Annotated in this window: 44 protein-coding genes (2 of these 44 cut by a window edge); 7 read left to right on the forward strand and 37 right to left on the reverse strand. The window is 40.4% G+C overall.

What is annotated here, in order from left to right; genetic code table 11:
- From AB0756_RS30540 to ffh, 7 genes are all read right to left on the reverse strand, one after another.
- On the reverse strand, window positions 1-1,486 hold the 5' portion of the coding sequence (locus tag AB0756_RS30540) for a ShlB/FhaC/HecB family hemolysin secretion/activation protein (RefSeq protein WP_050046778.1). The gene continues 386 nt to the left of window position 1, outside the view; 1,486 of the gene's 1,872 nt are visible here — the first part of the coding sequence; the start codon lies at window positions 1,484-1,486; the stop codon falls past the left edge of the window.
- Between the two features lie 99 nt (window positions 1,487-1,585).
- Window positions 1,586-2,137, reverse strand: coding sequence for a hypothetical protein (locus AB0756_RS30545; RefSeq protein WP_050046779.1), 552 nt, complete (start codon window positions 2,135-2,137; stop codon window positions 1,586-1,588).
- Window positions 2,138-3,087: 950 nt separating this feature from the next.
- Window positions 3,088-4,047, reverse strand: coding sequence for a PhoH family protein (locus tag AB0756_RS30550; RefSeq protein ID WP_038090333.1), 960 nt, complete (start codon window positions 4,045-4,047; stop codon window positions 3,088-3,090).
- A 308-nt stretch (window positions 4,048-4,355) separates the two neighbouring features.
- Window positions 4,356-4,532, reverse strand: a complete 177-nt coding sequence (gene rpsU, locus AB0756_RS30555; protein ID WP_017748565.1) for a 30S ribosomal protein S21 — start codon at window positions 4,530-4,532, stop codon at window positions 4,356-4,358.
- 307 nt (window positions 4,533-4,839) lie between these two features.
- On the reverse strand, window positions 4,840-5,274 hold the full coding sequence (locus AB0756_RS30560) for a KH domain-containing protein (RefSeq protein WP_050046780.1): 435 nt from the start codon (window positions 5,272-5,274) through the stop codon (window positions 4,840-4,842).
- Window positions 5,237-5,497, reverse strand: coding sequence for a 30S ribosomal protein S16 (gene rpsP, locus AB0756_RS30565; protein WP_038090343.1), 261 nt, complete (start codon window positions 5,495-5,497; stop codon window positions 5,237-5,239). The genes AB0756_RS30560 and rpsP overlap by 38 nt, the downstream gene beginning before the upstream one ends.
- Before the next feature lie 211 nt (window positions 5,498-5,708).
- Window positions 5,709-7,172, reverse strand: coding sequence for a signal recognition particle protein (gene ffh, locus AB0756_RS30570; RefSeq protein WP_038090344.1), 1,464 nt, complete (start codon window positions 7,170-7,172; stop codon window positions 5,709-5,711).
- A gap of 663 nt (window positions 7,173-7,835) precedes the next feature.
- Between ffh and AB0756_RS30575 the strand changes: the two genes are divergently transcribed.
- Both AB0756_RS30575 and AB0756_RS30580 read left to right on the forward strand, forming a co-directional pair.
- Window positions 7,836-9,008 (forward strand): pentapeptide repeat-containing protein, encoded by a 1,173-nt coding sequence (locus AB0756_RS30575; RefSeq protein ID WP_063779577.1) that lies wholly within the window; start codon window positions 7,836-7,838, stop codon window positions 9,006-9,008.
- 171 nt (window positions 9,009-9,179) lie between these two features.
- Window positions 9,180-9,626 carry a DUF4332 domain-containing protein gene (locus tag AB0756_RS30580; protein WP_038090345.1) on the forward strand — a complete coding sequence of 149 codons (447 nt, stop codon included), beginning with the start codon at window positions 9,180-9,182 and terminating at the stop codon, window positions 9,624-9,626.
- Window positions 9,627-9,678: 52 nt separating this feature from the next.
- Here the strand turns inward: AB0756_RS30580 and AB0756_RS30585 are convergent, their stop codons facing one another.
- A complete protein-coding gene (locus tag AB0756_RS30585) occupies window positions 9,679-10,293 on the reverse strand; it encodes a TetR/AcrR family transcriptional regulator (RefSeq protein ID WP_038090347.1) in 615 nt (204 codons plus the stop codon).
- 210 nt (window positions 10,294-10,503) lie between these two features.
- On the opposite strand from AB0756_RS30585, the gene AB0756_RS30590 reads away from it, so the two are divergent.
- The 4 genes from AB0756_RS30590 (at window position 10,504) to AB0756_RS30605 (ending at window position 15,171) form a co-directional block, all read left to right on the forward strand.
- A complete protein-coding gene (locus AB0756_RS30590) occupies window positions 10,504-12,027 on the forward strand; it encodes a M16 family metallopeptidase (protein WP_408019975.1) in 1,524 nt (507 codons plus the stop codon).
- A gap of 135 nt (window positions 12,028-12,162) precedes the next feature.
- A complete protein-coding gene (locus AB0756_RS30595) occupies window positions 12,163-13,578 on the forward strand; it encodes a M16 family metallopeptidase (RefSeq protein ID WP_408019974.1) in 1,416 nt (471 codons plus the stop codon).
- A gap of 765 nt (window positions 13,579-14,343) precedes the next feature.
- Window positions 14,344-14,559, forward strand: a complete 216-nt coding sequence (locus tag AB0756_RS30600; protein ID WP_038090351.1) for a hypothetical protein — start codon at window positions 14,344-14,346, stop codon at window positions 14,557-14,559.
- 408 nt (window positions 14,560-14,967) lie between these two features.
- Window positions 14,968-15,171 carry a hypothetical protein gene (locus tag AB0756_RS30605; RefSeq protein ID WP_038090353.1) on the forward strand — a complete coding sequence of 68 codons (204 nt, stop codon included), beginning with the start codon at window positions 14,968-14,970 and terminating at the stop codon, window positions 15,169-15,171.
- 252 nt (window positions 15,172-15,423) lie between these two features.
- Here the strand turns inward: AB0756_RS30605 and AB0756_RS30610 are convergent, their stop codons facing one another.
- The 4 genes from AB0756_RS30610 to AB0756_RS30625 form a co-directional block, all read right to left on the reverse strand.
- A complete protein-coding gene (locus AB0756_RS30610; protein ID WP_038090355.1) occupies window positions 15,424-16,209 on the reverse strand; it encodes a peptidylprolyl isomerase in 786 nt (261 codons plus the stop codon).
- A gap of 99 nt (window positions 16,210-16,308) precedes the next feature.
- The gene (locus AB0756_RS30615) at window positions 16,309-17,850 is read right to left on the reverse strand and encodes an HlyD family efflux transporter periplasmic adaptor subunit (RefSeq protein ID WP_038090357.1); all 1,542 of its coding nucleotides are present in this window, start codon (window positions 17,848-17,850) and stop codon (window positions 16,309-16,311) included.
- A gap of 179 nt (window positions 17,851-18,029) precedes the next feature.
- A complete protein-coding gene (locus AB0756_RS30620) occupies window positions 18,030-20,825 on the reverse strand; it encodes a peptidase domain-containing ABC transporter (protein WP_038090359.1) in 2,796 nt (931 codons plus the stop codon).
- A 400-nt stretch (window positions 20,826-21,225) separates the two neighbouring features.
- Window positions 21,226-21,816 (reverse strand): helix-turn-helix domain-containing protein, encoded by a 591-nt coding sequence (locus AB0756_RS30625; protein ID WP_050046781.1) that lies wholly within the window; start codon window positions 21,814-21,816, stop codon window positions 21,226-21,228.
- Window positions 21,817-23,230: 1,414 nt separating this feature from the next.
- On the opposite strand from AB0756_RS30625, the gene AB0756_RS30630 reads away from it, so the two are divergent.
- Window positions 23,231-24,094, forward strand: a complete 864-nt coding sequence (locus tag AB0756_RS30630; protein WP_038090371.1) for a hypothetical protein — start codon at window positions 23,231-23,233, stop codon at window positions 24,092-24,094.
- A gap of 184 nt (window positions 24,095-24,278) precedes the next feature.
- Here AB0756_RS30630 and AB0756_RS30635 read toward each other — a convergent pair whose 3' ends face one another.
- The 25 genes from AB0756_RS30635 to AB0756_RS30755 form a co-directional block, all read right to left on the reverse strand.
- A complete protein-coding gene (locus tag AB0756_RS30635) occupies window positions 24,279-24,635 on the reverse strand; it encodes a hypothetical protein (protein WP_038090373.1) in 357 nt (118 codons plus the stop codon).
- A gap of 496 nt (window positions 24,636-25,131) precedes the next feature.
- Complete coding sequence (locus tag AB0756_RS30640; RefSeq protein WP_237265958.1) at window positions 25,132-25,344, reverse strand: hypothetical protein; 213 nt, start codon at window positions 25,342-25,344, stop codon at window positions 25,132-25,134.
- 6 nt (window positions 25,345-25,350) lie between these two features.
- Window positions 25,351-26,616 (reverse strand): nif11-class peptide radical SAM maturase 3, encoded by a 1,266-nt coding sequence (locus tag AB0756_RS30645; protein ID WP_038090379.1) that lies wholly within the window; start codon window positions 26,614-26,616, stop codon window positions 25,351-25,353.
- 131 nt (window positions 26,617-26,747) lie between these two features.
- Window positions 26,748-27,170 (reverse strand): Nif11-like leader peptide family RiPP precursor, encoded by a 423-nt coding sequence (locus AB0756_RS30650; RefSeq protein WP_038090381.1) that lies wholly within the window; start codon window positions 27,168-27,170, stop codon window positions 26,748-26,750.
- Between the two features lie 26 nt (window positions 27,171-27,196).
- A complete protein-coding gene (locus AB0756_RS30655) occupies window positions 27,197-27,667 on the reverse strand; it encodes a hypothetical protein (RefSeq protein ID WP_038090488.1) in 471 nt (156 codons plus the stop codon).
- Window positions 27,668-27,716: 49 nt separating this feature from the next.
- Window positions 27,717-27,992, reverse strand: coding sequence for a hypothetical protein (locus AB0756_RS30660; protein WP_038090383.1), 276 nt, complete (start codon window positions 27,990-27,992; stop codon window positions 27,717-27,719).
- Between the two features lie 41 nt (window positions 27,993-28,033).
- Complete coding sequence (locus AB0756_RS30665) at window positions 28,034-28,399, reverse strand: hypothetical protein (RefSeq protein ID WP_038090386.1); 366 nt, start codon at window positions 28,397-28,399, stop codon at window positions 28,034-28,036.
- Between the two features lie 193 nt (window positions 28,400-28,592).
- Complete coding sequence (locus AB0756_RS30670; protein WP_038090389.1) at window positions 28,593-28,829, reverse strand: hypothetical protein; 237 nt, start codon at window positions 28,827-28,829, stop codon at window positions 28,593-28,595.
- Between the two features lie 39 nt (window positions 28,830-28,868).
- A complete protein-coding gene (locus AB0756_RS30675) occupies window positions 28,869-30,200 on the reverse strand; it encodes a DUF4910 domain-containing protein (protein ID WP_167844766.1) in 1,332 nt (443 codons plus the stop codon).
- Window positions 30,201-30,231: 31 nt separating this feature from the next.
- Window positions 30,232-30,831 carry a PIG-L deacetylase family protein gene (locus AB0756_RS30680; protein WP_237265957.1) on the reverse strand — a complete coding sequence of 200 codons (600 nt, stop codon included), beginning with the start codon at window positions 30,829-30,831 and terminating at the stop codon, window positions 30,232-30,234.
- Window positions 30,832-30,881: 50 nt separating this feature from the next.
- Window positions 30,882-31,679: a sugar phosphate nucleotidyltransferase gene (locus AB0756_RS30685; protein WP_038090396.1), complete on the reverse strand. Its 798-nt coding sequence runs from the start codon at window positions 31,677-31,679 to the stop codon at window positions 30,882-30,884.
- Window positions 31,680-31,731: 52 nt separating this feature from the next.
- Window positions 31,732-32,997, reverse strand: coding sequence for a methyltransferase domain-containing protein (locus tag AB0756_RS30690; protein WP_038090498.1), 1,266 nt, complete (start codon window positions 32,995-32,997; stop codon window positions 31,732-31,734).
- Window positions 32,998-33,142: 145 nt separating this feature from the next.
- Window positions 33,143-34,951, reverse strand: a complete 1,809-nt coding sequence (locus AB0756_RS30695; RefSeq protein WP_038090398.1) for a tetratricopeptide repeat protein — start codon at window positions 34,949-34,951, stop codon at window positions 33,143-33,145.
- A 28-nt stretch (window positions 34,952-34,979) separates the two neighbouring features.
- A complete protein-coding gene (locus AB0756_RS30700) occupies window positions 34,980-38,792 on the reverse strand; it encodes a tetratricopeptide repeat protein (protein ID WP_167844764.1) in 3,813 nt (1,270 codons plus the stop codon).
- A gap of 250 nt (window positions 38,793-39,042) precedes the next feature.
- Window positions 39,043-40,422, reverse strand: coding sequence for a calcium-binding protein (locus tag AB0756_RS30705; protein ID WP_038090402.1), 1,380 nt, complete (start codon window positions 40,420-40,422; stop codon window positions 39,043-39,045).
- Window positions 40,423-40,573: 151 nt separating this feature from the next.
- Window positions 40,574-40,840, reverse strand: a complete 267-nt coding sequence (locus tag AB0756_RS30710) for a hypothetical protein (protein ID WP_137986590.1) — start codon at window positions 40,838-40,840, stop codon at window positions 40,574-40,576.
- 526 nt (window positions 40,841-41,366) lie between these two features.
- Window positions 41,367-41,681, reverse strand: coding sequence for a hypothetical protein (locus AB0756_RS30715; RefSeq protein WP_038090405.1), 315 nt, complete (start codon window positions 41,679-41,681; stop codon window positions 41,367-41,369).
- A 673-nt stretch (window positions 41,682-42,354) separates the two neighbouring features.
- Window positions 42,355-43,137, reverse strand: coding sequence for a peptidylprolyl isomerase (locus AB0756_RS30720; protein ID WP_038090406.1), 783 nt, complete (start codon window positions 43,135-43,137; stop codon window positions 42,355-42,357).
- Window positions 43,138-43,196: 59 nt separating this feature from the next.
- A complete protein-coding gene (locus tag AB0756_RS30725) occupies window positions 43,197-44,753 on the reverse strand; it encodes an HlyD family efflux transporter periplasmic adaptor subunit (protein WP_038090408.1) in 1,557 nt (518 codons plus the stop codon).
- A gap of 46 nt (window positions 44,754-44,799) precedes the next feature.
- Complete coding sequence (locus AB0756_RS30730) at window positions 44,800-47,874, reverse strand: peptidase domain-containing ABC transporter (protein WP_038090410.1); 3,075 nt, start codon at window positions 47,872-47,874, stop codon at window positions 44,800-44,802.
- Window positions 47,875-49,499: 1,625 nt separating this feature from the next.
- Window positions 49,500-50,243, reverse strand: a complete 744-nt coding sequence (locus tag AB0756_RS30735) for a peptidylprolyl isomerase (RefSeq protein WP_038090412.1) — start codon at window positions 50,241-50,243, stop codon at window positions 49,500-49,502.
- Between the two features lie 286 nt (window positions 50,244-50,529).
- Window positions 50,530-50,997: a HetP family heterocyst commitment protein gene (locus tag AB0756_RS30740; RefSeq protein ID WP_038090415.1), complete on the reverse strand. Its 468-nt coding sequence runs from the start codon at window positions 50,995-50,997 to the stop codon at window positions 50,530-50,532.
- 240 nt (window positions 50,998-51,237) lie between these two features.
- Window positions 51,238-52,026, reverse strand: a complete 789-nt coding sequence (locus AB0756_RS30745; RefSeq protein ID WP_038090418.1) for a hypothetical protein — start codon at window positions 52,024-52,026, stop codon at window positions 51,238-51,240.
- Window positions 52,027-53,148: 1,122 nt separating this feature from the next.
- On the reverse strand, window positions 53,149-56,277 hold the full coding sequence (locus tag AB0756_RS30750) for an ABC transporter transmembrane domain-containing protein (protein WP_063779578.1): 3,129 nt from the start codon (window positions 56,275-56,277) through the stop codon (window positions 53,149-53,151).
- 632 nt (window positions 56,278-56,909) lie between these two features.
- On the reverse strand, window positions 56,910-57,671 hold the end of the coding sequence (locus tag AB0756_RS30755) for a GH116 family glycosyl hydrolase (RefSeq protein ID WP_038090422.1). 1,686 nt of this gene lie beyond the right edge of the window; 762 of the gene's 2,448 nt are visible here — the last part of the coding sequence; its start codon lies beyond the right edge, outside the window; its stop codon occupies window positions 56,910-56,912.

The following is a 57,671-nucleotide window of genomic DNA, read 5'->3' on the forward strand; positions in this document are numbered from 1 at the left end:
GCGTAGCAATACGTGCGAGCCCAATGAAATCTTTTCCCAAACTTTGCACCCATTGAAACTGTCCCATCCAACTCCAAAAACGCCCATCCACTCCCGTGTTATTAACTGTTGCGTCAAAAGCATCAATTCCCCAACTAAATTGAGAACGAGCTGCTAATACCCGTTTGGGAGTACGGTTAATCCAGTCTTGGCTAAACCGCAGAACCGTGACCTTCGATCTACCATTCTCTGGACCGGTAGAGAAAGAATAGGGAATATCATCGAGCAAGAAGGTGCGGCTTTGCCGTAAATCTGCTGAGAGGCTGAGGGCAAATTCACTACTTTGGCTGCGAACTATTGGCTGACGAAAGCCGATGGAAAAAGTCTTGGTTCGACCCAGGATATCTAAAGGTGAGAAAGGTTCTTCAATAATGCGGCTGTTGCTATCAGCATATCGCAGGTTGAGAGTCCCATCGCGAGCATTGAGGGGAATAGCATAACCAATATCGTAACTATTGCTACCTGCTGTATAACCAACATCTGCTGTTAGGCGATCGCCTAATCCTAGCAAGTTTTGATAGCTAAATGTACTGCTTCCCCTTAACGAACCAATACTAGGAGAATCGCGATTTTCAATTGTGAATCCGCCTCTCAAAGGTCTTGCTTCTTTCAAAGTCACAGATAAAACACTACGTCCAGAGGTTGTACCAGCTTTTAGTTCTGCTTTAACTGAGGTAAACAGAGGATCAAGCTGCAATAACTGCAATGCAGTTTCCAATCGACGGAGGTTGATAGGTGTACCACTAGCAAGACGAATGCGATCGCGGACATAATTTTGCCTCAATCGTCTCAATCCTTGAATCTCTATCTTTTCTAGTTCGCCTTCTACCACTTGAATGCTAACCACTCCCTTGGAAATATCTTGCGGTGGTAAAAAAGCCCCAGAAGTTGTGTATCCTTTACTGGTGTAAAAATCTGTAACTGCAGTCCGAATGGCCAACAGTTGTTCAAATCGAGCCTGTTGACCGATAAAAGGTTGTACGACTTTATCCAATTCAACTTGAGAAAATACTGTACTGCCTAAAACTTGAACCGCTTTGATACTAACAGTTGTCTCTACAGCAGTTGCAGATTCCGTTGGCGTTACTGAAGGTGTTACCTGTGTTGTTAATGTGGGCTCGGAACTTGATAGATTATCCGGTAATAGTTGCAACTTTGAACCCAAAGGCGTAAGATTTAAACCTGTATTTACTTGTCGCCTAGAAGTCTGGGTATGCGCTTTTAAAGCTGAACGCAACCTTTGCCATTTAAGATTTTGAATATTAAATTTTGTATTAGGTAAAATCTCTGTTCTTTCCAAACTGCATTCATTGCAATTATCGTAATGTACATCCGTACTCTTACTATAAGGTTTTTCAGCTAACACAATAGAATTGACGCTCAGGTATGATAAACCCGTACAAGCGGTTAGAATATAATATTTTATTAGTTTGATTTGTGATGTCATCTTTGCTACTGCTCTGTTCCATGTACATACAGGATTCCCAGCAGGGTTCCAAAAATAACATCCAAATCAGGGGAAACTTCAAGGCAAACACGTTGAAAGTTAATCGACAGAAATCCGCTGTCCTTTGAAGAAGAAAGTTCCTACAAACCTGTCTGGAACAGCACTACCATCTAATGTATTCGCTTTGATGTTGTAGAAGTTCAGCTCAAAAAGCCCTTCAATCTTGTCGCCATCAATTTTGACGTTTTTGTATTCTAGAAGACCTTGGCGGTTAGTTTCTTCAGTTCTGGATCTTTCTGGATCGGATCGCAAAACCCAGTTGACTGCCTTACCAGCAATTTCATTCTTGTCAACACATTTCCACCTACCTTGAGCATTGGTAAAGGGATTGAACAAACCGCCTCCATCTACACGAGAGTCAATGTTGAACAGATTACCATCATCAGCCAAGGTAAAGACTGCACGAGAAGCAAAATTGCCGTTTGCATCTGTCACTGTTGTTACGTATGTACCAGTAACTGCGCCCCGACAACTCAAATCATTTGTCACTTTAGCGTTTGCCTGTTGTGAAATCAGAGCTTCAGGAATGCAGAAAGCTAACAAAGCACATATGGTAAATAATAAAAATGCCAAAGCCCTACGAGTTTTCATTGCAAAATCCTTTAAAGTAATGTGAATAAAAGGGAACAGGGAATGGAGAACAGCAGGGTGGACAGTACCCCCATCTCCTACAAAGCTACGGTGGTGTACACAAGTTTTATCAAGAAAGGCAGAGGGCAGCTTTGCTGGAGGCAGAAGGGAATACTGGCTCCGCCCTCAGAGAGTGAGCGAATGTTCAAGGGTCTAAAACCCCACCGTCACTTGCGGTGCGCCCCATTGGTTGAGGTTTGAATCCACGGGCGTAAGTGTACATAGCTGCCCTCTGCCCGATAGCATTGCTGCCTTCTTCAAAAAGTGCATTAAAAGCGGTCTCGATCCCCCCTAACCCCCCTTAAAAAAGGGGGGAATTGGAATCAACTTTCCCTGTTATCCGGGTGTTTCATCTCTTTTCTAGAGATCTGTACACCACCGTAGCTCCCAATACTGCAAGGGCTGAGAAGATTGTCGCTACAGACAAGCACCTTTGTGCAGGGGTTGCAGGGGGTGCAGGGGAGGAAAAAACGGCTTAACCGACAAGTATTGCCGCAGCTCCTATAAAGAGAGAGATGAGCGACATTATCATCAGAATCTGAAGCCCCTATCCTATAAACAGAGGGGTTTGGGGTGAGTTCTGTTTTGACGTCATCGAACTCACGTTAATCAATGAGTGCAGATCTAATGTGTTAATGATTGTTCGACACAATTTTTATACCAAAAGTATGGTTTTTTATACCTAACTACAGGAAAGGTATTTATGTATGTGTGTAACTTAGCACTTATCATACACAGAAATTTAATATTCTGTCAAGCTAATTTAAGTAATAGTTTTGTTACTTTCCAAACATTTATATAGTTGATTATACGTTAATCCTCGTGCTCTTCTAACAGAGAGATTTTCCGCGTACTTTTGGGACTTTGCTAAAAAGTCAGTGGTTAGCCAACAACTAACCACTAACTACTATCTAATGATTATCTTCATAACGCTCGTAGGCGGCAACAATTTCCTGAACAAGAGGATGGCGCACCACATCTTTTTGGGAGAATTTGCAAAAAGCAATGCCTTTGACATGTTCTAAAATACGTGTTGCCAGTGTTAAGCCTGATTGTTGGTTGGGCGGAAGATCCGTTTGTGTAATATCGCCTGTCACAACCATACGAGAATTGAAACCCAAACGAGTCAAAACCATTTTCATTTGAGATGGTGTTGTGTTTTGGGCTTCATCCACTATGACAAAAGCGTTGTTGAGTGTACGCCCCCGCATATAAGCCAGGGGAGCAACTTCAATTACGCCTCTTTCCATTAAAGATGGGACTTTTTCTGGATCGATAAATTCATTGATAGCGTCGTAAAGCGGGCGCAAATAGGGATTGACTTTTTGCTGTAAATCCCCAGGTAAAAAACCAAGTCTTTCACCTGCTTCTACAGCAGGACGAGTTAAGATAAGTTTTTCAAATTGATTGGCAAGGAGTGCTTGTACGGCAACAACAACTGCTAGAAATGTTTTACCAGTGCCTGCAGGACCCGTGCAAAAGATGAGATCGTTCTTGCTGAGTGCATGAACATACTGCCGTTGTCGCAAAGTTTTAGCTCGTACTTCTTCGCCTTTGCGCGTCCTAGCAATGACATGTCGCTGTAAGTCTAGTAGTTCATCCTCTCGATGCGTATTGAGGGCATCACAGGCTGTTGATATATCCGTACTGGTAATATTATTGCCATGGCTCCAAAGGTCTTCAAGCGATCGCACTAATCGACTGGCTAAGTCAATTTGCTTTTCTGTTCCGGAAATATAAAGTTCTTGCCCCCGCAGTACTAAAGTTGCACCTGTTTGTCGGGCAAGTACTTTGAGATTATTTTCTCCTTCGCCAGCCAGTGCGATCGCACTTGGTATATTCGGTAGTTGAATTGTTAAGTTATTAGTCATTAGTCATCAATAGAGAGAAAGTAGAGACACGAACAGTCGCTTCTCTACTTCGTTGAGGTTTGAATAAAAACAGCTTTCAAACCTTAGCTTTGACAATATCAGTTCTCGATCGCTCTGTAATACCCAGTAACTAGTACAGTTCGGCGTAAATAAAGCAACCATTAGTGACAGAGAAAAAGCTTACAGTTAAAGCTTTTTTGCCTTCTGCCTTCTGTCATCGTACTTCTGCCTTCGTGTACTAGTCTACCGATAACCAGCGAATGAGCACTGGTCATCGGTCACCGAATCGCCGGTCATCGGTCGCTGACTTAGTAGCGACCACCTTTACGTGCAACTTCTGCTTTGCGCTTTCGGCGCAAGCTGGGTTTTTCGTATCTTTCACGACGCTTGACTTCGGATAAGATCCCGGCTTTTTGAATTTTCTTTTTAAAACGCCTTAATGCTGAGTCAATGGACTCATTTTCACCCAAACGGACTTCAGCCACTCCCTAGTTTCACCTCCTTAGAGAGATTATCAGACCCTTGTAGAACCCCCACCTACGGTAAGCAGTATTGCGCTTACTCCCGTGATGGAAGATAATTACCTTCTCAATTCAAGAGAAGAATTTTTACAGCAATACGTGTTTTGCATTTATAACGCAAATACGGAGAATTCGTCATGCGATGAAAGATAAAGAATGAAGAATAAAGGATGAATTTGGTTACTTTCACTTCATAATTCATAATTCATACTTCATAATTCATACTTCATAATTCATACTTTTCTTGACTTCCTCGTGCTTTACCTTAAACCTATCGGAAGCGGGTTTTTACAATAGGTCTGGGTCCGTTTCCGCGTCTTTCTCTGGGTTTTGGCGGTGGCAATCGCTCTTCACTTTCATCTTCAAAAGATAAACCCTCTCGTCCACCAGCAGTACTGCCGTAGATATCAAGGTAGACTGATTGTCCAGCTGCTTGAGCGGCTGCGGCAATCACCGTGCGAATTGCTTGAATATTTCGTCCGCCCCGACCAAACACTTTTCCTTTATCTGTGCCATCAAAGGCAATGCGAATCCAAGCACGTTTGTGCGTTTGAGTCAGTTCACAATCGACGCTTAAAGATTCGGGAGAATCCAAAAATGGTTGCATGAGAAACCGTACCAGTCCAACGTAGTCTGGACTGGTCGCTGGGGATTTCTGTGCAATGTTGTTATGATGTAGCTTTTGCACTGACCTGTTCAAAGACATTGGCTTTTTGCAGGATGCGACGCACTGTATCTGTTGGTTGAGCGCCTTGTTGTAGCCGCTTGACGATGCCGGGAACGTCCAATTTTACTTCATCTGTTCTGGGGTTATAGAATCCCAGTTCTTCTAGGGGACGACCATCGCGGCGAGCGAGGCTTTGAATTGCGATTATGCGGTAACTCGCTTCCCGCTTTTTACCGTATCGCTTCAAGCGCAGTTTAATCATGGTTTAGAAATCGTTCTCCTGTTTCTAGCAATCATTTTGTAGTTTATTCCTAGGCAAGCGGTATTGTACAGACCTCACTATAGGCGCAAGGGTCTCCCAAAGATAGGGTGCTGAACGTTTCTTGCTAAAAAGCTAATCTTATCACAAAATGAGGGCTAATGGTTAATAGCTAATGGCTAATAGCTAATAGCCATCAGCCATCAGCCATTAGCTAAAGTGTCCCAAACCCTTTCTTTTTTTTGTCCTTTTTAGGTTTCTTTTTGGGGCTGGCTCCACCAGTGTAACCGCGCCAACCTGGAGCGGCTGGGCGGTTACTGGCTGCATAGGGATCGCCCATACCACCTCCACCAAACATTCCTGGCATTCCTCCTGGGAAACGCCCTTGTCCCATCTGCTGCATGAGATTACGCATTTTTTGGAAGTCACCAACCAACTTGCTCACATCGGTCTCTTTATAACCAGAACCTTTGGCAATGCGCTTGCGACGGCTGGGGGAACTGGCTAACAAATCGGGATCGCGACGCTCTTCGGCTGTCATAGAATTGATCATCGCTTCGCAACGCTTGAGTTGGGTTTCTCCTTGACGAAGTTGGTCGTCAGAAATCTTGTTCATTCCCGGTATCAGTTTGAGAAGACCGCCCAGAGAACCCATATTCTTCAGCAGGCGCATCTGCTTGAGAAAGTCGGTAAAATCAAACTTTGCTGACAGGATTTTCTCCTGCATCTTCTCAGCATCGGCTAGGTCAATTTCTTCTTGTGCTTTTTCTACTAAGGTAAGGACATCGCCCATACCTAAAATGCGCGAAGCCATGCGATCGGGATAGAACGGTTGGAGCGCTTCAACTTTTTCCCCAACACCTACAAACTTAATTGGCGAACCGGAAATTTGCCGTACAGAAAGTGCTGCCCCACCACGGCTATCACCATCCATCTTGGTTAAAATTGCACCAGTAATACCTATTTGTTGGTGGAATGTACGGGTAAGATTTGCTGCTTCTTGTCCGGTCATGGCATCCACAACCAACAGCGTTTCATGGGGCCGAACAACCTCTTTAATTCGGGCTAATTCCGCCATCATGTCTTCATCTATTTGCAATCGACCCGCAGTATCAATAATAACTGTATCAACACCTTCTGCTTTAGCGCGTTCTACACCCTGTCGCGCAATTTCTACTGGATTGGCATCGATTCCCATCTCAAAGACAGGGACTTCAATTTGTTTGCCTAATGTGACTAACTGGTCAATAGCCGCCGGACGGTAGATATCTGTTGCTACCATCAAACAACTGCGCTCCAATTTACGTAAATGTAACGCTAGCTTGGCAGTGGCAGTCGTTTTACCAGTACCCTGCAACCCAGCCATCAGCACAATTGTTGGAGCGCGATCGGCTTGTGCGAGCGGTACGTTTTCTTCTCCCATCACTTTTACTAGCTCATCATGAACTATTTTGATGAACTGTTGATCGGGTCGTACCCCAGCAATGACCTCAGCCCCCTGCGCTTTGGTTTCAACTTCGGTAATAAAATCTTTAACTACCTGGAGATTGACATCTGCTTCCAACAGGGCGCGACGTACTTCCTTTAAAGCCTCTTGGATGTTAGATTGGGAGATTTTGTCCTGACCCCGGACTTTCTTCCAGGCAGCTTCTAAACGGTCAGCTAGTGCTTCAAACATAATTCAGTGAGTTTCCAGGTAGTTATCCAGCAAAGTTTAAACGCAATATATATTCAGCTTAGTTGTTTTTTACTGAGACTGTAGCAATACGAGCATATATAGAAAGGAATTTTAGAAAGCTTTTTCTTGTAAAGTAATATTTTATACTTAAAACTGAGTTTTCATCGGCTTCGACAAATAAAATGAATTTTTAGCAAAAAAATAAAAATATATGACAAAATTCCATGAATCAAGTTGCCGCCTACTCGTATTAAGTCTTAAAATAATCGAGTAGCTTAAGTAGGAGTAAAAATATATTTAATTACTACTGCTAAAAAAAGCTCTATTTAAAGTGTTTGCTGAAAAATTCAAATCAAAACTATAGTTATACTTAATTGTAGTAAGATCGGGGATAGTGTTGTATCTACCAATTTGGTAAATTCGGCTGATTTAGGAAGATTAAAAAAAGCTTTGCAATTACTCAGGTGTCATTTATAATTTCAGGTTGCTGATAAATCTTACTGAATCTACAGGAAACAAGTTGATTCTATTATTTGGCATAAAAGTGCGGTTTTTGAACCGACACAAAATTAATTAAAGACTGCTAAAAGAACCAAAACTATGTTCTGGGATCTCTAGCTAATTTTTTCTATAAATTTAAGAAAGGTGAGGAAAGAAGTAAGCATGGCTAATACCGATCGAGAACAGGCTAGTTCAGACCAAGAAGCTAAAGCTGGAGCGAGCGTGTTAATCAAGCAATTGATTTTATTCGGTTTTGTCTCTACAGTCATGCTAATAATTACACAAGGACATCCATCAATATTAGTTGTTAGTTTATATTTATGCTTGTGTGCTTTATTCTTTATAAAAAGCACACAAAAGAAATTTATCCAAGGCTTGCAAGAGGGTTTGACAGTATTCCAAGCTCAAGATTCAGGTAACAAAGAGAGTACAGAACAAGAACAGGACAGTCACCTTAATTCTCTTCAAGAAATTATGGCGTTAACATCTCAAAGTCAAGACGCTACTCCTGTTAATTTAATCCTTGCGAGCTTAAATAATGCTCAATTACCCGGTATCGACCTTGGTTGTGCTTATCTAAGTGGATCTAGCCTCAATTATGCCGATCTCAGTAACGCCAACTTGTGTAATAGCAATCTCAGTGATGCTCAATTAATTGGTGCAAATCTCAGTGGTGCTCACCTTCAGAAAGCAAACCTCAGCAGTGTTCGGCTAGTTAATGCCAATCTCAGCAATGCTAACTTAAAGGAAGCCAATCTCAGTAACGCCAACCTCAGCAATGCTAACTTAAAGGCAGCCAATCTCAGTAACGCCAACCTCAGCAATGCTGACTTAAAGGCAGCCAATCTCAGTAACGCTAATCTCACGGGTGTCTACTTTTGGAGCGGAAATCTCAGCAATGCCAAACTGTTAGGCGTCAATCTTAGTGGTGCTTATATGAGCAGTACCAAACTTAGGGGTGCAAACCTTCAAAGCGCAATTCTTCGGGATACCAATCTTAGTGAAGCCAAGCTCAAGGACGCTATCCTTGTTGGTTCTGATTTAAGGAACTCTAACCTCAGTAGTGCAAATTTGAAGAACGCTGACTTGAGGAACGCCAATTTAGAGGAGGCAAATTTAGAAGGGGCGAATTTAGAAGGGGCTGACCTTAGGGGAGCCAATTTACTCGGTGCCAAACTCAGTTGTATCAAAGTCGATCGCTCAACACAGCTAGAATCAGAATGGCGTCTTCTGTGGGGACTTGAGGTGCAAGAAAGCGATCGCAAGATGGACTTGAGCAGGAACAGTTCTCAAGGTAGTGAACTACATACACCGCCTGCAAGCAGCTCGGTGTAGTCTTCTGACATCCTCATTAACGTTAGCGTTTTATTGTTGGACACAGGACTGTTCCCAACACGCTTTAAGTTAATAGGGCCTGTTTTGACTTCATTGAATTCCTGAAAAAAGTTATCGATCGCCGAGCGGTGTATTATTTGCCAGAATAAAGAACAGAGTTTTGAATTCAAAATGACCCTAAAGCAAAAAACAAGAGTAGGTACTATTTCATCCTGCGATTGGCCGCTCGCGCAACTACCCGGACTGAGCCAAGAAGAACAATCTCAACTGGAGAATTGCGGTATTACGACTACAGCCGCATTGATTAAACATGGAAAAAATCCAGCAACTAAATTAGCGCTAGCAAACAAATTACAAATTCACGTTCAGTACATTCATAAATGGGTAGCTTTAGCCGATTTAGCCCGCATCCCCAGTGTGGGAACACAATATTGCGGGTTATTACTCCATGCTGGTGTAATCTCCGCAACACAGTTAGCAGCTATTCCCGTTCACAAACTACACAAACAAATCTTACGCCTTGTAGTTGCAACAATGCAAAGTCGGGATTTATGCCCTTCTGTCGAGCAAGTTCAACAGTGGAGCTATCAAGCAAAAGTACTAATTGCTAATTGCTAATTGGACTATTAGCCATTAGCTATTAGCCATTAGCCATTAGCCATTAGCAAATTTAATCTTTTATTAACACTCCATTGAGAAAAATATCTGCTAGTCCTTCTGCCATTTCCTGCATTTCTTTTGGAGAAGCATCAGGTTCCATCAAAGTATTGTTGGAAAAGCCCGCAACGGCAAACATCCCTAAGAAAACTTTAGCAACGAGGTTGGCATCCATTTTCCGATAAACTCCTTTATCCATAGCCGTTTGAAAAAACGCCTCTGCAACGTCTGTCATTTTTGTAATGACTTCTAGCTGAATGCGATCGCGCAAATCGGGATGAAATTGTGCCTCCATAAAACAAACCCGCATGAGATCGGCATTCTTCTGCATATTCCACATCCGACGGCGCATAACTTGAGCAACGGCTTTATAACTGCCCATTTCACTTAATTCTGTCAGCAAGTCCGTTAGAATTTCTACCCATCCTTGAGTCGCTACCTCAACTAAAATCGCCTTTTTATTGGAAAAATGACGGAACAGAGTACCTTCTGCAACACCAGCTGCTTGTGCTAGATCGCGGGTGGTCGTACCATCAAATCCTTGAGAGGCAAACAAACGTCTAGCCGCCTTGAGAATGCGATCGCGTGTTTGCGCTTCTGAGGGTGGGGGAGAATTAAAAACTCGCATAGCAGTTATAGTGATATATCCGGAACAGGATTTGTAGCATTATTGTCTAACGTGAAGTAGAACAACTGGAGAAAGCTTAATACAAGATTAAGAAGACTGTTGGCAAAGCCGTCTATATTTTGTTGTAATAGATCTTTGATTTTATTGTTGCTTATGAACAGGCTTAGTTGCTTATACCAAAGGGAAGTAAAAAAATATTTTGCCACAGTAATGGTGGTAGTACTTCTTTGGTGGGGTTTGCTACCTGGAGTTGCTGTCGCAAGAACACAAACCCCCAAAACCACTCAAACTTCGATTCAACCGTATTTAAATCGCGTTATTAAGCAGTTAACAGAGTTCCGCCTGAACAATGGTATGAAGTTCATTGTTCTAGAACGCCATCAAGCACCTGTTGTTTCCTTTTTAACTTATGCTGATGTAGGTGGAGTAGATGAACCTAATGGAAAAACAGGTGTAGCCCACTTTCTAGAACATTTGGCATTTAAAGGAACAACACTTATTGGTACGGAAAACTACAAAGTAGAAAAACCATTACTAGATAGCTTGGATCAAATAGCAGCACAAATCAAAACAGCAAAAGCTGCTGGAAAACAGGATGAAGCGGCTAGGTTACAAACTGAATTTGAGAAAGTAGAAGCTCAAGCTGCCAAGGTTGTAGAACAAAACGAACTCGGGCGAATTGTAGAACAAGCAGGCGGTGTAGGCTTAAACGCCAATACATCTACAGAAGCAACCCGTTATTTTTACAGTTTTCCTTCCAACAAATTAGAACTGTGGATGTCCCTCGAATCCGAAAGATTTCTCGACCCCGTTCTTCGGCGCGAGTTTTTTAAAGAAAAAGATGTCATCCTAGAAGAACGACGGCTGCGGGTGGAAAATTCCCCAATTGGAATGATGATTGAAAAGTTTGTTGATGCTGCTTTCAAAGTCCATCCTTACAGGCGTCCGGTTATTGGTTATGACGAAGATATCCGCAATTTGTCAACCGATGACGTGCAAAAGTTTTTTGACACACATTATGTCCCGAGTAACTTGACAATTGCTGTTGTTGGTGATGTCAATCCAACTGAAGTCAAAAGACTGGCAGAAATCTACTTTGGACGCTTTAAAGCAAAACCAAAATTTATTACCAAACTTCCAACAGAACCAAAGCAGACACAAACAAGAGAAGTAACTTTAGAATTCCCGTCGCAACCTTGGTACTTAGAAGGTTACCACCGTCCGGCAATCACTCATCCCGACCAAGCCGTATATGAGATTATAGGTAGTTTGCTAAGTGATGGGCGAACTTCACGGTTGTATAAGTCCTTGGTAGAAAAACAACGATTGGCACTAGCCGCACAGGGATTTAGCGGATTTCCAGGAGATAAATATCCTAATTTGATGTTATTTTATACTCTCACGGCTCCCGGTCATACGGTTGATGAAGTGGCAGTGGCTTTGCGAAAGGAAATAGATAGGTTGAAAACGGAACCTGTTTCAGCGACGGAGCTAGAGCGCGTGAAAACACAAGCTAGGGCAGGTTTATTGCGTACATTGGATTCTAATATGGGAATGGCGCAGCAGTTGTTGGAGTATGAAGTGAAAACTGGTTCTTGGCGGAATTTGTTTAAGCAATTAGACGCAATTGAAGCGGTAACAACTGCTGATATTCAGCGAGTGGCAAAAGCAACATTTTCACCAGAAAATCGTACTATTGGTAAGCTGTTGTCGAAACAAGGGTCAAAGGGATGAACCTAACTAGATGCGAGGGACGCTGAAAAGGAGTAGAAAAAAATGAAGAGGTACGTTCATAAAAGATTGAGGGTGAAAAGGTTGTTGAACTCGTTGCTGGTTTGTTTTGCCCTTGTTCCGTTGCTGTGTTTTGGAATGCTGAATCTTACAGAAGCGGCGACGGCAGCTAAGCACTATACAGAATTGCAATTTCCAAAGCTCCCTGAGGTAAAATTGCCAAAGTACGAACGGTATGTGCTGAATAACGGTATGGTCGTGTATTTGATGGAAAATCACGAATTGCCGTTGGTGAGTGGTTCGGCAATGATACGTACAGGCGATCGCTTTGAACCAGGAGATAAAGTTGGTTTGGCTCAGTTAACCGGTACAGTCATGCGTTCTGGGGGAACTTTGAAACATTCTCCAGATGAGCTCAACCAATTGTTAGAACAACGAGCAGCTTCCGTAGAAACGGGTATCGGTGAAGCTTCTGGGAGTGCTGGCTTTGAAGCACTGACGGAAGATGTAGATACGGTTTTTGGGTTGTTTGCGGAAGTTCTGCGGGAACCAGCATTTGCTCAAGACAAGTTAGACTTGGCAAAAACTCAAGTACGGGGTTCTATTTCCCGCCGCAATGACGATCCGGATGACATTGCCAATCGAGAATTTCAAAAATTGATCTACGGAAAAGAAAGCCCTTATGCTCGCACGGTAGAGTATGAGACGTTAAATAATATCTCGCGTGAGGATTTAGTTCAGTTTTACCAGCAATCTTTTTACCCGAATAATATCATTTTGGGGATTGTAGGGGATTTTGACTCGCAAAAAATGCGATCGCTCATTCAAGCAAAGCTAGGCGATTGGAAAGCTAACCCCAAAATCAGTAAACCCCAATTACCTCCCGTGTCCCAAGCAAAAAAAGGTGGTGTCTTTTTTGTCAACCAGCCCCAATTGACTCAGAGTAATATCTTGATCGGACACCTAGGAGGGCTTTTGAGCAATCCCGATTATCCAGCGTTGGATGTGTTAAACGGGGTGTTAACTGGGTTTGGCGGGCGCTTGTTTAATGAAGTGCGTTCCCGTCAGGGTTTAGCTTATTCGGTGTATGGTTCTTGGAGTCCCCGATACGATTACCCTGGAATGTTTATTGCAGGCGGACAAACCCGTTCTAATGCTACGGTACAATTTGTGAAAGCCGTTCAAGCACAAATCAAGCGTTTGCAAGTAGAACAGGTGACACCACAAGAATTGTCTTTTGCGAAAGAATCTACTCTTAATTCTTTTGTCTTCAATTTTGAAGACCCCGCTCAAACACTGTCACGCCTCATGCGATATGAGTATTACGGCTATCCGTCTGATTTCCTCTTCCGCTATCAAAAAGCGGTAGCTGCAACGACAGCTGCTGATGTTCTCCGAGTTGCGAAGCAGTATCTTAAGCCTGAAAATATGGTCACGTTAGTAGTAGGCAATCAAACAGCTATTAACCCACCTTTGACACAGCTATCAGCAGAGGTGACACCGATAGATGTTACTATTCCCGGTTCGCCAAGACCTCAAGCCGCTGTCAATTAGTCAATTAATAGTTAGATTTTCGGCAACTTTGATCCAAACTCACCTCGATCGAAAAATTTCATGCTTGGCATGAAAAAATCTTCATCTCCAGTCCCTCTCCCACTCGGAGAGGGACTTTTTAATTGTTACCCCATCTATAAATGGATGAAGGGAGTATTTTACAGAAATAAGTTTTACGAACAAAATATCCTGGATTTTTGTCTTAAAAGAATTAGCCAAGAGGATCGAAGCTTACAGTATAGATCGTTTCTATGAACCCCTAAAAAAAAGGAATAGCTGAGTCAATAGATGAATTAGCATTAGTAGATAAAAATAGTTATATTTCTATTCAATTTGCTAAAAAAACTTACAGCGCTTTGCATCTGAATCAAGTACACCCTTTCATCCCCCTTACCAAGCTAAGGTAGTGTACGAAGTCTTACAGAGTGCATTCATTGCGGTTTCGATCCCCCCTAACCCCCCTTAAAAAAGGGGGGAACTTCATTCCAATTCTCTCTTTTGACGATGTTTCATCTCTTTTCTAGAAATCTGTACACCATTGTAACCTTACTAGGGGGGAGACAGAGGGGGTAATTTTTGTACCTCACCAAGTTGAAATCCGCTGTATTTTAGAAAGAAATGCCAGATATTTTTGCCTGGATTTATGTCCAAAAATCTAATTTTTAAACCTTGAATTCACAATTGAAATCGCTCAATATATATACAACGGTTAAGCAACCAAGTGCTTAAGCAAAACAACAATACATCTTAGGGAAGTAATACATTATGTCTAGAATTACAATTTCAGACTTGACAGTAAACTCTGAATCTTTTATTAATGAAGTAGCAGAAGCAGAAACTACTTGTGTGAATGGTGGTTTTGATGCACTCACTTCTTTTGTATTGGGCTACGGTGGCTTTGTAGTAGAAATAGCTAAAATCCTGCAAAATACTTTCTTAAAAGGAACAGGCATTTTAGCTATTTACCAGTTGGTTAAATAATTCAAATTACCAACAATCGGGAATGTTATACTACTTTGTCTTTTTGCTAATTCATGTCTTAAAAATAGCAATTGTATATACAAATAGTATAACTGACCTTTTGATTAAATGAAGAAAGAAGGAAGAAGTTTGGTTTTAGGTTGGGGATTCTAGCTCCAACCTAAAACAAACAACTTATAGGCTTGGGATTTTGAATCCATACAGTCAGCTCTTGTGAAAAAATGCACGTCATTCTTCTTCCTATAAATTTCTTCAACAATATAAAGTACCCCCTGACCGCTACGAGATTACAAATTTTCTTTTCTTCTTTCTTCATCTCCTTGACTTCGACTACAGTTCATTTCAATAGGTAATCTTCTAGTGGAACAGGAGTAGTACAGAGATTTAATCATTCATTTAACAACAATAATGGCTAAAATTACAATTTCTGATTTATCCAGTGCTAATGACCGGGTTTTATCTGGTTCTGATACTTTTCTAAACGATCTTTCTGAAAACGAGTGTGTAGCTGTATTTGGTGGTAATGCTTTTCAGATATTTGCTACCACATTATTAAAAGCATTTGCAGCTTACTTGATTTACCTCATCGTTACAAATCAGTCCTCAAAATAAAGAAGTAAAATTTAAAACCCCGGTTTCTTATAAAAGAAACCGGGTTTTTGAACGAGCGTATCTGAAGCTGATGGAATAATCAAATAGTTTCCTTTCCGTTAAAAAATTACCATAAAGCGTAAGGTTCACTACCTATTTTACAAAAATCGGTATTTTTAGAGGGAGAGGTAAATCAAGCAAAGTGAGACAATGGTGCGTTCAGCTTCTGCTAACGCACCATAGTAAATACATATTGAATTTTATAAACTACTTTTAAGCAAGTTTTAAAAGTTCTGGGACGGTTTGAGAATAAGAAGAATCTGGTTCAAACTGCGTGACAATTTCTATTTCCGCAATTTGTTCCTTTAACCATGCAGAAAACAAATCAGTCATAATCTTAAAATGCAGTTGCTGATTTAATTCCGGTTGAATAATTTCCTCAACACTCAAGAGATGAACACCTTGAGAAGTTACTATGGGTTTGAGTAATTGTGGGGGATTTGCAGCAAAGACAAGAGCAGCGATTTCCGCTGGAAAGTTAGTACGATATCGTACACCGCGATATCCACCAGCACGACGTAGTTCGGGATTTTTGATATATTTACGGGCTACTTCTTGGAAACTGATTTCGCGCTCTATAAGAGCATAAAAAAGCTCACAGGCTACATCTTCATCGTCTAAGACAACTTCATAGGTAACAGCAGCCAAGTAATCCAGTTGATGTTCGTAAAAGAAGGGTTCAACTTTGTCTGCAAATAAATGGTTAGCTAATTGTGCAGACAACAGATTTGTTTCTGCTAATTGTTCAAATTCCTCTAAAGTAAGATGATGTTTTTGCAGCCACGCCCAGGTATCTTCTGCTTTCAGCAAATTGTTGGCTAATCGCAAGCTATCTGCTGCTTGTTGTAGTGAGGTTATATCGACTTGAATACCTGCTTCTCGAGCAGAATTCATAATAATTTTACGAGCGGCGATCGCTTCTATTAATCCTGGCATTTGATAGGAAACTTTCAACTGAAAAAGGATATCATTAAGGGAGATATTCAAACAACTTAACATGATTCAATTCCTCCAAAAAATTAACGCTGTTAGTGGTTGGTTGCCAGTTTTTATGTTCAAATACCCACTAACCACTAACAATTAACAACTCACCAATCGCTAAAGTTCTAACCCGCCTTTTTGTAGCTTCTTAAATGGATCTAAGATGAAATCAATAACTCGACGTTGTCGAGTAATGACTTCTGCTGTTGCTGTCTGACCGGGGGTTAAAGGAATGCGTTTATTGCCAGTTTGGATATCAAACGAATCTAGAGTAATATCCAATTCAAAAGTTTCCATTTTGCCTTGATTTGTATCCTGAAGTTTGGAGTCTGGTGAAATTCTACTGACACGTCCGGAGACGACTCCATAATCTTGAAAAGGATACGCGTCAAACTTGATTTTCACTTTATTACCCACTTTCAAGAAACCAGTATTTTGGCTGGGTATAGAGGCTCTAAGTACAAAAGGAGATTCTTTTGGGGCTATTTGGGCTATCATCTGACCTGGTTGCACTACGGCTCCTGGCTTCTCAATAGGTAATTCAAAAATGACTCCATCTACAGGAGATTTAACAATTCGCTGCTCTAACTGAAGCTTTAAGGATGTTATCTGGCTGTTTGTTTGAGCAATCTCAGAACGCAAGCTAGTTATTTGTGTTTGCAAATCTTTGAGTTGTTCCTGATTTTTCAACAAAGCCAATTTGCCAGTATGAAGCACACTTTTATAACTACTTTGTTGTTCGACAAGTCTCAGTTTTGCTTGTTCAATGTCTGCTTGTGCTTGACGCATAATCGTCTGATAGCGGTTTTGCTCCTCAGCCAGACGCAACCGAGCTTGTTTAATATCCGATTGAGTTTGCTCGTGCAACCTTTGGCTTTCTTCTGCGGCTTTTTCCAGTTCCACGATTTTGATTTCGGCAATTGCGCCCTTTTGTAACAGCTTTTGATAGCGTTGGACTTCTTTTAAATCGCGATTCCAGCGAATTGTGGCTAAGTTATGGACAGTCTGGGTAGAAATTAGGTTTTGCTTTGCTTGGTCAACCAAAGCAAGTTTCTCCAATTTTAGTAAGTTATAAGTGCTTTGTTTTGCATCCAGGTTTTGCTTTGCTTGATTAAGTTGAGCAATCTTTTCTAATTCTTGAGATTGGTTTTGTTGTTGTTGGACACTAATAGCCAGTAAGAGTTGATTTTTGAGTAAATTTTGTTGCGCCAACCGATTTTTTTGTCCTTCGAGCTTTGCACGTGTCTGCTGCAAATCAGTTTTTAAGACATCTGACTCCAGTTCTACTAAAACTTGTCCCGCTTTTACCAATTCTCCTTCTTTAACTTTAACCGCAGTGACACTTCCACTGACTTGAGTATCCAATCTTTGTGCTGCGCCGAGTGGTTCGATACGTCCTCTAGCACTTCCCGTCTCATCGACTTTTGAAAACATCGCCCAAGGTAAAGCGATCGCACTAAAAACCACAAGCATATACAGCAAAGAGCGCGTCCAACGTTTTGGTAAAGCATCTAAGAGTTCCTCAGTACCGTAAAACCAATCGCTAGAATGCTCTTTTACAGGACGAGCTTCCTTAACTGAATTTAGGGCTGTGTCAGTTATTTGTCGCTCCTCAGAGGGAGAGAATGTTGATGATGAATTATTAGATAGATTAGCCATATGAAGGGGATAGAGAATGAGGAAGTGACCGTAGGTTGGGGAGCCACTCGCGTGTGGAGAGCAGTGCGTTGCGGGGGTTCCCCCCGTTGAAGCAACTGCGGAGGGTTCCCCCCGTTGAGCGATGTGGCGTTTGAGGAACGAAACCCAACAAAACCGATCGGTGACCAGTGACAAATGACTCAACCTGCTTGAGTGAGTTGTTTTTGATTGAGGTAGTAATAATGTCCTTTTTTCGCGACTAATTCATCATGAGTACCGCTTTCGATCAAAATCCCCTGGTCTAACACCAAAATCAAGTCAGCATCGCGTATGGTAGAGAGGCGATGAGCAATAATCAAGCTAGTACGTCCTTTGAGAATAGTCTTCAAGTTGTTCTGAATGATACGTTCTGATTCTGCATCTAGGTGACTGGTGGCTTCATCAAAAATTAGGAACTGGGGATTACCTAACAATGCACGAGCGATCGCTAAACGCTGACGTTGACCGCCAGAAAGCATTCCGCCACCTTCACCAATTTGAGTTTCGTAGCCAAGTGGTAGTTGTCGAATAAATTCATCTGCGCCTGCTAAACGCGCCGCCTCAACAATTTCTTCTAGAGTGGCTTCTGGGTGAGCAATGCTGATGTTTTCTCGAATCGTACCGCCAAATAAGAAAGTCTCTTGGTCAACAACACCCATTTGAGAACGCAGCGATTTGAGAGAAATATTAGCTACATCGTGACCATCTATCGAGACTTTACCTGTAGTGGGAGGATATAATCCCAAGATTAATTTAGAAAGCGTAGTTTTACCAGAACCGCTACGCCCCACAACCGCTACAGTTTGATTGGGCTGGATTTCAAAGTTAATGTTTTCCAGTATGTTTGTGTCGCTTTCTGGATGGTAGCGAAATGTGACATTCTCGAAGCGAATGTGACCGCAAAGTCTTGGTAAGGACTGGCGGGGTGATAAAAGTAAATCTTCTTCTGGTTCTGCATCGAGAACATCATTAATCCGCTCGGTGGCTACAACAATTTCTTGCAATTGATTCCACAGAACTGTTAGACGCTGAAAAGGATGAATGACATTACCCAACAGCATATTGAAAGCAACAAGTTGCCCGATGGATAGTTGGTTTTGAATCACTAACCATGCTCCAAACCACAGTAATCCTGTCGTTGCCAAAGATTCGATGGTAGAACTGAAAATTTGTAGTTGGTTTGCAACGACTTGAGCGCCAAACATTTTTTTGATCAACTGATTTAGGAGTTCTTCCCAACGCCAGCGAACTGTTTGCTCAATTGCCATTGACCGGATAGAACGAATTCCCGTCAGAGATTGAATCAAATAACTGTTCTCTTCGCTTAAAGCATTAAACACCTCACGGTTGATACGGCGGAGTAAAGGCGTGGTTATCAGAGCTAATAGGAAAAAGGGTGGTATAACCAATAGCACTAGCAATGCCATTTGCCAGCTATACCAAAACATCAATCCTATATAAACAACTACTGTAAGCAAATCAAGAATTATGGACAGTGCTTCTCCCGTAAGAAAGCGCTGAATTTTTTGATTCTCCTGAACGCGAGAAATAATATCACCAACGTAACGAGACTCAAAAAAGGCTAAGGGTAAGCGGAAGGTATGTTTGATAAACCCCACCAACAAAGAGACTCCTACTCGATTTGCCGTGTGATCCAGCAAATATTGTCGTAGTCCGTTCATCGCAACGCGGAACAAACCAAAAATCACCAAGCCCAGACCAATAGCAGTTAAGGTAATGGTGCTACCTTGGATAATCACTCGGTCTAATAACAACTGTGTAAATAAAGGTGTGACCAGCCCAAAAACCTGAATAAACACAGAAGCCAAGAAGACTTCTACTAGAACAGTCGTATGTGGTTTGACTAACTCGAATAACTGCCAAAACGGCGTACTCGCTTCTTGGCTTTCTTTGAGTCGTGCTGTAGGTTGCAATAACAATGCATAACCCGTCCAACCCCTTTTGAACTCTGCATGGCTCAGCTTCCGTTGAGCAACAGCAGGATCGCCAACAATCACATATTTGGAAGTAATTTCATACACGACAATGTAATGTTTGCCTTCCCAATGCACGATCGCGGGTAGGGGTTGTTCTGCTAATTTATCGAAACTAGCTTTTACAGGACGGGTAGAAAAACCAATGCTTTCTGCTGCTGCTGCTAATGCACGCAAAGAGGCTCCACTACGGTTAACATTGGCTAATTCTCGCAATCGATTGACACTCAGGCGCTTTCCCCAATAGCGAGCAATCATCACCAAGCAGGCTACACCACAGTCTGCAAGGCTTTGTTGTTCAAAGAACGGATAGCGCCGCGTCAGTCGTCCCCATATTTGCCCTACTCTGACTTTGGGATTGGGAAAGTAAACACGCGATCTTTTTTGTTTTGGTTGTGCTATGGTCTGCGAGGGAAATGGAATGACTTTCCTTCGCTCTGTTATTGGAACAGAAGTGTAGTCATGGCTTTTTCGCTCGTCAATCTTTAAGCCAGAAGTCATGGATACATCTTGATATGATGTGTCCGCCTCTTGTTGGTAAGAATTTAGAAGTCGCTCCCAACTTTCTGCGCGAGCCAACAAGTGAGCTTGGATATTGGGATATTTACTTATTAAAATTTGCAAGATTTGTTTGTTTAGATAGCAAAGCTTCAAGTTATATGAAGCTCTAGCAGCATAGGGGCTGAAATTCTCGTTTGGAAAAAGAGTCACTTCACCAAATGATGCTCCGACTTCGAGGGTGGAAATTAAATTACCAGAACTATCTAGCAGTCTTACTTTTCCAGTAAGGACTATATAAATTCCAGTATGAGTATTTGTTGAGTGCCAAAACTGCTTTGCTGCTGGTGGTTCTACGATCTCTACCATTGTCTGGTATGAAGCAAGTTCTTGTTCTGGAAGTTTCTCACCTAAGATACTGATAAGTTGTTGACCGAGTTGTTGTAAAGAAAACTCTGATAACATATTGGTTAATGGTTAATTGTTAATGGTTAATTGTGAGTGGTCAGCGGTTAGTTGTTATTTGTTAACTACTAACGACTTACGACTATCTACTAACCACTGACTAGTACAGGTTGGCGTAAATAAAGCAACCATTAGTAACAAGCAAAAAGCTGTCAATCAAAACTTTGGCACCTTCTGCCACGCTCTTACGCGTATCTCAGGAGCACAGACGCTATGTGCAAGCACACGCTCCACGATGCGAAGCTATGCCCGCAGGGCTATACGCCAGTCGCTTACGGCGGGAAACCCGCCTGCAGCACTGGTCTCACCGCCTGTAGGACTGGACTCACCACTTGCTGAAGCCTGTGGAACCCGTCCACTGTAGTGGCTCCTCTGACGAGCGGACTTCTGCCTTCGTGTACTAGTTATGCTGAATTAAATTGAATGACCAATGGAAACTTGGCTCAACGTTGGATTGCAAGTCATCGATCGCGATCGCTGCATCCTTAGGCTGGTTTCTGACTGCTTTGTTAGAAGAGCTTTTTTGTTTTTTGGAAAGTCCCATTTTTTTCAGCAAGCGATTGATATGGCGATCGCTAATTTCAATGCCCAATTCTTGAGCTAGATGTTTGCTTAACCATTGAGCAGTCCACGTATCAAATCCATATCCATACTCGCGAGGGCTATATCTCACCAATTCTTTTAATCTTTCAATGTATTGGTCATTAACTGTCTTGGGTCTGCCTTTCGGTTGTTCTTGCCATTTATGTGCTAGCCCCGCTTTTGCCACAGTGCTCCAGTAACGCGCCATTTCTTTTGAACAACCTAATATCTCGCAGATTTGAGTTTGCGATTTCCCCTGGTCTGCCATTAACATAATTTCCAGCCTTCGACGGTATTCTGGCTGTAAATTTGTTTGTAAATTCTTAATTAGAATTTTGCGCTGAAAAGGTGTTAAAAATTTATAGCACACCTGACCATCTATTGCAATCTTCTTGTCTACATTCTTCATGTTTTACTAATGGTTTTCTTCCATTGTTGGGAATAATTTCACTTGGGAATATTCCTAAAAACATCAATATAGCAATCCTAAATTATTTATCAACAATTTTAGGTACTGTATGGTATGCAATGCCCACATCGTATTTTTTAGTAGGCAATGCCATTCAACTTGTTTTTTATAAATCAAATAGGATTGCTGTATATAAGAATAACTACAGCAAATTATTAGCTATGTGAAAACGTAGTGTACCAAGTCTTTATGGTTCCAAAGCCTACCCTTAAGTACCAAAATTGTGGCTCTTGTTTGCAACCTTAAAGAATTGGTTTGAATACGCAAACTCTGATGAAATTTGAAATCCCTGAAAGATAATTTCAATGACGAAGCAACATTTCTTGAGTCTGTGTATCAAACTACTGTTCACTAATAGTAAAACTTCTTAGTACTTAGTCAAGGGTTTCTGCCTTTAAAAAAACAATCTTCATCAAATCTTTAAATTCTCTTTATATTAAGTTTAAAATAAAAATTATATAAAAAAAATGTGGTTGTATAAAAATTTTCTCTTCTTAAAAAAGGGCTACGGTGGTGTACGCATCTTTAGAGAGCCCCCAAAACCCCCCAATTTATCGGAGGACTTGAAGAAATTTCCCCCCTTTTTAAGGGGGGCTAGGGGGGGATCGAAACTGTCAGAAGGCATTTTAGGAGACTTTTGTGTACGCCGTAGTTAAAAAAGGGAGGTTTAGGATTGCGTAAAATAACGCTAAAACCTCGGTATATCGGCTAGGTATTATAGACTTGTGTATACACTGTAGGGAACGCCTCTGTTGGAGATTCTGTACAGGTAAAGAAAATTAAGGATGGCTGATTCCTATTGAGATAACGTGAAAAGACGATTTTCTCCTTGTATAAGGAACTGAGAATCCTAATTTTCCCCCTTTCCAAGGGTAGGGCTGTTTCATTCTTCGTAGATAAAACTTGAAAACCTCAAAGCATCGTTTCCAGTTTGTGAACTATCCCAGGTAAAGAACGGACAAATAAGAGTTTGAGGTTTTTTCTTTGGAAAATGAAACAGCCCTAGGGGACTAAGGGGGGTAGATTCGACGCTACAACCTCAATATTTCAGAAATTTGTATTAAATTGATGAGTTTATAAAAATTTGATAAAAAAACTTTTGTGTAAATTTGACAATATATTATGGAAAGTTTACACGAGACATAGTTTGAGAACAGTAGTATAGTTACGTAAGTAAAAATTGACCTCCCAGGGGTACATAGTATTTACCACAGTCTTTTAGCCATAAAGACTGATACAAGCATTCTTTGTTTGAAGAAAAATTGTTTGGCAATAGGTTCGGAGTGAGCTAGGTATTTTCCTGGCTTACAGGTTGAGATTGCCAAGTTTTGCATCCATTCAAAATTACATACAGATGAGAACTATAAACCCACACTTACAAAGAGCAAAGCACTTTTTGCTGTTTGCGACTCCTGCGATCGCAGGTTCTGTATTAGCCGTATCACCTAGTTATGCTGCTACCTTTGCAACGTCTCAAGGCGAATCACTCTATATCAACTTCAGTCAAAAACCCTTTTTGACTGATAGTGTAGCTGACACTGACACACTGGCTGTTTCAAAGCAAGGTTTGGTAAATGCTTTTGCTGACGCGCAAGCAGGGTTTCTGACGGAACCATCCTTCGCATCTACTTCATCTTTAAGTACAGCCTTAGGTGAAACGAGAAATTACTTGGGATTGGCAAAAAGTGAAACTATAGTTCGCGGCTTCTTCAATGTAGAGGCAAATACACCCTTTCGTTTTGATTTTACAGCTAATTTAGATCTAGAAACATCAATAGACAATCCTCCTGGAGAAAATGCAAGAGCAGCTGGAGATATATTTTTAGCCTTAGTTGACACAGAGCGAGAGCGTGTTTTAGATTTCTTTAGCCTTGTGGGAAATTTAAATACTCTTGGAGACGACGATTTCCTTGCACTGGATAAAAGTGAAAATATTACCTTCCTTGAGCCAGAAAGTGAATATAACTATAGCTTTGGAGGCAACAATGAATTTATTACGGCGTCTGTTAAAGGTTCTTTAAACCGAGAGATAACTCAAGACACAGTTTTAGCACTAGTGGAAATTAGGAGAAATCAGGCTAAAGTGCAAGCACCTGAACCTTCAAGTATCCTTGCTTTACTTGCGCCAAGTGCAGTTGTTAGCTTAGTATTAAAGGGTAAACGCAAAGGAAAATCTTTAGAATCCTCTTCAGAGTCAAAAGTGTCTGCAGAGGTTTAACGTCAGCACCCCGCACTCAAGAGATGAGGCTTCGTGCCTCAGCATTTTAATGAAAGTCAGTGCGATCGCAAAGTTTGTTTATGAGTCCAAAAACTTCAGCAATCGCATTGACAATACATTCAAATAGCGACTCTGAAAATTTGCGAGATGCACCCGTCTCAAGTCTGATTTTAGTTAAGCGCATTTATCCAGGAATATCGATTCCTACTGCAAGAACAACACCTCCCGCTCTAGCCCTAGGACCATTATCGGTGGAATAATTTTTCCCAATAACAAAATTGATATCTCCGTTAGCAGATCCGGAAACAGAAGTCACAGCACTAGCATCTTGTGAATCCACTGCAGATGCTTGAGCATAACCAATACCGATAGCCAGAGAACCATTATTACCCAACGGTAGAGCAAAGGATTTAGTTACAGCCTTAGTTTGGGTATAGTCACCAGAAGCTGTAGCATTCGTGCTAACTGTAGCTCCAGCACTTCCTAAAATTGCATCATCTTCAGAAAGAATATCTAAATGACTTAAATCAGAGATAATCATAGCTAGAAATACTTTTCCTAAATTCTCGATCTTGGCATTTTTATTATTACATATTTATTATAATTATTTTGTATTTCTTTTATAAGAAATTACTTAAAATAGTAATTCATAATAACTTTAATTTCAATAAAATTTAGAATTGTTTAAATTAAAAAAATTAGTAAATTTATTTCGCTATAACGAGGATATTTGAAAAGTGTTTAGTTACCATTTTTATACATTATTACCCCCCTTAGTCCCCTCTAGGAAAGGGGGGAAATAAGAAAAACTTAGTTCCCTCCCTTTTGCAAGCTCTGGGTTAGGGTGGTGTAAAAAATATTTAATCCATCAATCATGACTTTTCAAGCATCCTCATTATGGCAAAGTCAAAGTGAGCACTTTAAATGTGCTAAAACTTTATTGACCTCATCCTCTAATCCCATCTTCCCTGGGGAAATAGAGAATAAAACCCATGCATTTGGGAAGGAAAGATTTCATATTGATGGTAAAGTTTTCATCACGAATACTTCGACTCTTTAAGATTTTTAGAATCTTTATAAATCTGTTCTATTTTATCTAAAGCTTGCTTGGCTTTAAAAACTTCTTTTAAATGGCTTAATTGCCTGTTCCAAGCTGAACGAGGAAGCAGAGGAGTTTTTTCTAATTCATCAAAAGATGAATCAACGTCGGTGTTTTTTTCTTGAATTTTGAGAATTTCTATATTTTCCATCACGAGCTATTGCTCCATCAATGAGTAAGAAATTTCGGGTTTGTTCTGCCAACTTTCAGACCACTGAATATTATCAGCACAAAAGTTTAATGGATCGTTTTCTGGTAGAGGAGTACTTATAGGCTCCACAATTAGCTCAAATTCACCATTATCAAAGGGTAGTCCTTGTGCTTTCACTTTAGGAATAACACGCTCTCTCAAACCTCGTTCTTGATAAACAAGAGCGCGATGATGACAGTAAGGATTATTACCTCTGCGATCGAAGAAAACATGAGCCGTCCAACTGCAACCTCCACGGCAAAGTTCTGCATATTCGCAGGTTTTACAGAAACCCCATAGATGTTTTGTGCCTTCAGGCGTTCCTGCTCCCAGATTTAAACGCAGTTGTGCTGAATTTTCAATAATGTCATGCAAAGAATGCTCTCGAATATTACCACCTGTGTAGGCGGTAGTAGGTAATGAGGGACAACCTTTGATTGCTCCGTCGGCTTCAATTCCCAGAGTGGAAAGCCCTGCACCACAACCTTGCCAAAATGAGAATTCATGCTCGTTTCCCCGTCCCCGTAACAGCCGTTCGTAAGGACCATAGTAACCAATATTATTTCCGGCTTGGAGTTGAACTCCTTCCTGGTAGGCGCGACGGGCGACACGAGCTAGCATGGGGTAGATATCCAGTAGTTCATGGGGTTGAAGGAGTATGTCCGCATTATCGGCTGCATTACCCATGGGGACGGTGAGTTGAATTTGCCATGCACGAGCACCAGCATCACGAATGCATTCATAGATACAAGGAAACTCAGGCGCTGACAAGCGGTTTATTTGGGTGTTGCAACCGAAGGAAATACCAACTTCTCGTAAATGGCGCATGGTTTGAAAAGCATATTTCCAAGAACCTTTCCTTCCTCGCAGGCGATCGTGAGTTTCTTCTAAGCCGTCAATGGAAACGGAAACAGTGCGAATTCCCGCTGCCTTCATTTTACGTGCAGTTTCTAATGAAATCCCATAACCGCCAGTAGTCATACCACATAACATACCTGCCTCGTTAATAGCTTTGGCAATTTCCAACCAATCTGGACGCAAAAATGCCTCACCACCGATGAGAGTAACTTCTTTAATCCCAACTTCTGCCATTTGTTTGACAAGATCTAAAGCTTCTTCTGTTGAAAGTTCTTTAGAGCGAGTATTTCCAGCACGGGAACCACAATGGCTACAAGCTAAATTGCACTTTAAAGTAATTTCCCAGACTGCATAACTTTTGCGATGATATGCCATAATAATTATTTGTTATTTATCGTTTGTCATTTGTCATTTGTCGTTTGTAATTTAAAGATAAGTCACCAGTGACCAGTAACTAATGACCACTGACCAATGACAAATGACAACCCTAATAAGTCAGCTTAGGGCTATTGTAGTTCTGATGGAGCAACGACTCCGTATAGCGCTTGTACGGGTGGATCGATAACTATGCCGTACATCGGTTGCGGGTCAATTGGCTTTGGTTTTATACATGGTTTTAGACATCCTTTCGGAGGCCAATATATAACGCCGTATAATGGTTGAATAACTCTATCATTGATGCTTGTAATACCACCAAAAGCTCCTACTAATTCCTCTTCGCTAAGTTCGTGAAACTCACCTAATTCTTTCAACTCTAATATTTGAATAGCGGCTGTTTCAAATTCTTGTTGAGAAAAGTTATAGCCACCATTTTCTAGAGCTTTTTTAACTTCTTCCGCTTTCCCGCTCATGAGTTGAGTTCGGAAGGCTTCGTCTTTAACTAGTTTGACAAGAAAGTCTTTGACTTTTTCAAAAATTTCTAGGGACATGATGATTCTTTCCTGGGAATGAGGTTTTACTCCAATGAAGATTGAAAATTAATGGAAGGATCTGTAGCAGGATTTGCTGCTTGACGTAATTGTTCGGATGAAGAATAGTTATCTGTCACAATTTGCGGACATCGCATACAAGCTGCTTTGCCTTCTTGCTGCCACCATCGACAATTTCGGCGGATAGAACAGGGTGGTAGTTCTTCTACTACCGCAGGCAATTTTTCGACAATCCGCATTGATAGACGACAGTCTTTGCCATCAAAATGCTGACAGCCTGATTCCGCGCAGGATGCTGCAGTTCGGAAAATCTCTGCGGGTGTAACCGATCCAGTAGCCTTTGCCATCAGTTCATCTGTAACGGGCAGGGGCTTTTTGAGATAGGCTATACGAGGTGCGATCGCTGTTCCAGCAACTATGCCAAAGACAACACCATTTACGGATTCGGGTCTAGCACTAGGACAAAGAGTTGTTTGCTTGGGAGTAATGTCTTCCATTAATTTAGCCTCCATTGAAAGAGCATCTTTAACACTTGAAGGCAAAAAATTAAGCAAGTTTATTGTAATCCTGTGCAATCAGTCCCACTATAAGCGGCGGACAAATTGGTTTAAACCCTGCTACTGTTGGTGGAGTCTTAGTGTTTATAGATTTTACATCTGTACTAATTGTCGCGCCACCAGTAACTTTTGTAGCTTCGTCATCAGATAAAGCTAAACAATCCTCTCCCTCTACTAATCCTCTTCGGATCGCCGCATTAGTAATGGCAAGATCGATTAGGTCATTAATTTCCATTTGATGGTTAGATATTTTGTTGTCTTCCATGTGTCTATCCTGGGTGATTCAATTAAGCCGAAATTGTGTTTTTAGCTTGGAGAAGCGAGAGTAATGGGTTTTACAGTAATCTGACTGATGGAGATCGCACTAGTACTGTTATCAGCAGAATAACCCTCAGCCTTGATTACAGTTTTTGTACCTTCAGCATCTCCAGAAACACTCACTGTAGCTGTAGCATCAATTAGATCGGAGCCTAGTGCTATAACAAAACCTTTACCTTTAGCTATAACACCATTTTTAAGTAACTCTTTAATAGAGATTGTGCCAGTTGCGCTAAGGATTTTTAACTTATCATAAGCTGTTTCTCCAACAACGAATAAGATTCCATTACTACCACCTATAATTGCAGCGTCTTCAAAAGTGGTTTCCAGATGACTTAAATCAGAAATAATCATAGTGAAAATGTAAGGTGTAAAACAAAGTTGATTGAAATATACTCAAGAGTTCAATTTGTGTCTGAACTCTTGAGTTTTTATTAACTGGCTTGTCGGTGAGAAAGATAGCTATTAAGGCTTGGTGTCTTGTTTTCAGTTTGAACTTATTAAGATTCAAAAACCATGTGAATGATACAGAGTATCCATGTTTTTGTTATTGATGCTTGTTGATAGAAATAGAAGCAGCCTGTGAAGATTTTGCAGAGTGACCGCTAGATGAAATATTAACGGAAATATTTTGACTAGCCTGAATTTGATTATCCTCGACTGACCAATTTTGATGAATTTCATTTTGACCATCGCCAGATGTCTTGGCAATACTTCTTAGGTCAACAATAGTTTTACCATCTGGTGAAACTATCCGTTTAAATATAACTTGTTTGCGTTCCATGATTTTACCACCTATTGTACTCAAGTTGTGTTCAAAAGCTCAAAGAATTTTTAACAAATCGTGTTTCAGCAATGCATCAGCAGCATACTTGATTTCATCAAATGTTATTCCGGATTTTTGAGCAATATCCAATAGTGTATGATGTCCATCAGACAAATTCAAAACCCATAAAAGTGCCATTTGATTTAGCTCATCATTTTTATAACCTCCGACTGCTTTGTATAAACCTCTTTTACCCATTTGTGGTTCGCATTTAGGATTTTGATTGAGATAAATCTTATTATTGTCGAGGATAGATAATATTGATATACATTTAGATAATGAATCAGCAAGGTATTGGGGTTGTATAAAATCCAAATTATCTGCTGATGTGTGATATTCAGGAAAACTGCCGTGTGGCGATCTCATTAAGCAACCAACAGCTAAATTAAATCCTGGAGAGCAGTATTGTCGCTCATCATACCCATAAGGAAAGAAATCTATAACTTTAGAATCTTTTGTTGTGTTATTAAGAATATAAGTTACAATTTTATCGATTTCAGTATCGCCTCGGCGGCTTTTTTTGTAAGTAAATTTTCCTGCATCACCCAAACATGTCAAAACTAAACCGTGTTTGATTTTGGATACATTTATCTCATTTAAAGCTAGCCAGGTAATTGAACCAATAGTTCCCGGAATGAAAAGAAATCTGTAAGAATAGTATGGCGTAACTTGGTTAATGTGTTTTGCTAAAGAAACTGCGATCGCTATTCCAGATAAATTATCGTTACAAAGTGAAGGATGACAGATATGGCAAGAGATTAACACTTCATCTGAGCTTTCTCCAGGAATAAAGTATTCACCATAAGTCAGATAACCGGGTTCAAGGGAAGAATCAATAAAAACCTCATATTCGTCATCTTGAAGTTCCAAGTATTGTTGGTGAGTTAAGCAAAATCCCCAGGTTTCCTTATAGTATGAAGTCCGATATGGAATCCAAGTAGGGTGTTCTGGAATTGTAAACAAATGATCTGTTAATTCTTGAAGATTTACTTTCTTGTGAATTGGAATACTGTAATTAAGAATATGCAGGTTTGAGTTAGCAAATTCTAAAATTTTTTCGCCTTTGGAATTTTTAATATAAGCATCTTTGATATTCCATTCTTTAGGAACAGTCCAATCAAAAACCTGAGTCCCTGTTGGAATTTCATGGATTTTTAAAGGAATATCTTCTTGAAGGAGTTGCAGAGTTTTGCGAGTACCATTTCCTGTAATGCTGCGACAAATTGGATAAAGCTTACAGATGAATTGATAAAGTTCATTTCCCATGCTGTTATCATCAGATTCGTCATAGGAAAATGTTATCGTTTTTGATAGCTCAGCTTCAGGCATAGGTCAATTTCCTAATGATGTAAAACCTTTTTTAAAAAAAGATTTTTCTACAGTAAAATCCTTCTGCGTATTGACTCGGAGAATTAGACTCAATCCCTCGAATCCTTAAAATTGAACGAAAAGTTTCTTCCGTAAACCATTGTTTATTCTTTTGTGAGATAAATGCATCTTGAATATACTGAATTTTACGGCAACACAATGCTTCATCTAAATGAACAAAGAAATTGGGAATACCTAAATCGCCATCATATTTTGGAATTTCATATTCTAAAATTAAGTGATTTCTAAAGGTATTCCAAGTTAGCTCGGAAATTAAGCGATGATCTTGATGGCGATCGTCGCGGTAGTGAGTAAAAATTATATCTGGTGAAAACTCTTTCTTTAACTGCTCAAAGCACTCTTTCACATCTAAGCCATGAAAAGGAAGAAATCCGTCTCGAAAATTTTTTACGAGTACTTTTTTAGTCTGTACTTCTTTTAAAAAAGTATTAGCGCTGTCACGTGCTTCCTTTTCTCTTTGCTCATTAGAACTGAAAACGACCCAGTAAAGGATAATATTTTGATATTTTTCGATCAGCTTTAAGATTGTACCCCCACAGCCAATTTCAATATCATCACAATGAGCACCCAAACAAAGAATCTTGTACTCCGAGCAATCTGCTTTATCAAAACTAATGCTTATCATGCACGAGATACCTCTAGTTGTTTATCTCTCCATACCTCCCAAGGTCTTTCACCACGAGCATACATATCATCCAATTGTTGTTTCTCTTTAAAAGTATCCATGACTCCGAAGAAGCCAGTATACTTGTAAGCAAAAAGTTGTTCTCTCTTTATCAATCTTTGGAAAGGTTCGAGCACTAGTTCTTCTCCTTGATTAATAAATTGAAAAACTTCTTTTTTAAAAATAAAGTATCCCCCATTAATCCAGATGTCACGATGCTTAACATCTTTGATATCCCGTACCAAACCTTGTTCATCTAAGTCAACTAAGTGAAAGGTTTGGCTTGGTCTTACACATAAAAAACTCGCAATTTTATCAATTTTATAAAAATGATCGATGTAAGTAGGTAAATGCAAATCTGTCAAGCCATCACTGTAGTTAGCTAAGAAAACATCTTCTCCTTCTAAATATTCTTCAACTGCCTTAAATCTTTGACCTATATTAGCAGTTAAACCAGTGTCTACAAAAGTAATATTCCAGTCTTGAATGTCACGATTAAATAATTTAATATCACCTCCATTTGATAAAGTGAAATTATTAGAAATCCATTCATTATAATTCAAGAAATAGCTCTTAATTGTGTCAGCCTTGTAACCAAGACACAAGATAAAATCTTTATGCCCGTAGTGGGCATAGTATTTCATGACGTGCCATAAGATCGGTCTATACCCAACATTAACCATCGGTTTGGGAATGGTTTCTGAATAGTCTCTAATTCTCGTTCCCAAACCACCACAAAACAAAACAACTTTCATTTTTTATATCTCCGTTTTTCAAAAGATAAATTCTTATTAAAAAGATCTGTTGTTAAGCAAAAATTTGAACTTCTGGAATGGGAACTACAAATTGACCACCCCAATCTCGAATGTAAGACATCTGTACCATAATTTCGTCCTTTAAATTCCAAGGCAAAATTAATACATAGTCTGGTTTAGTTTCTTGAATTTTATCTGGGTGAAAAATGGGAATGTGAGTTCCGGGTAAAAATAAACCTTGTTTGTAAGGGCTACGATCTACTGTGTAGTCAAGAAAATCAGTGCGGATACCACAGTAATTTAAAAGAGTATTTCCTTTTCCAGGAGCGCCATAACCCACAATGGATTTCCCTTCTCTTTTTACTTTAATCAAAAAATCGAGTAATTTACGTTTAGTTTCTTTAACTTGTTCGCTAAAAGAAGAATAGTAGTCTAAATTTGTAACGCCAGATGTTTCTTCTCTATGTCTTAGTTCTAAAACTTTCTGGGTAATAGGTTTAGAAAAATCTTCATTGTGACGAGCATAAATCCTTAGAGAACCGCCATGGGTAGATAATTCTTCAACATCAAAGATAGTTAAACCATGAAAAGCAAAAATCTTTTCTACAGTTATGAAAGAAAAATAAGAAAAGTGTTCGTGATAAATCGTGTCAAACTGATTTTCTTCTTTTAATCGCATCAAATGCGGAAACTCCATGGTAATTACGCCCTGTTCTTTGAGTAGAATTTTCAATCCTTTGACAAAATCATTCAGATAGGGAGTATGAGCGAGGACGTTGTTCCCAATTAGTAAATCAGCTTGTTTTCCTTTAGCCAATTGTTCCCTTGCCGTTTCTTCTCCAAAAAACTTTACGACTGTGGGAATACCTTTCTTAATGGCTACTTCGGCAATATTTGCAGCTGGCTCTATTCCGAGTGCAGGTATATCTTTAGAAACAAAGTATTGTAGTAAGTATCCATCATTACTAGCTATTTCTACTACCTGACTCTTATAGTTTAATTGAAAACGCTCTACTGCCATGTCAACATAGTTCTTGGCATGTTGTAACCAGGTTTGAGAATAAGAGGAAAAATAGGCATAGTCACTAAAGATATTTTCAGGACGAATATACTCTTGAAGTTGTACTAAAAAGCATTTTTCACAAACATAAGCATGGAGTGGATAAAAAGGCTCCATTTCGTTTAGCTGTTCTAAACTACGATAACTTTCGCAAGGAGGAGACATACCTAAATCTACGAAAGTATGGTTTAACTCAGAGCTACAAAAGAGACAGCCACCATAAGATTTTTGGTTATTTGTTATTGTTTTTTTGTTCATAAACTTTGATGAGAGATGATAGGTAGTTAAAGTCATATAGCTCCTATTTGAATTACAAACACTTCATGAGGGCAGGGGGTAGGGAAAAGTATTGTTTATAAATCAAATAGGATTGCTATATATAGCAATCCTCTATTAAATATTTTTAAACACTATTGACAGGTAATGAGAACAATCTGGAAACAATTTCTTCTCGCAGCGGAGCCAATTCATCTTGAGTTAACCAGGCGAATAAGTTTGCCACTGCTTGTGGAGAAGAGTCTATTTTAAGGGTTTCTTGAAGTACGTGTAAAGCTCCAGTCAAATTTCCAGCTTTAAGAGGAAGACTTGCCCTTGACAAACAATAGTGGAAATTGTGGTGGCGAGCTTTGGCAGTAATTTCAATCCGATGCTCAGCCGGAAGATAAGTTTCAGAAACCTCAATTGCACGGCGGATAGCTCTTGCCATCTTTCCAGAACGCATATTTTCAGGTGACATTCTTTGGGTATGCTCGCGGTAACATGCCAGGATACCGGGTTCGTACCACCAATCACAAAAAGCAGCAAAGCGCTTAAAAATTTCCCAATCAGCAATTTCAGGTAACTCTGGATAATATCCTCCCAATCGTTCGTAAGTTGTCCGACGCACAACCATAGCGGGAATTGTGACTAAGCCACATACACCAATGTGGGACAACCAAGAGTGCATAATGCCTCGATGCTCTCCATATAAAGAAACGACTTCTCCAGGCTGAATAGTTTTTCCGTCCTCGTTGATATATTCAAAACCCGTACAAGCAACGCCAATTGAATCAGGGCACGCTTCTAAACTCTGTTGTAGGCGAGAATAAAAACCCGGAAGAACACAATCATCGTCATGAAGCACGTGAATCCAGCGACCGCGACTCAGGGCAATGCCTATATTATGATTTGTGATAACACCTAAATTTTCTGGGTTTCTGTAATAGCGGATGACTCCTCCCCCAATGGAATTCACCATTTCAAAGAGTGGTGTTGTACTGCCATTATCCATCACCAAAATTTCCATCTCCTCTTCCCCTTGCCATTGCATCAACACGCTCGCCAAAGCTTCGAGGAGATAGTCAATGCGATTGTAAACGGGAATTATTACACTCCAGAATGGTCGCGGTTTTTCAGGGTTTGCTACTAGAGGAATGGTAGGAAATTGATACGCTCCGACAGTGACTTCTCCGAAAGTAACGGGTGGGGTCACGGGGATAGTTTCCGGGCTTTGGTAGGTGGCGACTGCTTCTGCATACCGGGGATTGAGGCGTTTTAATCCCTCGCGATAAACAGCTATGGCTTGGGAGAAATCTTTTTGCTGTTGGTAGATCTTACCGAGGTTGATGTAATATTGTCCTTCTTCGGGAGCAAGTTCTCGAGCCTGACGATAGTAAGCTTCCGCCGTCTTCAAATCGCCTGCTCTTTCCCGGATCTCTCCCAACTTGTGATTTAATTGTGCGTAGTAGGTTTGTTCGTCCGAGGACAGCTTTCCTTGGGCAAACAATGCATTTCCCAAATTGGCCTCAGCTTCGGCACATTTGGGCTGAAGATCTAAGGCTTTTTGATAACAGGCGATCGCTTTTTCCCATTGATCCATTTGTTGCAAAGCGTAACCCAAATTGTTGTAAATTGGTACTAAGTTGGGTTGCAGAGCTAAGGCGTGATGATAAGATTCTACGGCTTCAGCAAAACGACTTTGAGACAGATGCAAATTACCGAGGTCGAACCAAGTTTTGACTGAGTTTGGTTGAAAGTCCAAAGCAGCTTTCAGTAACTCTTCAGCATAATGAAACTGCCCTGTTTGTTGTGCTACAATGCTTAGCCCGTGCAATGCTTCTAACCGATCGGGCTGTTCTGCGAGTACTTGACGGTAACATTGCTCCGCTTGGTCGAGACAGTTGGCTTGATGATGTTGGATTGCAAGTTGAAGAGCTTCGGTAACGCTTGTCATATCAAGTTTTGTTAAGTAATAACGATGTTCAAACTTTTGCTCCGCTCTCATTCAATGGCAGTGAGATTAATCTTGAGGCAATCTCATTCCCTAGCAAAGACGTTTCGTTTTGAGTCAGCCAAGTAAATAACTTTGCGACAGCGACAGAAGAGCTATCTATTATGAGAGCCTCATGAAGCATTTGGAAAGCACCAGCAACATCGTTTGCTTGTAGTACAAAGACGGCTTGCTTCATATAATAATCCCAGTAATGGCTGCGAGAGCGGGCGGTAATCGTTGCGCGATCGCTCACTGGTAAATAGCTGTCTGAAATTTCAATTGCATGACGGATATCTTTTCCCTGATTTTGAGTTAGTAAAAGGTTAGTAGTGATATTGTTAGAATGTTCTCGATAACGTGCTAAAATGCCCGGTTCGTACCACCAATCGTAAAAAGAAGCAATACGTTTGTATAATTCCCAATCAGGAGTATATGTCAACTGAGGAGAGAAACCTCCCAACCGTTCGTGAGCATCTCGACGAATAACCACCGCAGGCATATTTAATGGGTTGGAGACTCCAATCTTTTGTAACCAATCTTGATGAACTATACCTCTGTACTCTCCATACACTTGTTGGGTGAAAATCGCTTGCCCTTTATCATTGATATTTTCAAAACCTGTAAAAGCTGCTCCCACAGAATCAGGACACGCTTCTAGATTTTGTTGTAGGCGAGAATAAAAACCGGGAAGAACACAATCATCGTCATGAAGCACGTGAATCCAGCGACCCCGACTCAAGGCAATGCCTATATTATGATTTGTGATAACACCAAGATTTTCCGGGTTTCTGTAGTAGCGGATGACTCCTCTCCCAAGACTGTTGACCATTTCAAATAGAGGCGGTGTACTGCCATTATCCATCACCAAAATTTCCATCTCCTCTTCCCCTTGCCATTGCATCAACACGCTTGCCAAAGATTCGAGTAGATAGTCAATGCGATTGTAAACGGGAATTACCACACTCCAGAATGGGCGCGGTTGCTCGGGGTTGGCTACGGGAGGAATGGCAGGAAATTGATATGCTCCAACAGTGACTTCTCCTAAAGTGACGGGTGGGGTTACGGGAATGGTTTCCGGGCTTTGGTAGGTGGCGACTGCTTCTGCATACCGGGGATTGAGGCGTTTTAATCCCTCGCGATAAACAGCTATGGCTTGGGAGAAATCTTTTTGCTGTTGGTAGATCTTACCGAGGTTGATGTAATATTGTCCTTCTTCGGGAGCAAGTTCTCGAGCCTGACGATAGTAAGCTTCCGCCGTCTTCAAATCGCCTGCTCTTTCCCGGATCTCTCCCAACTTGTGATTTAATTGTGCGTAGTAAGTTTGTTCGTCCGAGGACAGCTTTCCTTGGGCAAACAATGCATTTCCCAAATTTGCCTCGGCTTCGATGAAGTCTGGCTTCAACTCTAAAGCTTTCTGATAGTAACGAACGGCTTCGTCAAATAGTCCTTGTTGTTGCAGGGCGTAGCCCAAGTTATTATAAATTGGGAGTGAATCTGGTCGTAAGGCTAAAGCTTGACTGTAAGCGATCGCTGCTTCAGAATACTGCTGTTGAGCGAAATGCAAATTTCCTAAACTGAACCAAGTCTTAACAGAATCTGGTTGTACTCGTGATGCTTTATTTAGCCACTGCTCGGCTGTTTGAAGTTGTCCCAATTGCTGCGCTATTATACCTAAACTGTATAAAGTCTCGGGATGCTCGGGTTGTTTTTCCAGAACTTGATGATAGAGGTGCTTTGCTTCAGCTAGGCGATTTGCTTGATGATGTTGAACTGCAAGTTGGAACATTTCAGCGACTTCTTGAGAGCTAAATCGTCTTGGCTTATTCAACACCTTAAAAAGAAAATCTTCTAGTGCTCTGACTGGTTTTAAGTCGTTATATAACTTGTGCTTGTTCTCCGCAATTTGCTGAGAGATATATTGACGGTATTGAGCATCTTGACCCAAAAGCACTGCAATTTTCACATATTCTTCTTTAGTGGCAGCAATCGTTTCTTCTATGCCCATCATTTTCAGTATGGCCATAGTATGCCGTCCCCGCATCAAATCCCCTGGGAAGGTAACCACTGGTACGTTGTGAGCGATCGCTTCTAAAGTTGAGTTGCATCCAGACCAACCAATGCTATCTAGGAAAATATCTGCGATCGCTGCAGTACCAGCAAATTTTCTGGCTTCCATGGAAGACACAAAAGTGCAGTAGTCCTGATAATTCAGGTCGAAATTCTCAAAAGCCTGCCTTAAGCGATCGCAAAAAACGTTAGCGACCTGTTCGCTAACGTAGCGTCTGATAAATACAAACTTGCACCTTCCCAAGGCTTTAGCGATTCTAGGAAATACATCATCATGCTGGGGCAAATATTTATACAATGCTTGACAGCACCAGAACATGATTTCATCTTTTTCGATGCCAAGATCTCTTTTGCTAACTGCTAAAGGTTGAAGATCTAAGGGGGTATAGTAGATCGATAGATTTGGTAATCTAACTAATTGCTCGCTATAGTGGTCTTGAGCATCTTGAGGTTCCATGAGATCGCTACTCAAGTAGTAGTCAATTGTTGGCAGCCCACTGGTGTCTGGATGTCCCCAAGAAGTCATTTGGATGGGAGCCAATCTCTGACATCCCAAGCGAACTGTCATCGGCTCCATACCAAATTCGGGGAAAATTAGAATATGCAGGCGATCTCGTGCAATGACTTCAGCCCATTGTTCTAACACTAAAGGCCCTTGAGTAAATTTGTCAAAAGCTTTCGCAGCCTCAACTGTTTCCCGATCCTGTTTTGTCCCCGTGTAATATCCAAACAGTTCAAATTCACTTTTATCAAGGTTTTCTACCCACCCTTTAATTGGAATTTTCCAATTAGAATGATATCGAAAAAACCCCGAAACAAAACCGACTCGAATCTTTTCATTAGCTGCTATCTTAGGAATAGGAATTGGTTGAGTCCACTGAGGATAACCGCTTTCCATAATCTGACAAATTGTTTTTCCATACAATTGCTGTAATGGTCGGTCATTTAAGCCTTGATAAGCCAGATAAAAAGGTTGTAAGTAACCTATAACCTTCGCTGTTGCTGCTCGCTCTTCGGGGTTGGCTAGTTGATAGTAATCAGCTAACGCTTGTAAATGTTGTTGATACTGAGTTAGCCTAAACTGAAGTTCATCAACGCTAGAATAGATGATTGGTAGCTGACTCATACAAAGGCCAAATCTAGCAGGAGCATAGTCAGGTTTAATGCTCAAGGCTTTCTGATAAGAATCCATCGCAGCTTCTAGCTGACCTCGCTCTTGAAAAAGATTTCCCAAATTGTAATACGTGTCAACCCAATCTGGCTTAATTTTTATAGCTTGCTGGTAAACTTGGAGAGCGTCTTCCAACTTATCTTGTTCTGAAAGAATAATTCCCAAGTTGTTATATGCTTCAGCCAAGCTAGGTTTAATTTCTATGGCTTTCTCGTAGCACTCTTTGGCTGACTCTAATTGACCCTGTACTTGAAAAATATTTCCCAAGTTATTATAAACATCAGCAAAGGTTTGGTCGATCTTGAGGTATTGCTGATAGACTTGAGTTGCTTCGGTTAACTTTCCCTGAGTCTGAAGAATATCTCCAAAGTTTAGGATGATTACACGGTGTAACTTTTTTAAGGAGTCTTTGGAAATTTTATTTTCAAATTTATTTTGTATTAACTGCTCGTATATCGATCTGTAGATTGACTCAGCCTCGTCCAATTGACCTGACTGATACTTATTTATAGCTAGTTGAATGAGAGCGTTTAACTCGGATTCTAAAACTGTTGTGGTATTCATTGTTATAATGGGATATTAAACTAAAGTATTAAAAATTTATGTTGTGCTGATTTTTAAAAAAGTTTTGCTAATACTATAATTATGTACAATTATGCGTCAGGTAAATTTGTGGAGGCAGACGCACCTGATATAGCGATGCACAGTAGTAAAAAGGTTGTAGTAACTAGTTATTAAAGGGGCTTCATTCTAGCAGAACCTTGAGAATTGCCCATTTAACAAGATCTGGTTACATCCATCTCTACACACAACACTAGGCAGGAGCAATGAAGGTACCACTCGCAAAATCAGTAGATAGTGGACTAAAGGAAGAGGCTTGGAATCCTATTACACTACCAATAACCTCATAACCGCCATTTATTGGTGACAAAAGGTATGTATCTGAGGTTCCCAATGTATCATACTGCAACAGGCTTGGGTTATTTACTTGGATTTTATCGACACCATTCTCGAATGTATATATATCAGCGCGGTCGTCAATGCCGAATATAACACCACTTATTGGAGTGCCAAAACCACCCGCATAGAAATTACCATTGGCATTTCCTAGCACAAATGTATCTGAAGTTGGTATCCCAAAATCACCTTCAGAAAAGAGACTTTCTGCTTGACCATCGCCATCTAAATCGAGGAAAAGACCGCCAATTAAAATATCGAATTCACCAGCTTTACCGCCACCATTGAGAACATCGCTGCCAAAGCCGCCAATAACCGTGTCGTTGCCATCTTGCCCTGATATTGTATCATTACCGCCAAAACCACCAAAGGCAGGATCGAGATCGTTCAGTGCAAAATTAAAGTTATTATCTCCTCCATCAAGGTAGTCATTTCCCACACCTCCTGCGATGTTATCGGAACCACCACCCCCAAAAACGGTATCATCTCCCTCTCCAGCATTTATAGTATCATTACCGTCGGGTCCACCAAGGAAATCTCTGTCTCCATAAATTTGATCGTTTCCAAGACCGCCATTAATGTCATCATTGCCACTCTCGCCAACAATCAAGTCATTATCGATCCCACCTGAGAGGTTATCATTACCAAAGCCACCAAAGATCTGGTCATTGCCGTTGCCGCCATCCAGTCGATCGTTGCCTTCACCTCCATCAAGTTGGTCATTATCAAAACCACCATCAAGGAAGTCATCTCCGTTATTACCAATTAATATGTCATTACCAAAACCACCTCTAACGGTGTCATTATTCTCTCCGCCATCTAATTGATCGTCTCCTGCTCCGCCGTCAAGCAAGTCATCTCCTGCACCGCCAATCAGGAGGTCAACACCATCACCTCCATTCATAGTATCGTTGCCGCTTCCGCCGTAGAGCCTGTCGTCACCGTTGTTCCCATTGAGAATATCGTTACCGCCACCTCCTCCAATGGTGTCATTGCCTTCACCTCCAGAAAGAGTATCGTTGCCGTCGCTAGCACTTTCGGGAAATATGGGGTTGTTGGGGTCAGTCAAATTAACAGTACCGTCACCAGAGATGATGTCGTCACCTTCATCTCCTTGAATTACGTCACCTCCACCTAATCCTACTAAGTTGTCATTTCCTTTGCGACCTAAAATTTGATCGGCAATAGAGGTACCTACAAGATTGTCGTTATTATCTGTTCCTCTTAAAAAAGCCATCTTGGTTTCTCCTAAAGTCTAAACAGTTTGCTTCTTCACAAAAATTCAAGTTCAACATTTTCAAATTCATAAGTCAACCTCACCCTAAAACAAAAAATTTTACAGTCACATATCAACTGGCATTATATGCAATCAGCATTGATGAATGCTGTTAAGACACATAAGCAGAAGAGGACGCCGAAGAGTTCGAAAAAGTATTACTACCAGACGCAACTGAGGTAACACTAACAGAACTGCTTGCAAAAGAATTTCGATCTCCAGTCACTGTCCTATTATTAACTCGAGAACTTGTATTGGTAAATTGACCATAAGCAAGTGCTGAAAATCCAGAAATTGCTATAGCCCCACCACCATTGATAAGAGATACGGCAGATATCTCAGGTATTTGCTCTAAATACTCAAGATCGGAAATTATCATGGTTTCTCTTCCTCCTAACATTTGAAAAACTCTTCTCACTAGCAAAATTCCTATGGAATTTTGTTTGATTTTTGAACTATAACATAGAGTGGGAATAGCCCAACCTAAGATATTTAATCTTTTCAAAAATCATCTACAGATTCTAAAGACGGAACCTCAGTTAGTTTTAATCATGTTGAAAAAGCTGACGCATTGTAACTAGAAAATTGTCTCTAGATACAAAAAGTCAACTCTTCTTGTTCTCATTTGCTCATTTTGAAATATGTTTTCTAAACCTAACAAAACCCTTGCATAAGAAGGGCTTAAAATATGGAGTGAATTTTCTATCTCTTTCTTTATTCAAGAATAATTTCGAGATCCAGAAACATATCTTCCGTCGCTAGTAGGTTGAAAACTTCAATCAAAACGAGACGAGGGCTACTTTCTAAACTCTTGGGGAATAATCTTTGAGAGTATCTACACCTTTAAAAGTAGCCCCAAACGGGCCCGTTTGGGGCTACTTCTATGACTTAATTAGCCCTAGATACTAGTTAGCAGCTGCAACGATCAAGCCAGATTGGCTAGATACTTGACCTGCAACAACTAATTGAGAAATAGCAGCTTGAGTGTTGGTGTTGTTGCCAACAGCTTCGTTGTCAAATGCAACAGAACCTGAGTTACCAGTTACGCTTGACTTAATGCTGATGTTTGCATACTTATTGAAGATATCATTAACAACGCTAGTGTTGGTAAATGTAGAGTTTGCAGTTGTGTTGGAAACTAAGGCTTTGTTGAAAGTAAGACCACCAACTACAGTAGCTTCAGTAGCAACTTCCAAGTAGTTAAGATCGGAAATAATCATTGTTTTCTCCTGGGAATTAACTTGTTTTGGGAATTATTTGTGAAAAATTTGTTTTTGTTTTTCACACTTTTACTATAACTTATCTATTTAAAAAGTCAACTACTTTTTTCAAAAGAATCATTGTTGATTTTTAGTAAATTTGAAAAATATCTAGATAAATATCTATCGTTTTAATAGCGTAATAAAAATGAAAATTTTAGACAAAAAACAATATTTCTTGTCTAAAAAAATAAAATATTTAGTTTTTATAAAAACCGAACAACTGTTGTCTCTTCAAAATCAAATAACTAAAAAGATTTGGAACATACTAATACCAATTCTTGATAAAGCTACACATTATTTTTAGCCCGGATAATCTCCCCTTTACAAGGGGAATTAAGAAGAGTAAGAACAGGTGCGTGGTGAGTTTTTTCTATGCATCCTCATCTGAAAACTGTATAAAAGCAAAAATCACAAATTCAGTTTAAAAACGAAAATTTACTAACAAAAGCTTTATTTACATAAAGTTTCATTGGAAGTCTTAACAAATATATAGCGATTCTAAATGATTTTTAAACAATTCTATTTCCCGGTACCTGTTAAGAGGTTACTGCCATCACGAGATGTTTTTAATTCAAATAGGAATGCTATATTTTGTTATTTAAATTTGCTAAATAATAGGGTTTTCACTTTTTTAAGCTTGCTTCAGAAATTCTTCTTGAGTTTGTAAATTGCTATGCACATCCAAATGAGTCGCGATTTTCATACTCGCTATTTGTTGCTTTAACCAATCTGAAAATAATTCGTTGATAATTTTTTGGCGTAACTCTTCATCTAATTGGGGTTGAACTATAGCCTCTACCCAAATTAAATGTATCCCTTTAGAGGTTGTAATCGGTTTCAGGATTTCTGGTGGTTTGGCATCAAACACAGCAGCAGCAATTTCAGGACGAAAATCGCGACGCGAACGAAGACCTTGGTATCCACCAGCACAACGGAGTTTATGGTCTTGAATGTACTGACGGGCTATTTCTTGGAAGCTGATTTCGCCTTCTTGGAGAGCATAAAATAGCTCTAAAGCTAAGTCTCTATCGTCTAAGATCACTTCATAAGTAGCAACTTCAACATAATCAAGTTTATTCTCGTAAAAAACCTGTTCGACACGGTCTGCAAATAAATGATTCGCTAACTTCTGTTCCAGAACTTTGGCGCAAACTAATTCTTCAAATTCCTTTAATGTCAGATGATGTGTCTTTAACCACGCCCAAGTGTCTTTGGCTGTTACAAGTTTTTTCTCCAGTCGGAGTTTGTCTCCTTCCTGCTGTATTTCTGCTTCACTCACAGCGATACCAAGCTCAGAAGCGGTTTCAGCAACAATTTTTCGTGTTGCGATCGCTTCTACAACTTTCGGAAGTTCAAAACCGAGCTTAATGTTATAGATTATGTCTTCGGGGGAAACAATCAGGCTTTCTAACAAGACGCACCTCCTCAAACGACTTTAGATTTTTGACTTTGGATTTTGGATGCAGGTATGGACTAAAAAGCCGCACTGTCTTTGTTTAGCTTTTTAAATGGGTCTAACACGTAGTCAATAATTCGTCGTTGACGAATGATGACCTCTGCAGTTGCTGTTTGACCGGCTGTTAAAGGAATACGCTTGCGACCAGATTGTACATAGGGCTGAGGTATGGTAATTTCCAACTCAAAAGAATTGACATCACCTTGAGTGGTTTGTTGAACTTTAGAATCTGGCGAAATCCAATTAACTTTCCCTTGCACAACTCCATAGTCTTGAAAAGGATAGGCATCTAGCTTGATTTTGACTGGCATTCCTACCTTTAAAAAGCCACTATGTTCGTTTGGCATCTGGGCTTTAAGTACAACGCTTGAATTTTTAGGTGCTATTTGAGCAACCCTTTGACCGGGCTGCAGTACGGCTCCTGGTTTAGTAACTGGTAGCTCAAAAATCACACCATCAATAGGCGCTCGTACTCTTCTTTGCTGCAACTGAATCTTGAGAGCAGTTACTTGGCTCTTTGTCTGAGCAATTTCTGATTGCAGGGTATTGATTTGTGATTGCTGTTCTTTAATTTGTTCCTCAGTTTTTAGCTTTGCTAGTTTACCTGTATGGATGAGGCTTTGATAAGTGCGTTGTTGTTCCTGCAAACGAAGTTCTGCTTGCTGAATATCTGATTTAGCTTGGAGCAGAGTTCTTTCATAACTAGTTTGTTGCTCTTGAAGGCTGGCTCGAGCTTGAGAAATCTCAGTTTGAGCTTGTACAAGGCGTTCGTAGTCTTCTTTTTTAGATTGTTCTATCTCTTTAAACCGATCTTGTGAGATAGCACCATCTTCATAAGCTTTTTTATAGCGTGGAACTTTTTCTTGAGAGGCTTGAGAACGTACTTCCGCTACCTTATAGGCTGCTTTACTTGATTCCAGAGCTTGTTTTATTTGGTTGACTTTAGCCAATTTTTCATCTTTTTGGAGGTTATAGGCATTTTTAAGAGAATCTAAATTTTGTCGCTCTTGCTCTACTTCAGAAAGTTTTGCTAATTCTTGAGCTTGGTTTTGTTGTTGCTGAGTATTCAGAGAGAGAACTAGTTGATTTTTCAGAGTTTCTAGGTTGGCATGACGATTTTGCAAGCTCTGTAGCTTTAACTCTGCTTGTTGAAGTTCTGTTTTGAGTACATCTGACTCTATTTCTAATAAAGTTTGCCCTGCTTTGACAATTTCGCCCTCTTTGACATTGACAGCAACGACAGTACCGAGGGCTGGACTATCTAATTTTTGCGTTGCTCCCTTAGGTTCTATACGACCTCTAGCACTCCCTGTTTCATCAATCTTGGATAAAGTTGACCAAGGTAAAACAACAACTGCAAAGCCTAGAGCGACGTATAACAAAGAACGAGTCCAAACTCTAGGTAAGGCATCAAGAAGTTCTTGCGTACCGTAATGGAACTCTTGCACCTTAGCTGCATTTTCATGCTGAGGCTTTGGAGGTTGTTTGCTATCCACCAACGGGATGTGATTCAAATACTCATCTTGCTCTGTTTGAGAGACTGTAGATGATGAATTAGAAAATGGCTGTGGCATATTTTTTCATCTCTACTGAGATGTAAGGAGATAGAGAAAATTCAACTCAACCGACTTGAGCAAACTGTTGCTGGTTGAGGTAATAGTAGTGCCCTTTCTTAGCAATTAATTCTTCGTGCGTTCCACTTTCCACCAATACACCACGATCTAGGACAAGAATTAGGTCTGCATTGCGTATGGTGGACAAGCGGTGAGCAATTATGACACTAGAGCGCCCTTTTAGTATGGTTTTTAGATTATTTTGAATGATCCGCTCCGATTCTGTGTCAAGATGACTGGTTGCTTCATCAAAAATTAACAAGCGAGGGTTACCAAGTAAAGCACGAGCGATCGCAATCCGTTGACGCTGTCCGCCTGAAAGTAATCCACCACCTTCACCAATTTGGCTTTCATAACCCATTGGTAATTGTCGAATAAACTCATCAGCTCCAGCTAACCTCGCTGCTTCCATGATTTCTTCCAGAGTAGCTTCTGGGTGAGCAATACTAAGGTTTTCTCGAATTGTACCGCTAAAGAGAAAGGTATCTTGGTCAACAACACCAACTTGAGAGCGAAAAGAGCGTAAATAGATGTAATTTAAGTCTTGACCATCAACTAATATTTTCCCTTCTGTAGGAGAATACAAGCCTAATATTAATTTAGAGAGAGTTGTTTTTCCCGAACCACTCCGCCCCACAACTGCAACCGTTTGCTCTGGTTTGATTTCAAAGCTTAAATTTTGTAGGACGTTGGTTTCGTTTTGTGAATTATATCGGAAAGTCACGTTTTCAAAGCGAATGTGACCGCGAAATTGACCTAAGGACTGTCGGGGATGATTTTCTAAGTCTTCTTCTGGTTTAGCTTCCAAAACATCATTGATGCGTTCGGTAGCAATCATAATTTCTTGCAATCCATTCCATAGCAATGCTAAACGTTGGAACGGACCGAGCACATTACCCAATAGCATATTGAAAGCTACAAGCTGTCCGATGGTCAGTTGTTGCTGAATTACTAAAGATGCACCGTACCACATCAAAGCTGTACTGGACAGAAGATGAATTGAGCCACTGATAATCTGTAAGCGGTTTCCTATAATCTGTGCGAAAAAGCCCTTTTTAACAACATTATTTAACAATTCTTCCCATTTCCAACGAACTGACTGCTCTACTCCCATCGATCGGATAGAGCGAATTCCTGTCAGACTTTGAATTAAATAACTGCTTTCTTCGGCTCCTGCATAGAATATCTCATTAGAAATACGGCGTAGTATACCCGTGCTAGATAAGACTAAGATAAAAAATGGTGGTACAGTCAACAGTGCTACCAACGCCATCTGCCAGTTGTATAGGAACATAATGACGAGATAGATGGATAGTGTCAGTAGATCGAGAATGACTGACAGTGTTTCTCCAGTAAGAAAGCTCTGAATTTTGTGATTCTCTTGAATACGAGAAGTAATGTCACCTACACAACGAGACTCAAAAAATGACAAAGGCAAGTGTAACGTGTGCTTAATAAAACCAACCAGCATTGCTACACTGATACGAGTAGCCGTGTGATCCATGAGATACTGACGCACCGCGTTTACAAAGATGTTGAAAAACCCAAAAACTAACATCCCCAAAGCGACAGCATTTAAAGTCGCGAAGCTTCCTTGAACAATAACTCGGTCAAGTAACATTTGGGTGAATATCGGTGAAACCAGTCCAGACAACTGGATCAGCACTGAAGCAACAAAGATTTCTAGCAGTACCCAAAAGTGGGGTCTTAGTAACTCATAAAACTTCCAAAAGCCCTTGATTTCCTCCTTGGAGTCTTTTAATAAGGCTGTTGGTTGTAGTAACAAAGCATAACCACTCCAATCTTCTTTAAACTCAGCAGCAGTTAAAGTGCGTATCCCAATCGCTGGATCGCCTACGATGACATGTTTGCGAGTAATTTCATAAATAACAATAAAGTGCTTGCCTTCCCAGTGAGCGATCGCTGGTAGGGGTTGCTGTGCTAACTTATCAAACGTTGCTTTTACCGGACGAGTTGCATAGCCAAGGCTTTCTGCTGCTGCTGCTAAGTTCCGTAGCGATACACCATCTCGGCTTGTGTCAGCCAAATCCCGCAGTCGATTAAGGCTAAAACGCTTACCCCAATAACGACTAATCATCACAAGGCAAGCTGCACCACAATCAGAGACGCTATGTTGTTGAAAGAAGGGGTATTGCTTGGTAACCCGTCCCCACCAATGCTCTGCTCTGACTTGAGGGCTAGGGAAGTAAGGCTTGAGCTTTTTTTGTTTTGGTTGTGGTTCTAAACTTCTTTGCGGAAAGGGAATCACGTTTCCAACAGAAGTAGACCTTTCCGATCTGGGCTTAACGGGGCGTTGTTTGCGATCCTTGACACTGATTGGTTGTTCTTGAGGAGCGACAAACTCTGCTAATTGCTGCCAATGCTCTAGTGCAGGTAACCAATTTGCATCCCTCATAATATAGGCAATTGTCGGTTGCGCGACTTGCCAAGTATCTTGTTGTGGGGTTGGATAAATTTTGCCCGGAGTTAAAACCTGTCCTTTGGAATGCCGCAGTTCTCCTTTCCGCAACACCAAACACTTACAATCTTTAGGTAAAGTGGCTTGTTGAAGATCGCCTATATCGTGCCGCTCAAACAATGACAAAGCTTTGAGCATTCCTGGCACATCTGATATATTGCCCATCTCTTGCCAGTTTTGGTGACATAGCATAACCATATCCCATAGTTCCGCACGTTTCAAAAGGCGTTCGCGAATACTGGGGTAGCGGTCAATCAAAACCTGCAATACTTCTTGTTTAAGATAACAAAGTTTAAGATTAGTTGAAGCCCTAGCGGCATAGGGCTGAAAGCTGTCTGAAAACAGCGTTGTTTCCCCAAAGCTAGCTTCCGAACCGAGGGTTGCAATTAAATTTTCATCACGATCTAATAATCTGACTTTCCCTACAAGAACAATATATATTCCTGGATCGGTCGATACTGTTTGCCAGAACTGCTTAGCTATTGGTGGTTCCACGATTTCTACCGATGCCAAGCATCCCGCCATTTCCTGCTCTGAAAGTGATTCACCCAAAACACGAGTGATACGTTCGCCTAACAGGTGTTCGGAAAAAACTGGTAGCATTACCTCGCCTCCGCATATAAAGTACTAAGTTTTTGGTCTGGACTTGACATACACGCAAGAATCCAACGTTCAACAGAAACTAGACTTTATACAAGAAATTGGCTGATAGTGATGCTCCTACCGCCACAAAACAGTAACTCGCGAGTAGCCAGTATCAAAATTTTGCTTTTGACGAATTTATTATGACTAAAACCTTGTTGTTGACTGGAATGCTGTGACATAATTATAGCCAGTTGCCTCATGTACGATAAATGGACCAAGCGAGTCTATAGCAGCTGACATTGTCCGGACGTAACCGATTTTCAGCTGCATAATTGATTAGCCCTGGGAAGCTAATCGATTAGGTATATGATGGGTAAGACCTTGGAAGCCATCTCCCTAGGACCTGGGAATCTAGGGGGATACTCCTTGGTTTTTCAATTTTCCATAACTCCGTCTCCAGAGTTACCGGGGATCAACTTAAAAGGTTGTTCCTGCTAAAGAGCTGAAAGCGCCTAGCAGTTATTAGTAGTTTGTAAAGATTTGTTTGCATTAAGTCAGTAGAAAGCATCCTTTTTTAAAAATATGGCTCCTGTGTCCATAGAGTAAGATAGGGATCTTTTTATGTTGCGGTTCTGTCCTAGCAATGCTCCTAGTGATTTTCTTTCTGGTGATGCAGTTTTCTATCTTTAGTTCCTCCAAACCAAATGAAGCTGCTAACAAACAGCTTTACCTTGGAGCATACAGGAACTCAAAACTATGCATCTTGTAAGCGACGGTTCTCTTGACTAGCTTGTAGGAGCAATGAAGAACTCACCAAAGAATTATTAGCCTCAAATTAATTAAATCTTGGTAAATTCACTTAAAAATCGTCTGCTGCTTTATTGCCCAATATGACATAGTGTAAGGTATCGCGAGTGCGGTTGCTATCCTTACCCGTCGTTTGCCTTACTATCATTACCTTTTTCGTCACGATATCACTATAAACCAATTTCTAGCTTATAGGCAATCATGAAAACTAAAGTTTAATCACTCCTTTACTTATGCATACAAGATTGTATTAGTAAATTTACTGACTTCTTGTCAAGTACTTCTCACAAAATTCTATAGTTTTTCAAAAAATTCTTTCAAGATTCTTGAAAAATTTAAAATTTTTTTGACTTTTCTATGCTTATCTTTTCCAAAACTATAAGTATTTATTTTTAATTTTCTTTATAAAATAAAAATAAAATATCATACTGTATGCCAATATAGTTATGAAAAATATATTTCAAGATTTAATGATCTCCATAGAGGAATATGAATATAACTTTCAGAAATATAAGCAAATATTATTTAAACTTCATAAACTTATATATTTGTTTAAAGATTATTTTGTTTCATAAGACATACGACTCCCCAAAGAGGTACATTGGAGTTACCCAGTCAGATGCCCGACAACTCAAACTATTGCTTACGCCAACCACAAAGACCCAGAAATCCTAGATTCCTTCAAATAGCGAAAACCTATTTTTATACGTATAAAAACATTTACACCCCGATTCGCATAGGTTGTATCGTAGATGTTTTTACCCAAGCTATACAACATTTATCCTTGTTTAAGGAAATATTAAGTTTTTATATTGCTTTTGTCAATCCCCCCTTGGTTATGAACCATTTGAACGAGGAACCAGACAATTGACTTCAATCAATAGCCATTGCTGAAGCATATTGTTCAAAATTTCTTCATATCTCTGAGGTGTGAGTTCAGGAGGAAGTAAATCCTCCACCATAAAAAGATGGAACCCCTGTTCGGTCTTTATAGGACCGACTAACTCCCGTGTGGGCTTGCTAAAGATGATAGAAGCTATATCACTAGGAATTATCCCTCGCTCTATTTGTCCTTCATAGCCGCATCGTCGCCGACGATTATCATCAACATCGTAGAAATGAGCAGCATCGTAGAAACTAATTTCACCTTCTTCAATCTGATAATAAAGTTCTTGAGCCAGTTTTGCGTTAGCAACAACTAGTTGATAGAGAATGACTTGCTCAAATCCCAAACGATTTTGAATGAAAAATCTTTCTACTTCTTTGGCAAATAAAGCACTTGCTAGCTTTTGTGCTAGCAACCGATTCCGGATTCCAACTTCCCAATCATCAAAGCTTACGAGCTCCTCGGCTAACCATGCTAGCGTGTCTGAGGCTTTTTCGAGCCGTTTATCTCGACGTTGACGCTCTGCTTCGGCCTCAATTTCTTCTGTTGTAACAGCAATCCCCCTCTCTTGAGCTACACGATTAATAACCCTTTGAAATAAAATATTTTGGCATACTTCCTTATAATTGATTTCACTTTTTAGAAAGCGAACAATTTCTTCAGGTGCGATCGCAATCTTCGAGACATCATCCATGGATACTTGGTATAACAGCCTTCAATGCTACTTTCAGCATAAATGTAGCAATTAGCTGTTTATTTTAATGACTTGTTCTGTAAATACTCTATATATTTTTATCGGAAAATAATAAAAATATAAATTGTTGAGAACACGGAAAATTTTTGGAAAATTTTGGTATACTGCGACATAATTCTTAGTTCTTAGTTGTTAGTGGTTTTTGGTAGAACGACTGTACGAGCGCAAAGCTTTGCTGATTGTACGGGTGCAAGGCTTTGCGCCCCTACTAACCACTAACCATTCTTTATTGAAATCCGCAGATTTTAAAAGACAAATCTTGAGGGGTTTCTGCTTCAGGTTCGGATTTCATAGATTGGTATTTTTCAACTTGTGCAGTCAACCACTGCTGGCTGCCGCCACGGACTTCAGTTTTGTGCTTGCCAACAACTTCAAGATAAGCCAAATCTTTAATCTTACTCAAACAACTTGTCGGCGTGACGCGATCGCTGGATCTTTTCTCTGTAGGTAGCTTAGCAATTTTAAGATTTTCGTTAGATTGTGTATTTGCTCTAGAAACGTGAGAGTTCTCTTTTAGCAAACGGTTGTAAGTACGATAAGGAATGTAATGTAGGGGATTGTAGCCAGCGAAACGCAGCATCAGAACGCAAGCCCAAGAGTACTTACCTGCAAGAATAGCTTCTACAACTTGGTCGAATTGTTCGGGATTGATAGTCTTATCTAAATTGTTACTTCCAGAAATACTGTGGTTCATAGTGTTTGTTGTTTTGATAGAAATAAACAAGTCGGTCGTCTTTGGTAGTTTGTAGTTCAATGGGTGTCTCTATAATTGCTCTTGCCTTTACCTTTAAAGCACAAGTCAAATTTGCTCAAGCAATATATCAGTTCAGTAATAAGCAACAGATGTCAAGGAGTTTTTGCATTGACTGTTCCATCGACTTTTCATTTGATACTTCGATTGTTATCCGTCATAAAGGCGACAGTAAAGGCAACTCTAACTTCGATATACCTGACCTAATTTCTTGGTAGATTTTGCACTTGAAGCAGTAGATACAACTCTGTTTGAAATGCTTTGAGTATTCCGACGTAGGTCGATAATATCTGTTGCTTTGTTGTTTAGGGTACTTTTTTGAGAAGCCTGCTGTGCCAGATTCTCGAGCACTTTCATGGCAGTACGAGTGTAAGCTAGCAAACGAGATCTGTCGATAGAACCATGCGCTTGATGCGATTGTGTTTGGTTAGCGACTAACTGTTGCTGTCGATCTTCAACTTCAGCAGGTGAGAATTCCCCGTTTAATTCTGTAACAACTTCGATTGGTGTCCACTCCCTGGCTGAGCTTGCAACAGTGTTATCGATGGAACCCAACGCGTGCGGTAGAATTTGAGATTGCTCTCCCAATGGTATAACTTTACCTCGGACTTGACTGACTTGTTCGATCTTTCCCGTCCACGACCAAACAACAACTGTTGTAAAAAAAGCGATGCTCCTGATGGTTGCTAGAAAAGAAAAGGCTTTAGGTGTTTTATTGAGGATTTCCTCAATATGTACTGACCTATTTTCCGTATTCTTCATTGCTGTTTCGGAGCTTTTAACCCCTGTAGTAGGAGTCTTTATAGGTGCTTTCAGCGTAACACCCGTTTCTACACTAGCTATATTTCTGTCACGGATGAGTGCCATTTCAGATACTAAATCGGTCTCAATAGGAGAGCGATCGCAATACTTCTTTAATATATCTGATTGGCTTGAAATATGAGGTGCATTTAACCTGATGATTCTGTTCATGCTTTGTCCTGATGATCGGAAACCTGACTTTTCTTTCAAGTCTTTTTACTGCTAAGCCGGAATTTGTTAGTTACCCCTGAGATTTAGTTATCAGTGTGTAAAAAAGTAGCATCTACACAAAAGATACTATGTGAAAAGGTAGTAGCTCCTGCAACTTTTCTTTGAATACCCATACACTGATAGTGGCTTTTTGACTGTGTTTTTTTGCTTAGCAGTGCCGCAGGCAATTCTTTCCTTTTTCTCATGTCATATAAATGGCATGAAAAGTTTCCATTTGATTGTAGTAGATGCATTTTTATCCTCTTCAAATTTAGCTCACTCCCGATTCTATTTCTTTCCCTGATAAGTCTATGCACTTATTTTATACCAAAGAATTAGGAGATAAGTAAAATCGCATACTTTTTAGGGGTGTAGAGAAAAAATATTCATCCCCAAGCATTAAGAGTAACATTTGTATTTATACTATTTTTTTTCACAAATGTCATCTCTTCTTATGGCATTTTATCAATAATTTTTACTCTTTCCATTTTTCTCTTTATTTTCTAGACTTTCACCCACTTTTTGTTTCTTACTTGTTAGTTATTGGGGGGTGAGACCCCTCATTCAACCTCGCTTTAAAGCTTTAGTTGAATATCTTATTTTCTCATTACTATGGTTCCTAACCTTATAAAAATATAACAGCACAAGTCGCATTTAGACAATCTTTACTACTGCGAGCCACAATAGCGATTTTTACCAATTCTACAAAATCTACTACTGCCGTTATTATGTTTATTTTTTGCAGAAATAAAATTCTGTAGTAGAACATACGATTGGCACTTTAGAACCAAATACTTGTAATAACTTCATCTGTTAGTAAAGATATGAAGTTGTAACCTGACCATCTTGTGGTATAATTTGTTAGCTTTAGGTAGACGATAGATCGCAAGCAGCAAAATACTGCAAAAAGCACCGTTTTGAGAGAGTTCTGTCATGCATATTTGTCTCCTGCAACATCAGAAGATCTATCTTGCTTGAGATATCTCTAATAACAAATATGTGCGTTGATTTACGAATTCAAGTATGTAAGATGACGGTAGTATTTCAGTAACCAGTGACAAGCAAGCAACGATTGATGGAAGGTTACGAATTTAATTGCTGCTGAACTAGGTTGTGATAAACACCGCTAAGTGACATTAATTCATCATGCGTGCCTTGTTCAACAAGACAACCTCGGTCTAAAACAAGGATGCTGTCAGCATGCCGAATGGTAAAAAGACGATGGGTAACGATAAAAGTGGTGCGATCGCTCTTAGCGCAAGCCTCCCCCAGCTTATCGCAACCGCTAGAAGCGTCACTGGTGCAACTGTACCAAGTTAAATTCTCTAAAAATCGATGTTCGGATTTAGCATCAAGGAAACTAGTCGCTTCATCTAATATTAAGATGCGAGGATTTCTCAAAAAAGCTCTAGCAATAGCTATTTTTTGTCGCTGTCCGCTAGAAAGCATCATTCCTCCCTCTCCCACTTGTGAGTTGTACCCAAGGGGTAAAGTTTGAATAAAAGAGTCTGCGTCAGCCATCTTTGCAGCTGTAATGACTTGGTCTAAAGACCAATCCGAACTGTACAAGGTAATATTCTCTAAAATAGTCCCTGCAAATAAAAAACATTCTTGAGAAACTATCCCCAGCTGGCTTCTTAACGATTGTGAAGAAACAACAGCAGTATCGTGTCCATCAATCAGAATACGTCCTGTATGCGGACGGTATAAACCTGCAAGGAGGTGAACTAGAGTGCTTTTTCCCGAACCACTGCAACCCACAATAGCGATTGTTTGTCCTGCTTTGACTTTAAAGGACACGCTTTGTAAGGCATTGCGTTCTTCATAGGGATTAAAACGGAAAGTCACATTCTCAAAATGGACATCACCCCGAATGGGTGGCAATACCGATAGAGGTTTTTGAGAATTCTCTTCCGGCTGAGTTGTTAAAACATCATTAAGACGCTCAACAGAAACAACAACCTCTTGAAATTCATCCCACAGTTTTGCTATGGCGGTCACCGGTTTGACAGCATTATCAATCAGCATATTAAAGGCTACAAATTGACCGAGTGTCATAGAACCGCCAATGACCGAGGTAGAACCATACCACAATACGTATGTACTGCAAAAAAGAGCGATCGCATTATTTGCCAATTGCAAAACATTAACTAGCTTCTGACCGCGCAATCGAGCTTTTAACGCATCTGTAAAACGTTCTTGCCAGCGCAAATGAAATTTCTGCTCGGTCAGGGTCGTTTTTACAGTAGCAACCCCAGTTATGGTTTCTACTAACAGAGCACTTTGCTCGGTCCACTTCTTCAAGAATTCTCGCGAAAAAGCCTTCAAAAACGGACTCGCCCCTAATGTGACAAGAGCAACAGGTAGGATTGAACACAGCACTACGAGAGTCAACTGCCAGTTGTAATAAGCCATCAATCCCAAGTAAACAACTGCCATCAAAGTGTCTGAGGCAGTAGCCACGATTTTACGAGTGAGAAACACTTGGATGTTTTGGTTTTCCCGAACACGAGAGATAATATCTCCTACTTGACGGGACGCAAAAAATTGCAATGGCAACCGTAGGGTGTGGTTAATAAAATTATCAGTCAAAGTGCCATCTACCAGATTGGAAAAATAATCCAGCAGATGTTGACGAACTGCACTCAGAACAACTCGCCCCATACCCAACACAAAGAAACCAATGGCAAGAGCATTGACTGTCGTTAGGTTTTTTCCGGGGATCGCACGGTCAAGAGCTATCTGAGCAAAAATAGGCGTCAAAACTCCCATCGCTGAGAGCAACCCAGCCGTCAGAAAAATTTGCTTTAACAGCTTGCGATGAGGTGATAAAGCTTGTTTTATACCGTGAAAAGAGATGTTTTCGTCGCGGGCTGCATTGAGACGGTCTGTAGGTGATAAAAGGAGAGCATATTCCGTCCAACTTTCTTCAAATTTTTGACGGGATAGCCATTGCTTTCCCACAGCAGGATCGGCAATCAATACGCGATCGTTTTTAACCTCCCAAACTACCACGTAATGAATTCCCCCTAGCCAGTGAGCGATCCAAGGAAGGGGATGCAACTCTAATTTGCCAAGAGTTGCTCGTACAGGGAGAGCGTCATAGCCCAAATTTTGGGCTGCATCTGATAAAGCTGCCAAAGATGCTCCTGTACGGTCTGTTTGAGCTAAGTTACGTAACGTATTCAGACTGAAACGTTTGCCCCAATACCGACTAATCATAGCCAAGCAGGCTGCACCACAATCAGACGAACTTTGTTGTTCGATAAAAGGGTAACGACGCCACAGACGGTGAAGGAGCGAGCGGGGATAGGCGGATGTCTCCCCTATATCCCTTATCTCCCTTGTCTCCCCTGTCTCCCTTGTCTCCCTTGTCTCCCCTATCTCCCTACCTTCTTCCTTTAGTTTGCATAAATCAGACCCGATGGTCATAACCAATTCCCAGTGCTTTGTTGGAAGGTAGTAGAGCAAGATATCTGTGTCAGCACTCCAAGCGAGAGGCTCGGTATTGGGATATCCCCAACTTTCTCCTACAACGGGTGGATAAGCTTCTGCACTCTGGGTTTTGATTGCTCCACTGAAAAGCCAAAAGCGCCCATTTCTTCCTGGAGTCGTCTCTTCCAAAAGAGAACCAGCATCTAGCTTCTTTTGTTCTATGTAGGGCAGCAATTGCTGTATATTGTGACTTTTTTGAGAGCGTAACTCAGTACAAGTTTTGAAAAAAATTAATACTTGACGCTCGTGAGTAGAGCGTTCTAAATTGGTTTGCAGGTTGGGAAAGTGCTCCAACCACGGAACAACATCGGAAACTTTGACTTGAGCTACATAACCAGCACTGGCTGCTGTAGCTTGATAGGGGAGAGGTTCATTGCAGAACAAACAGTCTGCACCAAAAGTTTGTTGTGGTAACAGTAACTGAGTTGACACTAAACGCTTGAGAGTTTTGTCATAAGCAAGGAGACGGACTCGACCTTGACAAATTAAGTAAAGAAAATCCCTTGTATTATCAAAGTTGTTATCCGGGCTACCGATAATTAAATCGTCACCTAACTGAAACTCGCGAACAACCCAAATTTTACTGAAATCTGATACTAGACTGGAATCTCCCGCAATGAGTTTCAAGCAGTTAAGGATAACGGTACTTGACATTGGAGATAAATGTTGACTAGTATTAATTGATTTTTGCACTCTTAACGACGAAAAAGAGTTCATCGTTCTATCTCTGATGTCTGGATAAGCTTGTTCACTTTGTTCAAAGTGGTTAGTTGCATAATAAAGAGTTTGATAAGTCTTCCACTGACAACCCTAGTAATGCATTCTTATAAAACTTCACCTAATGTCGTCAATAGACTGATTGCGCTTTATCAAAAATTTACCTGTTCTTTCATTGATATTCGTCCACGTGATTCTCCTCAAAGATTCTGACTCAGCAGATTTAATGTGTTTTGACAATTTTTAAGCTTGAGGAGAGAAAAATAAATTTTTGATTAAATCTGCAAAATCCTTAACGTTTTTGTGAAGATTTTGCGTTAAAAAAAGGTGGTAAGTTAAAAAAGAGTGATGTATTAGCATGAATTTGTGCTATGGGTTCTAAATTGTAGTAAAAAATACAAGCAATTCAACAAAAAAAAGGATATTCTATCCCCAAGTCTTTAAAACTAGGGATTCTCTAAAGTTATTGCACGATCCTCCACGAAATCTTTTTTCAGAGGTTAATAGTAGAATTCCGGAAAATATGTAACAACCGAAAAAAATATTATACGACAGGGAAATATGATTTGCTAGAGGTTGGGGAAGAAATTAGGGATCGATGGCAAGTTCGTTCGGCATTGCGGAGGGGTTTTCTACGCCCCAGTCGCTGCCAAATAAACTGCCCAAATTGCCATTGCCCGAAGGTAAACGCAAGCGCGGAAGGTTCCGACAGATGTAATAGCTTCAGGAGTTCGGAATTGCAGCCCGTTATTGTAAATTTGGCTAACTACAGCTTGTGTTAATTGAAATGCTTCATCCTTCATGCCCATTTGCACGAGAAATGCGGCTAATCCAAAATTGATTCCCGTCCAAACCTCCAAGGGATGGGTGGCTTGAGGATTCTCTGGCGAACCATCAGGACGAAGACCGTTAGCAGCCCCAAATTGACCGTTATGGAACTTGAGAAAGCAGGCTTCGTAGACTGTTTTCAAGGCAGATGCAGCACAATCTGGTGGTACGATGTCTGGTAACCCCAACAAGCGAGCGTAAAATTGTCCGCAAAGTTGGTCTGCCATAACGACATCAGAACCGCTCTGAGTGTCGAGCTGATAATATTGCCCGTTCCAAAGTTTTTCTTGGTAAACAGGGCGAGATTGTTTTAACCAAGCTTCATAGATGGATTTTTGAAGGGCAGCATTGTCTTGAGTGTCGGCTAAAATGTCGCAAATCGCGATCGCAGCTTCTAATGCAGCCAACCACAATCCACCACAGTAAGCACTCACTCCTTGCAAACGCCAGTCATCAAAAGTTTGGTCGGGTGCGCCGGAATTCTCAGGAATGCCATCTCCATCTTTGTCAAATGTTTTGAGATAGTCCAAGGTTTGGACGATAGCGTTCCAACAGTCCGCTAAGAA

Source organism: Tolypothrix campylonemoides VB511288_2 (genome assembly GCF_045999855.1).
In the GTDB taxonomy this organism is placed as follows: domain Bacteria; phylum Cyanobacteriota; class Cyanobacteriia; order Cyanobacteriales; family Nostocaceae; genus Scytonema; species Scytonema bouteillei_A.

Coding starts and splice junctions, on each gene's coding strand:
- AB0756_RS30545 (WP_050046779.1), bottom strand. CDS start 2,137: ATGAAAACTCGTAGGGCTTTGGCATTTTTATTATTTACCATATGTGCT.
- AB0756_RS30550 (WP_038090333.1), bottom strand. CDS start 4,047: ATGACTAATAACTTAACAATTCAACTACCGAATATACCAAGTGCGATC.
- AB0756_RS30560 (WP_050046780.1), bottom strand. CDS start 5,274: ATGTCTTTGAACAGGTCAGTGCAAAAGCTACATCATAACAACATTGCA.
- rpsP (WP_038090343.1), bottom strand. CDS start 5,497: ATGATTAAACTGCGCTTGAAGCGATACGGTAAAAAGCGGGAAGCGAGT.
- ffh (WP_038090344.1), bottom strand. CDS start 7,172: ATGTTTGAAGCACTAGCTGACCGTTTAGAAGCTGCCTGGAAGAAAGTC.
- AB0756_RS30575 (WP_063779577.1), top strand. CDS start 7,836: ATGGCTAATACCGATCGAGAACAGGCTAGTTCAGACCAAGAAGCTAAA.
- AB0756_RS30580 (WP_038090345.1), top strand. CDS start 9,180: ATGACCCTAAAGCAAAAAACAAGAGTAGGTACTATTTCATCCTGCGAT.
- AB0756_RS30585 (WP_038090347.1), bottom strand. CDS start 10,293: ATGCGAGTTTTTAATTCTCCCCCACCCTCAGAAGCGCAAACACGCGAT.
- AB0756_RS30590 (WP_408019975.1), top strand. CDS start 10,504: ATGGTGGTAGTACTTCTTTGGTGGGGTTTGCTACCTGGAGTTGCTGTC.
- AB0756_RS30595 (WP_408019974.1), top strand. CDS start 12,163: ATGCTGAATCTTACAGAAGCGGCGACGGCAGCTAAGCACTATACAGAA.
- AB0756_RS30600 (WP_038090351.1), top strand. CDS start 14,344: ATGTCTAGAATTACAATTTCAGACTTGACAGTAAACTCTGAATCTTTT.
- AB0756_RS30605 (WP_038090353.1), top strand. CDS start 14,968: ATGGCTAAAATTACAATTTCTGATTTATCCAGTGCTAATGACCGGGTT.
- AB0756_RS30610 (WP_038090355.1), bottom strand. CDS start 16,209: ATGTTAAGTTGTTTGAATATCTCCCTTAATGATATCCTTTTTCAGTTG.
- AB0756_RS30615 (WP_038090357.1), bottom strand. CDS start 17,850: ATGGCTAATCTATCTAATAATTCATCATCAACATTCTCTCCCTCTGAG.
- AB0756_RS30620 (WP_038090359.1), bottom strand. CDS start 20,825: ATGTTATCAGAGTTTTCTTTACAACAACTCGGTCAACAACTTATCAGT.
- AB0756_RS30625 (WP_050046781.1), bottom strand. CDS start 21,816: ATGAAGAATGTAGACAAGAAGATTGCAATAGATGGTCAGGTGTGCTAT.
- AB0756_RS30630 (WP_038090371.1), top strand. CDS start 23,231: ATGAGAACTATAAACCCACACTTACAAAGAGCAAAGCACTTTTTGCTG.
- AB0756_RS30635 (WP_038090373.1), bottom strand. CDS start 24,635: ATGATTATCTCTGATTTAAGTCATTTAGATATTCTTTCTGAAGATGAT.
- AB0756_RS30640 (WP_237265958.1), bottom strand. CDS start 25,344: ATGGAAAATATAGAAATTCTCAAAATTCAAGAAAAAAACACCGACGTT.
- AB0756_RS30645 (WP_038090379.1), bottom strand. CDS start 26,616: ATGGCATATCATCGCAAAAGTTATGCAGTCTGGGAAATTACTTTAAAG.
- AB0756_RS30650 (WP_038090381.1), bottom strand. CDS start 27,170: ATGTCCCTAGAAATTTTTGAAAAAGTCAAAGACTTTCTTGTCAAACTA.
- AB0756_RS30655 (WP_038090488.1), bottom strand. CDS start 27,667: ATGGAAGACATTACTCCCAAGCAAACAACTCTTTGTCCTAGTGCTAGA.
- AB0756_RS30660 (WP_038090383.1), bottom strand. CDS start 27,992: ATGGAAGACAACAAAATATCTAACCATCAAATGGAAATTAATGACCTA.
- AB0756_RS30665 (WP_038090386.1), bottom strand. CDS start 28,399: ATGATTATTTCTGATTTAAGTCATCTGGAAACCACTTTTGAAGACGCT.
- AB0756_RS30670 (WP_038090389.1), bottom strand. CDS start 28,829: ATGGAACGCAAACAAGTTATATTTAAACGGATAGTTTCACCAGATGGT.
- AB0756_RS30675 (WP_167844766.1), bottom strand. CDS start 30,200: ATGCCTGAAGCTGAGCTATCAAAAACGATAACATTTTCCTATGACGAA.
- AB0756_RS30685 (WP_038090396.1), bottom strand. CDS start 31,679: ATGAAAGTTGTTTTGTTTTGTGGTGGTTTGGGAACGAGAATTAGAGAC.
- AB0756_RS30690 (WP_038090498.1), bottom strand. CDS start 32,997: ATGAACAAAAAAACAATAACAAATAACCAAAAATCTTATGGTGGCTGT.
- AB0756_RS30695 (WP_038090398.1), bottom strand. CDS start 34,951: ATGACAAGCGTTACCGAAGCTCTTCAACTTGCAATCCAACATCATCAA.
- AB0756_RS30700 (WP_167844764.1), bottom strand. CDS start 38,792: ATGAATACCACAACAGTTTTAGAATCCGAGTTAAACGCTCTCATTCAA.
- AB0756_RS30705 (WP_038090402.1), bottom strand. CDS start 40,422: ATGGCTTTTTTAAGAGGAACAGATAATAACGACAATCTTGTAGGTACC.
- AB0756_RS30710 (WP_137986590.1), bottom strand. CDS start 40,840: ATGATAATTTCCGATCTTGAGTATTTAGAGCAAATACCTGAGATATCT.
- AB0756_RS30715 (WP_038090405.1), bottom strand. CDS start 41,681: ATGATTATTTCCGATCTTAACTACTTGGAAGTTGCTACTGAAGCTACT.
- AB0756_RS30725 (WP_038090408.1), bottom strand. CDS start 44,753: ATGCCACAGCCATTTTCTAATTCATCATCTACAGTCTCTCAAACAGAG.
- AB0756_RS30730 (WP_038090410.1), bottom strand. CDS start 47,874: ATGCTACCAGTTTTTTCCGAACACCTGTTAGGCGAACGTATCACTCGT.
- AB0756_RS30735 (WP_038090412.1), bottom strand. CDS start 50,243: ATGGATGATGTCTCGAAGATTGCGATCGCACCTGAAGAAATTGTTCGC.
- AB0756_RS30740 (WP_038090415.1), bottom strand. CDS start 50,997: ATGAACCACAGTATTTCTGGAAGTAACAATTTAGATAAGACTATCAAT.
- AB0756_RS30745 (WP_038090418.1), bottom strand. CDS start 52,026: ATGAACAGAATCATCAGGTTAAATGCACCTCATATTTCAAGCCAATCA.
- AB0756_RS30750 (WP_063779578.1), bottom strand. CDS start 56,277: ATGAACTCTTTTTCGTCGTTAAGAGTGCAAAAATCAATTAATACTAGT.